Consider the following 57,671-nt stretch of genomic DNA (forward strand, 5'->3'; position numbering starts at 1 on the left):
TGTTTGGCCATTGCTTGACGCAGCAGTGCCGCCATGGTGGTGTCGGCTGCTTCGCCTTCCGGAGCTGCTTTCAGGCTCTGGATAGCTTCTTTCTCTTCAGCATCGTCTTTCGATTTGATCGACAGCTGAATAACACGGCTCTTACGATCAACGCTGATGATCTTGGCTTCTACTTCCTGGCCTTCTTTCAGAACGTTGCGCGCGTCTTCAACGCGGTCACGGCTGATTTCGGAGGCTTTCAGAGTCGCTTCGATATCGTCGGCCAGAACGATGATGGCGCCTTTGGCGTCAACTTCTTTCACGGTGCCAGTAACGATTGCGCCTTTGTCGTTAACCGAGACGTACTCGGAGAACGGATCGCTTTCCAGTTGCTTGATACCCAGGGAGATACGCTCGCGCTCTGGGTCAACCGACAGGATAACGGTGTCCAGCTCGTCGCCCTTCTTGAAACGACGAACAGCTTCTTCGCCAACTTCGTTCCAGGAGATGTCGGACAGGTGAACCAGACCGTCGATGCCGCCGTCCAGACCAATGAAGATACCGAAATCGGTGATCGACTTGATGGTGCCGGAGATTTTATCGCCCTTGTTGAACTGGCCAGAGAAATCTTCCCATGGGTTGGATTTGCACTGCTTGATGCCCAGGGAGATACGACGACGCTCTTCGTCGATGTCCAGAACCATGACTTCCACTTCGTCGCCGACTTGTACGACTTTCGAAGGATGGATGTTCTTGTTGGTCCAGTCCATTTCCGAAACGTGTACCAGACCTTCAACGCCTTCTTCCAGCTCAGCGAAGCAGCCGTAGTCGGTCAGGTTGGTTACACGAGCGGTTACGCGAGTGCCTTCTGGGTAACGGGCTTTGATAGCAACCCATGGATCTTCGCCCAGTTGCTTCAGGCCCAGGGAAACACGGTTGCGTTCGCGATCGTATTTCAGAACCTTGACGTCGATTTCGTCACCAACATTGACGATTTCGGAAGGATGCTTGATGCGCTTCCAGGCCATGTCGGTGATGTGCAGCAGGCCGTCCACGCCACCCAGATCGACGAATGCGCCGTAATCGGTGAGGTTTTTGACGATACCTTTGACTTGCTGGCCTTCCTGCAGGGATTCCAGCAGAGCTTCACGCTCGGCGGAGTTCTCGGCTTCGAGGACGCTGCGACGGGAAACGACAACGTTGTTGCGCTTCTGGTCCAGCTTGATGACCTTGAATTCCAGCTCTTTGCCTTCCAGGTGCGTGGTGTCGCGCACTGGACGGACGTCAACCAGGGAACCTGGCAGGAACGCACGGATGCCGTTAACGTCGACAGTGAAGCCGCCTTTAACCTTACCGTTGATAACGCCCTTGACCACTTCCTCAGCTGCGAAGGCTGCTTCCAGAACGATCCAGCATTCAGCGCGCTTGGCTTTTTCACGGGACAGCTTGGTTTCACCGAAACCGTCTTCAACCGAGTCCAGCGCAACGTGAACTTCGTCACCGACGTTGATGGTCAGATCGCCAGCGTCGTTGTAGAACTGCTCAAGCGGGATGAGTGCTTCAGACTTCAGGCCAGCGTGAACGGTTACCCAGCGAGCCTGGTAATCGATATCAACGATAACACCGGTGATGATGGAGCCTGCCTGAAGGTTCAGGGTTTTTAGGCTTTCTTCAAAGAGTTCCGCAAAGCTTTCGCTCATTTTAATTCCTGTAAATGAGGGCGAAGGATCCGCCCATCTCCACACCCCAGACGATGTGGGTTAGTTTCATTAAAAAGAAGCGCCCCAGAACTATGACTGGTCCCCTGAAGCCTTCTTGGTCACCCGGCGATATCGCGAATGGCGATCTCGCTCATGATGCGTTCAAGCACCTGATCAATGGACAACTCCGTGGAATCCAGCTGAATCGCATCGGCCGCCGGCTTGAGCGGGGCTACTGCGCGCTGGGTATCACGCTCATCGCGTGCACGGATCTCATCTAGCAGACTCGACAGACTAACACCCTCGACTTTGCCCTTCAACTGCAAATATCGACGGCGCGCCCGCTCCTCGGCACTGGCAGTCAGGAAAATCTTCAGCGGCGCATCAGGAAAAACCACCGTACCCATATCGCGCCCGTCGGCCACCAGGCCCGGTGCTTCCTGAAATGCGCGCTGGCGCTGCAGCAGCGCCTCGCGCACGGCGGGCAATGCAGCCACTTGCGAGGCGCCGGATCCGACGCTTTCAGTGCGAATGACATCGCTGACTTCGTCACCTTCCAGAATGATGCGTTGCAGCTGACCTTCGGTCGCCGCGATGAATTGCACATCCAGATGAGCGGCAAGTTTTTTCAGCAACTCTTCATTGGTCAGGTCAACGCCATGGTTGTGCGCGGCAAACGCCAGCAACCGGTAAAGCGCACCGGAATCCAGCAGATTCCAGCCAAGACGCTTGGCCAGAATCCCGGCTACCGTGCCCTTGCCCGAGCCGCTTGGCCCATCGATGGTGATGACCGGTGCAATTTTTTTCACGACTGAGCCTCTTGTGCCACACGAATACCGACTTGCTCGCACAGCGCGAGGAAGTTCGGGAACGACGTCGCAACGTTGGCGCAATCATGGATGCGGATCGGTGCAGTCGCGCGCAGCGAAGCCACGCTGAATGCCATGGCGATACGGTGATCGCCATGACCATGCACCTCGCCGCCGCCGATCTGGCCGCCGTCGATAATGATGCCGTCCGGGGTCGGCTCGCACTCGACGCCCAGCGCCAGCAAACCATCCGCCATCACCTGAATCCGGTCCGACTCCTTGACCCGCAGCTCTTCGGCACCAGTCAGCACGGTACGCCCTTCGGCGCAGGCAGCAGCAACGAACAGCACCGGGAATTCGTCGATCGCCAGCGGCACCAGCGCCTCTGGTATCTCGATACCCTTGAGTTTAGCTGCCCGCACGCGCAAGTCAGCAACCGGCTCGCCGCCTACTTCACGCTGGTTCTCCAGCGTAATGTCCGCACCCATGAGACGCAGAATGTCGATCACGCCGGTACGGGTCGGGTTGATGCCAACGTGTTCAAGCATCAGCTCGGAACCCTCGGCAATCGATGCCGCGACCAGGAAAAAGGCCGACGACGAAATGTCGCCCGGCACTTCAATGTGGGTGGCCGTCAGCTTGCCACCGGACTCGACCGACGCTGTGGCGCCATCGACGTTGACCGAATAGCCGAACCCGCGAAGCATGCGCTCGGTGTGGTCGCGAGTCGGTGCCGGCTCGGTCACTGTGGTTTTGCCTTCAGCGTACAGACCGGCGAGCAGCAGGCAGGACTTCACCTGTGCGCTGGCCATCGGCATGGTGTAGGTCAGGCCTTTGAGCTTGTGGCCACCGCGAATGGTCATCGGCGGACGACCTTCGGCAGCGGTTTCGATCACAGCGCCCATTTCACGCAGCGGATTGGCCACGCGGTTCATCGGACGCTTGGACAGCGAAGCGTCGCCGGTCAAGGTGCTATCGAAACTCTGCGCCGCCAGCAGGCCGGACAACAGACGCATCGACGTGCCGGAGTTGCCCAGATAGATCGGGCCCGGCGCAGGTTTCAAACCGTGCAGGCCGACACCGTGAATGGTCACGCGGCCGTGGTGCGGGCCTTCGATGACCACACCCATGTCGCGAAAGGCCTGCAAGGTCGCCAGGGCGTCTTCGCCCTCGAGGAAGCCTTCGACTTCGGTGACGCCTTCGGCCAGCGAGCCGAGCATGATCGAACGGTGGGAAATCGATTTGTCACCCGGTACGCGAATCCGACCGGACAGGCGGCCACCAGGTTGAGCCAGGAAGATCAGATCGTTGGAATTCATAGCGTCCACATAGGCCCTGCGGGCCAGGATTTTACTGAAATGCTCGCGGGCAACCCGGGCGCGCGTGAAAACGCCCAACAATTGGTGCCCATCCCCTGCATCGACCGCGTCGCGCAAGGCGTCGAGGTCGCTGCGAAATGTATCGAGTGTGCGCAGGACAGCCTCGCGGTTGGCGAGGAAGATGTCGTGCCACATCACCGGGTCGCTTCCTGCGATTCTTGTGAAATCGCGAAAACCACCGGCAGCGTAACGGAAGATCTCAAGGTTTTCATTGCGCTTGGCCAACGAATCGACCAAACCGAACGCCAGCAAGTGCGGCAAATGACTGGTCGCAGCCAACACTTCATCGTGACGCTCGACTTGCATGTGCTCGACATCGGCGCCCAGCTCGCGCCACAGCCGATCGACCACGGCCAGCGCGGACGGATCGGTCTGCTCGAGTGGCGTCAGAATCACTTTGTGACGACGAAACAGCTCGGCATTGGAGGCTTCCACCCCGCTCTGCTCGGAACCGGCAATCGGATGGCCCGGCACGAAACGCGGCGGCATGGCGCCAAACGCTTCGCTGGCGGCGCGCACGACGTTACCTTTGGCGCTGCCAACGTCAGTGAGGATCGCCTGCCCCAGATCCATGACTGCCAAGCGTGCCAGCAATTTTTCCATGGCCAGAATCGGTACAGCCAGCTGAATGACATCAGCACCGATGCACGCCGCCGCCAAGTCATCTTCGCAACGATCGACCACACCTAATTCGACCGCGAGCTTGCGCGACTGCGCATCAAGATCGACGCCGACGACTTCGCGGCACAGGCCGCTTTCACGCAAACCCTTGGCAAACGAACCACCGATCAAGCCCAGACCAACCACCACCAGGCGACCGATCATAGGTGCAGCAGATTGCAGTGCAGTGACATCAACCACGAGCCAGAACCTTGCGCAGCGCTTCGAGGAAGCGGCTGTTTTCCGCCGGCAGACCGATGGTCACGCGCAAGTGGTTCGGCATGCCGTAATTAGCCACCGGACGCACGATCACGCCTTCGCGCAGCAAACCCTGAAAAACCGGCGCTGCAATCTGGCCGAGATCGACGCAAATGAAGTTGCCTTTGGACTCGATCCAGCCTAAACCCAACTCACGGAAACCGGCTTGCAGCTGCTGCATGCCCGCCTCGTTGAGCTGGCGGCTTTGCGCCAGATATTCGTCATCCTTCAACGCTGCGCAAGCCGCCGCCAGGGCGAGGCTATTGACGTTGAACGGCTGGCGCACGCGGTTCAGCACATCCGCCACAACCGGGGTCGACAGACCATAGCCGACGCGCAGTGCTGCCAAGCCGTAAGCCTTGGAAAAGGTGCGCGAGACCAGCAGATTCGGGTACGCGGCGAGGAAGTCGAGACCGTCCGGCAAGTCGCTGCCTTCGGCGTACTCGATGTACGCCTCGTCCAGCACCACCAGCACATGCTCCGGAACATCCTGCAGAAATTCGTCCAGCGCTTCAGCGCCAAACCAGGTGCCGGTCGGGTTGTTCGGGTTGGCGATGAACACCACGCGGGTTTTGGCGTCGATGGCCGCGAGCATCGCCGGCAAGTCGTGACCCCATTCTTTGGCCGGAACCACTTTGGCTTGCGCGCCGACTGCTTGAGTAGCAATCGGATACACCGCAAAGGCATGCTCACTGAACACGGCATTCAGGCCCGGCGCCAGATAGGCACGCGCCACCAGCTCGAGAATATCGTTGGAACCATTACCCAATGTGACCTGGTTCAGCTCGACGCGGCATTGTTCGGCCAGCAAGGATTTCAGCGCGAAACCGTTGCCGTCCGGATAGCGGGTCAGCTCGGCCAGCTCTTCGCGGATCGCCGCCAAGGCTTTCGGGCTCGCACCCAGCGGGTTTTCATTGCTGGCCAGTTTGACGATTTTCGCCGGATCCAGATCCAGCTCACGCGCCAGTTCGTCCACAGGCTTGCCCGGAACGTACGGCGAAAGTTGTTGCACGCCCGGCTGTGCCAGAGCGAGGAAGTTGCCACTCATTTGCTACCGCCCTTAGAGAACTGCTTTCGGGTAGGAACCCAGCACTTTGAGTGCTACTGCTTCCTGACTGATCTTCTCCAGCACACCTTTGATCAACGGATCGCGGTGGTGGCCGACGAAGTCGATGAAGAACACGTAGGTCCATTTGCCGCTGCGCGACGGACGGGTTTCGATACGGGTCAGGTCGATGCCGTTGCCGTGGAAAGGCACCAGTAGCTCGTGAAGCGCGCCGGGTTTGTTGCTCATCGACACGATGATCGAAGTCTTGTCGTCGCCGGTCGGCGGTACTTCCTGGTTACCGATCATCAGGAAGCGCGTCGAGTTGTCCGGACGATCTTCGATCTTCTCGGCCAGTCGCGTCAGGCCATACAGACCGGCCGCCATGTCGCCGGCAATTGCCGCCGAATTCCACTCGCCTTTGACGCGCTTGGCGGCTTCGGCGTTGCTCGACACCGCGACGCGCTCGACATTCGGGTAATGCGCATCCAGCCACTTGCGGCACTGGGCCAGCGACTGCGCATGGGAATAAATGCGGCTGATGCTGTCGGTCTTGGTGCTTTCGCCGACCAGCAAATGATGGTGAATGCGCAGCTCGACTTCGCCGCAGATCACCATGTCGTGTTCGAGAAAGCTGTCCAGCGTGTGATTGACCGCGCCTTCGGTGGAGTTCTCCACCGGCACCACGCCGAAATTTACCGCGCCAGCGGCCACTTCACGGAACACTTCATCGATCGCCGCCATTGGCTTGCTGATCACGGCGTGGCCGAAGTGCTTCATTGCCGCCGCTTGGGTGAAGGTGCCCTCAGGGCCGAGATACGCCACTTTCAGCGGCTGCTCCAGGGCCAGGCACGACGACATGATTTCGCGAAACAGCCGCGCCATTTCTTCGTTGCCCAACGGCCCCTGATTGCGTTCCATCACCCGCTTGAGCACCTGCGCTTCACGCTCGGGACGGTAGAAAACCGGCACTTCACCTTCAGCCAGCGAGGCCATTTTGACTCGCGCAACTTCCTGGGCGCAGCGCGCACGCTCACTGATCAGCTCGAGGACTTTAGTGTCCAGAGCGTCAATGCGAACGCGCAGGGCCTTGAGTTCTTGCTCGGACATCAGCCGTGTTCCTTCTCGAATTCCGCCATGTACGCCACCAGCGCGTTGACCGCGGTGATGTCGACGGCGTTATAGATGGAGGCGCGCATGCCGCCCACCGAGCGGTGGCCCTTGAGGTTGAGCAGACCGCGCTCATCGGCGCCTGCAAGGAACGGCTTGTCCAGACGATCGTCAGCCAGACGGAATGGCACGTTCATCCACGAGCGATCTGACTTGTTGATCGGGTTGCTGTAGAGGCCACTGGCGTCGATGAAGTCGTACAGCGTGCGCTGTTTGACGTCGTTGAGCTCGGCAATGGCTTCGACGCCGCCCTGCTCTTTCAGCCACTGGAACACCAGACCGGACAAATACCAGGCCAGGGTCGGCGGCGTGTTGTACATCGAGCCGTTATCGGCCGCGACCTTGTAATTGAGCATGGTCGGGCACAGTGAGCGCGCTTTGCCGAGCAGGTCTTCGCGAATGATGTTGACGACGATACCGCTTGGGCCGATGTTCTTTTGCGCGCCGGCGTAGATCATGCCGAAACGCGAAATGTCGACCGGGCGCGAGAGGATGTCCGAAGACATGTCGGCCACCAGCGGCACGTCACCGGTTTCCGGGATCCACTGGAACTCCAGACCGCCGATGGTTTCGTTCGGCGCGTAGTGAACGTAAGCGGCGTCTTTCGACAGGTTCCACTCGTTCTGGCCAGGGATAGCGAAATAGTCGTAAGGCTTGGCGGTGGCAGCGACGTTGACGTGGCCGTAACGCGAGGCTTCTTCGATGGCTTTCTGCGACCAGATACCGGTGTCGATATAGTCGGCCGAGCCATTTTCCGGCAGCAGGTTCAGCGGAATCTGTGCGAACTGCTGGCTCGCGCCACCTTGCAGAAACAGTACTTTGTAGTTCGACGGGATATTCAGCAGGTCACGCAGATCCTGCTCGGCCTGAGTGGCAATGGACACGAACTCATCGCTGCGATGGCTCATTTCCATGACCGACAGACCCTTGCCGTGCCAATCAAGGAGTTCACCCTGGGCGCGCTGCAGGACAGCTTCAGGCAGCGCCGCCGGACCGGCGCAGAAGTTATAGGCTCGCTTGCTCACATCCAATCTCGCTCTGACTTGGTGATACACAAAAAATCTGTAAATCTGATAGGTCTACCTCTGTAGGAGCTGCCGAAGGCTGCGATCTTTTGATCCTGTTTTTTTAACATCAAGATCAAAAGATCGCAGCCTTCGGCAGCTCCTACAGAGGAAATTCATACCGGACAAATAACAAGGGGGCGAATTCTCATCCGCCCCCTTGGTTGCCCGCTTATTCTTGCGGTTCTTCGTCAGCTGCGGCGTCGAGTGGCTGGTCTTCGCCAGCGTCGTCGGTACCGACGGTGCCTTCGAATTCCTCGCCCTCTTCACCCTCAAGCTCTTCACCCTCGACTTCCGAAGGCTCCTGAACCCGCTCCAGCCCGACCAGGGTTTCGTCCTTGGCCAGCTTGATCAGCGTGACACCTTGGGTGTTACGACCCAGGCTCGACACTTCGTCGACACGGGTGCGCACCAGGGTGCCCTGATCGGAAATCAGCATGATTTCCTCACCGTCCTGCACCTGAACCGCACCGACCAGACGGCCGTTACGCTCGTTGCTGACCATGGCGATCACGCCCTGACCGCCACGCTTGTATTCAGGGAATTCGGTGATCGAGGTGCGCTTGCCGTAGCCGCGCTCGGAAGCAGTCAGAATTTCGCTGCCCTCTTCCGGAATCAGCATCGAGATCAGCTTCTGCCCTTCCGGCAGACGCATACCGCGCACACCGCGAGCGGTACGGCCCATGGCGCGAACTTCGGATTCCTTGAAGCGAGTGACCTTGCCGCCGTCGGAGAACAGCATGATTTCCTGCTCGCCATCGGTGATGGCAGCGGAGATCAGAATGTCGCCTTCGTCCAGCTCCAGCGCGATCAGGCCGACGCTGCGCTGACGGCTGAACGCCACCAGCGGAGTCTTCTTCACGGTACCGTTGGCGGTCGACATGAAGATGAACGGTGCCTTCTTGCGGTCGGCAGCCTTGATGCGCGCACGGCGCTCTTCGTCGGTTTCGTTGCTGTTTTCGATGTCTTCAACGTCGGCCTCGACGCCTTCGGCCTCATCTTCGTCAGCCTGACGCTTCATGGCTTCGAGATCGACCGGCAACATCGTGGTGATGTATTCGCCTTCGCTCAGCGGCAACAGGTTGACCAGCGGACGGCCACGGGCAGCGCGGGACGCTTCCGGAATCTCGTAGGTCTTGAGCCAGTACACCTTGCCTTTGCTGGAGAACAGCAGCAGCGTGGTGTGGCTGTTGGCAACCAGCAGGTGAGCGATGTAATCCTCATCCTTGACGCCGGTGGCCGACTTGCCTTTACCGCCACGACGCTGAGCCTGGTACGCAGCCAGCGGTTGGGTCTTGGCGTAGCCGCCGTGGGAAATGGTCACGACGCGCTCTTCTTCCGGGATCATGTCACCCAGGGTCAGGTCGAGACGGGCATCGAGAATCTCGGTGCGACGCACATCGCCGTATTCGGCGCGAATCACTTCCAGCTCTTCGCGGATCACTTCCATCAGGCGCACGGCGCTGTTGAGGATGCGGATCAGCTCGCCGATCTGGTTGAGGATCTCTTGATACTCGGCCAGCAGCTTCTCGTGTTCCAGACCGGTCAGACGGTGCAGACGCAGTTCGAGAATGGCTTGCGCCTGTTCTGGCGAGAGGAAATATTTACCTTCGCGCAGACCGTACTGAGGATCGAGGTTCTCCGGACGGCACGAATCGGCACCGGCACGTTCAACCATCGCGACCACTGCCGAGGATTCCCAAGGCGTGCTGATCAGCGCTTCTTTCGCTTCCGACGGCGTCGGCGAGGCTTTGATCAGGGCGATGACCGGGTCGATGTTCGACAGCGCAACGGCCTGACCTTCGAGGATGTGACCACGTTCGCGCGCCTTGCGCAGTTCGAACACAGTACGGCGGGTAACGACTTCGCGGCGGTGACGGACGAAGGCTTCCAGCAGATCCTTGAGATTGAGGATCCGTGGACGACCATCGATCAGCGCAACGATGTTGATGCCAAATACCGATTGCAGCTGGGTCTGCGCGTAGAGGTTGTTGAGGATCACCTCCGGCACTTCGCCGCGACGCAGTTCGATCACCACGCGCATACCGTCCTTGTCGGACTCGTCGCGCAGTTCGGTGATGCCTTCGAGCTTCTTCTCTTTGACCAGCTCGGCGATCTTCTCGATCAGACGAGCCTTGTTCAGCTGGTACGGCAGTTCGGTGATAACGATCTGCTGACGGCCACCGACCTTGTCGATGTCTTCGATGATCGAGCGGGCACGCATGTAAATGCGCCCGCGACCGGTGCGGTAGGCTTCGATGATGCCGGCGCGACCATTGATGATCGCGGCGGTCGGGAAGTCCGGACCGGGGATGTACTGCATCAGCTCATCGACGGTCAGCTCAGGGTTGTCGATGAGTGCCAGGCAACCGTCGATGACTTCACCGAGGTTGTGCGGCGGAATGTTGGTCGCCATGCCCACGGCGATACCGCTGGAGCCGTTGACCAGCAGGTTGGGAATACGGGTCGGCATGACCGCCGGGATCATTTCGGTGCCGTCGTAGTTCGGCACCCAGTCCACGGTTTCTTTGTGCAGGTCAGCCAGCAGCTCGTGCGCCAGCTTGGTCATGCGCACTTCGGTGTATCGCATGGCCGCGGCGTTATCGCCGTCCACCGAACCGAAGTTGCCCTGACCGTCTACCAGCAGGTAGCGCAGGGAGAAAGGCTGAGCCATACGAACGATGGTGTCGTACACGGCAGTGTCACCGTGCGGGTGATACTTACCGATCACGTCGCCGACAACACGGGCAGATTTCTTGTACGGCTTGTTGTAGTCGTTGCCCAGCTCGCTCATCGCGAACAGTACGCGACGGTGCACGGGCTTGAGGCCATCGCGCGCATCCGGCAGTGCACGGCCGACGATCACGCTCATTGCGTAGTCGAGGTAGGACTGTTTCAGCTCGTCTTCGATATTGACCGGGAGGATTTCTTTGGCCAGTTCGCCCATGAGAAGCCTGATTCCTTTTTCTGGTGAAACTTCGTCATATCCATGTGGGAGCAACGAAGCTCGTCGGGGCCGGCCGAGTGCCATGCGCCGACTTACGACAAATCAACATTGGATCGTGGATTTGCGCAGTAAAGACAGCTTCGTGAAGCCGCCTCGGAAAACGCCGGATGTTATCACAAGAGCCGCCACGCACCTATCCCCCAGACGCGCATGGAGCATAGTTAGTTGACCGATGACAGGCTTAACGGGGACGAGAGAGGCTCAGAGCTTGTTTGAATGTAGATTTGCGGCTTGGATTAGCGATGTTTATTGACTTTTAGGGGGACGCACACCTGTAGGAGCTGCCGAAGGCTGCGATCTTTTGACCTTGTCGTCTGAAAACAACATCAAAAGATCGCAGCCTTCGGCAGCTCCTACATTGAATATCACCGCATCAATGCAGGCGCTTGCGGCACATCAGCTGGGCCATTTTCGCGGTGTCCGGGCGTTCGACGATGCCTTTCTCGGTAACGATCGCGTCGATCAGATCCGCCGGGGTGACATCGAATACCGGGTTGAACGCTTCAACGTCGGCACCGACACGCTTGCCGCCGACTTCGAGCAACTCGGCGCCGTCACGCTCTTCAATCGGGATGTCGTCGCCGCTGGCCAGGTTCATGTCGATGGTCGAACTCGGCGCCACCACCATGAAACGCACGCCGTGGTGCATGGCGTTGACCGCCAGTTGATAGGTACCGATCTTGTTGGCCACGTCACCATTGGCGGTGATGCGGTCGGCGCCGACAATTACCCAGGTCACGCCCTTGGTCTTCATGATGTGCGCAGCGGCCGAGTCAGCATTCAGCGTCACCGGGATGCCTTCGTTAGCCAACTCCCACGCCGTCAGACGCGAGCCCTGCAGCCACGGCCGGGTTTCGTCGGCGTAAACACGCTCGACCATGCCTTCTATATAAGCGGCGCGGATCACGCCCAGCGCGGTGCCGAAACCGCCGGTAGCCAGCGCCCCGGTATTGCAATGGGTCAGAATCGCCTGGGCGTTGCCCTGATGTTTACGGATCAGGTCGACGCCAAGCTGCGCCATGGTCAGGTTGGCTTCACGGTCGCTTTCATGAATGGCGACGGCTTCAGCCTCCAGCGCCGCCAGCGGATCGGCATGATTTTTCAAGCGATCGAGACGATCATGCATGCGGCCGAGCGCCCAGAACAGGTTGACCGCGGTCGGACGCGACCCGGCCAACAACGCGAAATCCTCTTCCAGGGCCGCATACCAGTCGCCACCTTCAGCGATCCGCGCACGCGCGGCGAGAACGATGCCATAGGCCGCGCTGATGCCGATGGCCGGCGCGCCACGCACCACCATCGAGCGAATCGCCTCGGCCACGCCAGCGGCGCTGGTGTATGCAATCCAGGTTTCCTCGAACGGCAAAATACGCTGATCCAGCAGGTGCAGCGCGCCGTCTCGCCACTCGATGGCCTTCACTTTCTCCGCAGCCAACAGTCGATCGCGCATCCCACACCCCGCACTCATGAACAAAAGCCGCCGATTATAGCGATCCCCCCGCCAAGACGCTCGGGTATACTTCGCCATCCTTTACAAAAGCACTGGAACCGACCCTCGATGCCGAAACCTGCCATTGCGCTCGACTTATTATTGCTGCCGACCTGGCTGGTACCCGTCGAACCCGCTGGCGTCGTGCTCAAAGAGCATGGCCTGGGCATTCGCGATGGTCGCATCGTGTTTATCGGCCCGCGCGCCGAAGCACTGAAGTGCGACGCCGGCGAAACACGCGAGTTGCCGGACGTGCTGCTCGCTCCGGGCCTGATCAACGCCCACGGGCATGCCGCGATGACGCTGTTCCGCGGCCTGGCCGATGATCTGCCGCTGATGACCTGGCTGGAAAACCACATCTGGCCGGCCGAAGCCAAATGGGTCGATGAGGATTTCGTCCGTGACGGCACCGATCTGGCCATCGCCGAGCAGATCAAGGGCGGCATCAGCTGTTTCTCGGACATGTATTTCTTCCCGAAAGTCGCCAGCGAACGCGTGCACAACAGCGGCATCCGCGCGCAAATCGCGATTCCGATCCTCGATTTCCCGATCCCCGGCGCCAGCAGCGCCGATGAAGCCATTCGTCAGGGCGTCGAGTTGTTCGGCGACCTCAAGCATCACGATCGGATCAAGATCACTTTCGGTCCACATGCACCGTACACCGTCGGCGACGAGAACCTGGAAAAAATCCGCGTGATCGCCGAAGAGCTGGACGCCTCGATCCACATGCACGTGCATGAAACCGCGTTCGAAGTGCAGCAGGCGGTCGAACAAACCGGCGAACGACCACTGGCCCGCCTGCGTCGTCTCGGTCTGCTCGGGCCACGCTTCCAGGCGGTGCACATGACGCAGATCAGCGATGACGACCTGGCACTGCTGGTAGAAAGCAACACCAGCGTCATCCACTGCCCGGAATCCAATCTCAAACTGGCCAGCGGCTTCTGCCCGGTGGAGCGTTTGTGGCAGGCTGGCGTCAATGTGGCGATCGGCACCGACGGCGCAGCGAGCAACAATGACCTCGATCTGCTTGGCGAAACCCGCACCGCGGCCCTGCTGGCAAAAGCCGTCGCCGGTTCAGCCACCGCGCTGGATGCCCATCGCGCGTTGCGCATGGCCACGCTCAACGGCGCCCGTGCGTTGGGGATCGAAGCTCAGGTCGGTTCGCTGGAGATTGGCAAAGCCGCCGACATCGTCGCCTTCGATCTGTCGGGGCTGGCGCAGCAACCGGTCTATGACCCGGTATCGCAACTGATCTATGCCACCGGTCGCGATTGCGTCAAACACCTTTGGGTAGCGGGCAAACAGTTGCTTGATGAGCGGCGCCTGACCCGCCTCGACGAACAGCAGTTGAGCGCCACCGCGCGGGCCTGGGGCGAGCGCATCAGCGGCCACACCGAATCGTAAACACCCCGGCGCAAGACGCCGGGGCTACAGCCTTTTTAAAAGTTTAGAGGAAGTGAACATGAGCAACGTCGACCACGCCGAAATCGCCAAATTCGAAGCCCTGGCCCATCGCTGGTGGGACCGTGAGAGCGAATTCAAGCCGCTGCACGACATCAACCCGCTGCGGGTCAACTGGATCGATGAGCGCGTCAATCTGGCTGGCAAGAAGGTCCTCGACGTCGGTTGCGGCGGCGGCATCCTCAGTGAAGCCATGGCCCAGCGCGGCGCTACGGTGATGGGCATCGACATGGGCGAAGCGCCGTTGGCGGTGGCGCAACTGCATCAGCTCGAATCCGGCGTCAGCGTCGAATACCGGCAGATCACCGCCGAAGCTCTGGCCGAAGAAATGCCTGAGCAATTCGACGTGGTCACTTGCCTGGAAATGCTTGAGCACGTGCCGGATCCGTCGTCGGTCATCCGCGCTTGCTTCCGCATGGTCAAGCCGGGCGGCCAAGTGTTCTTTTCGACCATCAACCGCAACCCGAAGGCCTATCTGTTCGCGATCATCGGCGCTGAATACATCATGAAACTGCTGCCGCGCGGCACGCACGATTTCAAGAAATTCATTCGCCCGTCCGAGCTCGGCGCCTGGAGCCGCATGGCCGGCCTGACCGTCAAGGACATCATCGGCCTGACCTACAACCCGCTGACCAAGCACTACAAGCTGGCCAACGACGTTGACGTCAACTACATGATCCAGACCCTGCGCGAGGAATAAGCCGATGGCCATCAGAGCAGTTCTTTTCGACATGGACGGCACCCTGCTCGACACGGCGCCGGACTTCATTGCCATCTGCCAGGCAATGCGCGCGGATCGTGGCTTGCCGCCGATCAACGACAGGCACATCCGCGACGAGATTTCCGGCGGCGCCAAAGCCATGGTCGCGGTGACCTTTTCGATGGACCCGGAATCGCCCGGTTTCGAAGCGCTGCGCCTGGAGTTTCTCGAGCGCTACCTGGTCGGCTGCGCCGTCCACAGCAAACTGTTCGACGGCATGGGCGAACTGCTCGCCGACATCGAAAAGGCCAACCTGATCTGGGGCGTGGTGACCAACAAACCGGTGCGTTTCGCCGAGCCGATCATGCAGCGGCTGGGGTTGGCCGAGCGATCGGCACTGCTGATCTGCCCGGACCACGTCAAGAACAGCAAACCGGATCCGGAGCCATTGATCCTGGCGTGCAAGACGCTTGATCTGGATCCATCGACGGTGCTGTTTGTCGGCGATGATCTGCGCGATATCGAATCGGGCCGCGACGCCGGCACCAAAACCGCTGCGGTGACCTACGGCTATATTCACCCGGACGACAACCCACGGCATTGGGGTGCGGACGTGGTGGTGGATCATCCGTCGGAGTTGCGCAAAGTGCTCGATAGCGCGCTTTGCAGCTGCTGATCAAAGTCAAAAGATCGTCCGAACGCGGCCCGAGCCTGCGGCAGCTCCTACAGTTGTAGGAGCTGCCGCAGGATGCGATCTTTTAGCTATTAATGGATTATGAGGTTTGTATGTTTGATTACTCCGCTCGCCCTGAATTGCTCAAGGATCGGGTCATTCTGGTCACCGGTGCCGGGCGTGGCATTGGTGCGGCTGCGGCGAAAACCTATGCGGCCCACGGTGCGACTGTGCTGCTGCTGGGCAAGACCGAAGCCAATCTGACCCAGGTTTATGATGAAATCGAAGCCGCCGGTCATCCCCAGCCAGCAGTGATTCCGTTCAACCTTGAAACCGCCCTCCCTCATCAATACGACGAACTGGCGGCAATGATCGAGACCGAGTTCGGCCACCTCGACGGCTTGCTGCACAACGCTTCGATCATTGGCCCGCGCACGCCGATCGAGCAACTGTCCGGCGAAAACTTCATGCGCGTCATGCAGGTCAACGTCAACGCGATGTTCATGCTGACCAGCACGCTGCTGCCGCTGCTGAAGCTGTCGCAGGATGCTTCGGTGGTATTCACCTCCAGCAGCGTCGGGCGCAAGGGTCGGGCTTACTGGGGCGCCTATGGCGTATCGAAGTTCGCCACCGAAGGTTTGATGCAAACGCTGGCCGACGAAGTCGAGGGCGTAGCGCCGGTCCGCTCCAACAGCATCAACCCGGGCGGCACGCGCACCAGCATGCGCGCGCAGGCCTATCCGGGGGAAAACCCGCTGAATAACCCGACGCCCGAGGAGATCATGCCGGTCTACCTTTACCTGATGGGCCCGGACAGCACCGGCATCAACGGCCAGGCATTCAACGCGCAATAGCTGCCATACGTCGCTTTTGTTGCCGCGGCAGATTCCTGCCGCGGCGCGTCTTTGCCGCTTGCAGGCAACCTAAGTTAGTCAATTTCCCAGCACTCGTCATCGCGGAAACCTTCCAAGCCTTTGATTCACAAAGGTTTAAATAAAAACGAACTGAATAGCATGACTTTCGCTCTAAATTTCCTCGAAGCATGCCGTGTGAAGGCAATGGGGCAAGACCGGTTTCGATAGCTTACTTATCGTCAGCCGGCAGACTAGACTTACGCCAAACGTCCTACGGGACTGATGGATCAGTATGACGCGCAGCCCATAGCCGCTCTCACCCAGCCTGTAAGACAGACTTACTGCTTAGGGGCTCACGCCATATGAAATCACCCTCCCAGACCAATGCAATTGACTTTGACAGTGCCAAATTGCAACGCCTGGGCTTTGGTCGACTGCCTCCGCTGCTGGAGCGACCGACCAGCCTGGCGCAACTGCGCCAGCAAATGAGCCTGCAACTGCAGACCAGCCTTGAACCGCAACGTATCCTCGGCCTGTTTTTCCGCGAAGTTCAGCGCCTGGTGCCGCTCGATGCGCTGAGCTATGTGCACAAGGGCAGCGAGTTGCGCCTGGAGTTCGGCACCCGCGGCCACCACTCGATCAGCTATACCCTGAGCCACGAAGGCGAGCATATGGGCGAAGTGGTGTTTCGCCGCAATCAGCGCTTCAGTGATCAGGAGCAAGGCCATCTGGAATCGCTGCTGTCTTCTTTGCTGTATCCGATGCGCAATGCCCTGCTCTATCGCGAGGCGACACAAAGCGCCCTGCGCGATCCGCTGACCGGTGCCGGCAACCGCATTGCCATGGAGCAGACGCTGCAACGCGAAATCGATATGTCCCGTCGCCACCAGCAGCCGTTATCGTTGTTGATGCTCGACATCGACCACTTCAAACGGGTCAACGATAGCCATGGTCACGGCGCCGGCGATGACGTGCTCAAGGCGATGGCCGCCACCATCAAGGCGCAGTTGCGCAATGTCGATATGGTGTTCCGCTACGGCGGCGAAGAGTTTTTGATTCTGCTGTCCAACACCAACCGCGACGCCGCAGCCATGGTCGGCGAGCGGCTGCGCTACGCGACCCAGGCCGCCGAATATTATGCGGATGGCAAGTTGATCGAGCTAACGGTCAGCCTCGGCTGTTCGACGCTGTTGCCGGGTGAATCGGCCGACAGCCTGCTACGTCGCGCCGACAACGCCTTGTATGTCGCCAAGCGTGAAGGCCGGAACCGGTTGACGATGGCGGGCTAGGTTTTTCACCCGACACAAAACGCTGCAGGAGTGAGCCTGCTCGCGATGACGATCTGACCTTCAACGATGAGTTGACGGATAGGCCGCTTTCGCGAGCAGGCTCACTCCTGCATTTTACGCGGTGTGCGAGTACATCAGCTCTCGACTACTGCCCTGCGCTCTCGGCTGACCAGCAGACGCTCTGAACCTTCAAGCTGCATGCAGCGCTCCAGAAACAGGAACATATAGTCATAGCTTTTGCAGATGGCCTGGCGCAGTTCGGCCTGCAATGCCAGGCTCGGATTCATCCCGGCCAATGTGCAGATGATTTCGAGCGCTTCCCATGGATGGGCGTCATCGTACTGGGCATGCATTTTCAACCATTTCATTGCACGCTTGCGGTCCTCCTCTGGAAACGCCGCAGCATAGACGCCCGTGGAACAGACGACCGCTGACCACTCCCCGGTCGCGCCTTCGATCGCATAGTTGGTCGCGGCAATGGCGACAATCAGCGAATCGGCAGAACTGGTGTGCCAGCACCAGTGACTCAGCGCGTGCAACTCAGGCGGCACTTGCTGAGCCTGAAGGTCTTCCAGGCTTACACCGTGCGCTCGGCTCCAATGCACCCAATAATCAGCATGATTGAGTTCGACGCGGATGTTACGCATCAGCCAGCGTCGCGCCATGTCTTCGCCCGGGTGACGGGCAAACCGCGTCTTGGTGAGATTCTGCGCCATGTACAACGCAAACTGCTCAACGACCGGCCAACCCCCGATCAGGTACTGACGCATGGTCTTGGCACTGAGCTTGTTATCACGCATGCGCAAGTAAAGTTCATGTTCGACAACCCGGCGCTTGCTCTCGCTGCAATCCTGAATGAGCTGTTGTGCCCAGCCAGGATAACTTGCAGCTTCCATGAGGGGTCCGGTTCGATTGAATGTGTCGATCACTGTTCGGCTCCTTTTGATTTGTGATTATAAGGATCGGCTGGAGATTTCAACGGAACGTGCCAGGCGCTTTGAATAACAGCGGCTGCGGTCTGGCGGGGCGACTTTGCAAACTGTCACAGGTAAACAACTGCGGACGTTCTATGACATAACCCTGAGCGAAGTCCACGCCAATTTCAAGCAAGGCCTGCTCGATCTGAGTTGTTTCAACGAACTCCGCAATTGTCTGCTTACCCATGACATGCCCGATGTGATTGATCACTTCGACCATTGCGCGGTTAATCGGGTCGTCCAGCATGTCCTTAACGAAACTCCCGTCGATCTTCAGGAAGTCTACAGGTAAATGTTTCAGATAAGCGAATGAAGACATTCCGGCACAAAAGTCATCTAAGGAGAAATAGCACCCTAACCCTTTGAGTTCATTAATAAATCTAATTGCGCTGCCCAGATTTGAAATTGCACTGGTTTCTGTAATTTCAAAACAAATCATTTCAGGCGGAATTGCGTAGTTAACAAACTGCTCTCGCAGGAAGTGCAAAAACGCGTCATCTCCTATAGTAATGCCTGACAGATTAATCGCACACATTGCCAAAGGCTCATCATGTTCCTGGGCAATACATTGAGCAATTACCTTAAATACGTTTTGCACTACCCAACGATCCAACTGACTCATCAAACCATAACGTTCGGCCGCCGGGATAAAGCTGTCAGGCAAAATCATCCGACCGGCTTCATCATGTAAGCGCAACAAAATCTCGATGTGCGCACCTTTACCGGCCTGAGGTTTGAGAGGAGCAATCTCTTGGGCGTACAGACAAAAGCGGTCTTCTTCCAGCGCCATATGCAGGCGCTGCACCCACGCCATTTCGCCAAAACGCAGGGACAATTCGGAGTCATCGGCGTGATACACCTGCACGCGGTTGCGCCCTTTCTCTTTGGCCATGTAGCAGGCCATGTCGGCGGCGCGCAGTGAGGCTTCGAGGGTCGTCGGGGTCTGGGCAATGTGGACCAGACCGATGCTGACAGTGGTCAGGAACGGCCGTCCCTTCCACACAAAGTGGAGGTTTTGCACCGTCTGCCGCAAGCTCTCGGCGATCTTTTCCGCCGCCTCCAGCGAGCAGTTCTCCAGCAAGATGCCGAACTCGTCACCGCCCAGCCGCGCCAGGGTGTCACCCTCACGCAAACCTGATTGCAGCAACGTGCAGATATGCCGCAACAACTCATCGCCCGCCGCATGGCCGCAGGTGTCGTTGACCAGTTTGAATTGATCCAGATCGAGGAACATCAACGCGTGCCGACCGGCCTGGCGTGTCAGATTGTGCAACGCCTGCTCCAGGCGATATTCGAACTCGCGCCGGTTGGCCAGCCCGGTCAATGCATCGTGGGTGGCCTGCCACGACAGATTGGCGATGTACTGACGTTCCTGCGTCATGTCATGCAGCACCAGCACCGTGCCGCTGACCTTGCCAGCATTGCGGATCGGCGCACCGACCAGGGTCACCGACACCGTGCTGCCATCCAGACGCTGGATCAACTTTGAATGCTCGCTGCCACCGCTGAGCTTGCCGCTGAGAATATGCTCGATCAGGGTCAGGCCTTCCGCCTGGGCATTGTCGTCCAGCAAGTTGAACAGCGAAGCCAGCGGCAGACCGGCGGCCTGCTCGGCCTTCCAGTGCGTCATGGCTTCGGCGGCAGGGTTCATATAGTCGATCGCGCCGTTGACGTCGGTGGTGATGACCCCGTCGCCGATTGATTGCAGCGTCACGTGCGCGCGATCCTTTTCCAGTTGCAGCGCCTCGGCAAAGGCGTGGCGCTGCTTGAGCAGTTTGTGGGTACGCAGCAGGGCCAGCATGATCAACCCCAGCGCCGTTGCCAGGTTTGTGAACAGCAACAGCCGCATGATCATGCGCGAGCCTTCGCCCAGCGCATCGCTGAAGGCTTTCGCTGCAGGCGTCACGCCGTCATTGATGGCGAAGATGCGCGCCTTCCAGTGGCGAATATCAGCGTCCGTGGCAACATTCCCGACAATGTTGCGATGCATTTCCTGCGCTACCGCGTCCAGCTCGACCAGGTAAGCATCGCCCAGCGTCCAGCGATCGATGGCCGTCTCCAGATAACTGAAATGACGGAAATTCAAATACAACCAGATCAGGCTGGAGACATCGTCTGGATGGTTTCCACCTTTGAGAATGCCCTCTCGTGCAGCCGGGAGATCAGGCGGCTGGCGATCCAGCGCCAACCGCAACTGGTGCCCGCCTTGCGGCACCGCAATCGCGTCCGTGTACTTGTGAAAAATAGCTTCGTCGCGACTGTCGGCATACAGGTTCAGGTAGTAGATCGCGTCTTTCTGGCCTTTGGACCAGAGGCTCTCGCCTGCGACATAGCCGCGCACGGCCGAGAGCACATAAAGACTGACCCCTCCCAATATGGCCTGAAACACCACGACGGCAATAAATGGCCAGACGATGCCCAACAACCGTGGGGTCCCCAGAGTCCGCTTTTGATTCATGAGATTCCTTGGTAAGCACTGCCCGCTCGTCTTCCGGACGAAATCGCTAAGACGAGACTAGGTGGGGTTGCCACTCTAGGCAAGCGACGTTATCTCGATGGCGTGATCTACCGCCCGGATCAACTGTGGTTTGTCATTCATCCCGCAAAGAGATGAAATCATGCAATCGGACCCCTCATCGACTCCAAAGGTCATTTCAAAACCTGAGCCGCCGCAAGCCTCAATTCATCAAGCGCTATCGGACGAATTTGATCTCCTGGCCGGTCTTTGGATGCGCAGGGTGCAGAACTGGGGAAGTTTTTTGGAGATGAGCTACAACCGCTGCAAATGCCCATAAAGCTTGGCGTACAAGCCACCATCAGCGATGAGTTGCTGATGGTCGCCATCCTCGGCCACTTGTCCGCCATCAAACACCAGCACCCGATCGGCTTGCTTCACCGCTGACAAGCGGTGGGCAATGATCAGGGTGGTGCGGCCGTTGAGAAAGCGCGCCATGGCCTGGTGCAGGTTGTACTCGGTGGCGGCGTCCAGGGCCGATGTGGCTTCGTCGAGGATTACCACTTTCGGCTCGGCCAGGATCATTCGCGCTATCGCCAGGCGTTGGCGTTGCCCGCCGGACAAACGCACACCGGAACGGCCGACGATACTGTCGAGGCCGTCCGGCAGTGCACGTATCGCCGGCTCCAGCTGAGCAATCTCCAGCGCTTGCCAACAGGCTTCGTCGCTGCGCATGCGGCCCATGGTCAGATTCGCGCGCACGGTGTCGTTGAACAACGCCGGATGTTGCAAGACCACGGCAACGTTTTCCCGGACCGTTTCCAGGCCGATCTCCTGTTGCGTCGAACCGCCGAAGCGGATGGTTCCGGACAATGGCGTGTACAGCCCGAGCAGCAACTGCACGAGGGTGCTTTTACCGCCACCACTGGCACCGACAATCGCGACTTTTTCACCGGGCGCGATGGACAGATCGAGCTGATCCAGCACCAGTTCATCGCCGTAACCGAAGCTCAGGCCCTGAATCTGAATACCGACGGTGTCACGGCCCTTGAACGGATCGACCCCGCCGGGATACCGCGGCTCATCGGCCCGCGCCAGCAATTCGTTGATCCGCGACAGGGCACCGCCGGCAGCGTAATAGGCGTATTGCAGGTTCAGCAGTTGTTCCACCGGCCCGATCATGAACCACAGGTAGCTGAACACCGCGAGCATCTGGCCGATCGACAGATCCGAGAACAGCACCGTGAGCATGGCCGCCGCGCGAAAAATGTCGATGCCGAATTGGAACAGCAGACCGCTGGCGCGGTTGGAGGCGTCGGTTTTCCACTGCGAATTGATCGCATAGTTACGCACTTCCTGGGCACGCAAGCCGAGGCGTCCAAGGAAATAGCCCTGGCGATTGCCGGCGCGCACTTCCTGAATCGCATCCAGAGTTTCGCTCAGCGCCTGAGTGAATCGCGACGTGCTGTCGTTCTCGAGTTTCTTCAGATGCTTGACGCGTTTGCCCAGTTGCACCGTGGCGTAGATCACCAGCGGATTGAACAGCAGAATCAGCAGCGCCAGTTTCCAGTGCATCCACATCAGAATGCTGGCGGTGCCGACCAGCGTGAGCATCGCCACGAGGAAGCGGCTGAGGGTTTCGCCGACAAATTTGTCGAGTGTATCCAGATCGGTGACCAGATGCGTAGTCACCGTGCCGCTGCCGAGGCTTTCGTATTCTCCCAGGGAAATCCGCTTGAGCCGTTCGATCAGACGCACGCGAATGCGATAGACGATGTCCTTGGCCAGCCGTGCGAACAGCCGCGACTGCAACACGCCAAAGCACAAAGCGCTGCAACGCAAGGTCAGCGTGACCACCAGCATCAAACCGATGTAACCCGCCGCTTGCTGCCACATGCTCGGCAGAAAGTGATTCATGACCTTCAGCGCGGCATCACCGTGGCCAAGCAAGACTTCGTCGACCAGCAACGGCAGCAGCAACGGAATCGGCACGCTGCACAGCGTCGCCAGCACGGCCACGCCGTTGGCGATCCACAGGGATTTTTTGTGATGAAGTGCCAGTCGCCGGACTTCAGCCCAGCTCAGCCGGTCGACACGCTTTACGGCTGGCGTGTCATCGGCCCGGTCAGACACAGGCCGCACGCTCCAGCCAGCGGCCGAGCAACGGCGACAGCTCGCTAAGCGGTTGGTAGCCGTTGGTCAGCAACGCCAATTGACCATTGCGCTCGGCCAGCAGGGTCGGGAAACCGGCGATGCCGAGATCCTGCACCCAACTGAAATCGGCCTGCGTCGCTTTGTGTTGCTCGGCATGATCGAACAACGCGGCAAATTCGATACGCGGCACACCGGCCTGCTCGGCCAGTTCGACCAGTACGCTGGCTTGAGTGACGTCGCGCCCTTCGACATAAAACGCCTGCTGGATCAGGCCCACCAGCGTCCACGCGCAATCCGGCGCCAGACTGCGCGCGGTGACGATCGCGCGGCAGGCAGGCTCGGTGTCGTAGACAAAACCGTCGGGCAGCGCGCCCTCCAGCTTGAACGGCTGGCCGGTGGCCTCGGTGACCGCTTGCCAGTGTTCAAGAATGTAGCGCCGCGTGGTCGGCTCCAGCGCCGAACCACTGCCGGTGCGCAAACCGCCGACCACCAGATGCAGTTCGACACCCGCTGCCTGCGCCTGCTCGACCAGTGCCTTGGCCACCGGAGCAAAACCCCAGCACCACGAACACATCGGATCCATCACATAGAGCAGGCGCGCAGACATGATTAAGCCTCGGTGGATGCTTGCTTATAGTTGTAGCCGATCGGATGCGGCTGGTTGCGCGCCTTGGCCAGTTCGATCTGCTTCTGCCGATCGATGGCACTGCGCCGGGTCTTCTCGCTCAGTTTGTCCCAGCAGTGCGGGCAGCTGATGCCGGCCACGTAATGCTCGGACGCGCGATCTTCAACGCTGACCGGTGTGCGGCAGGCATGACATTGATCGTAGTCGCCTTCGCTGAGGTCGTGGCGCACGGTCACGCGGTTGTCGAACACAAAGCAGTCGCCCTGCCACTTGGTTTCTTCCTGCGGTACCTCTTCGAGGTATTTCAGGATGCCGCCCTTGAGGTGATAAACCTCTTCAAAACCTTCGCCGAGCATGTAGCTCGAGGCTTTTTCACAGCGGATGCCGCCGGTGCAGAACATCGCGACTTTCTTGTGCACCGCCGGGTCGAAGTGTTCTTTGATGTAGTCGGGGAATTCGCGAAAACTGGTGGTTTTCGGATCGATAGCGCCTTCGAAAGTGCCGATCGACACTTCGTAATCGTTGCGCGTGTCGATCAGCAGCACTTCCGGATCGCTGATCAGCGCGTTCCAGTCCTGCGGCTCGACGTAGGTGCCGACCTTTTTGTTCGGGTCAACGCCTTCAACGCCGAGGGTGACGATCTCTTTTTTCAGCTTGACCTTGGTGCGGTAGAACGGCTGCTCGTCGCAGTACGATTCCTTGTGATCGATATCGATCATGCGTGGATCGTTCTTGAGCCAGGCGAGCAGGCCGTCGATGCCTTCGCGGGTGCCGGAAACGGTGCCGTTGATGCCTTCTTCGGCAATCAGCAGAGTGCCTTTGATGCCGTTGTCGACCATCGCTTGCAGCAACGGCTCGCGCAGGTTGACGTAATCTTCGAGGGTGACGAACTTATACAGTGCCGCCACGACAATCGGTTGTGTCATGGGTATTTCTCCAGGTGGCTACCCTCGCAAAGGGTGAACCGGATTCAAAAAAAACGCGCCGGCTAAGCGGCGCGTCGGGATTTTAGCAAAAAAGCAGCTACAAGCTCCAAGCTTAAAGCGGCAAGCAGTACGTCGCTGCTTTTGATTCTGCTTGCAGCTTGCAACTTGCAGCTTACCGCTGCTTTCCTCCCGCACAAGTCGGCGACGCCGGGGCGGCGCCAGCTTGTGCCCATTCCTGCGGGGTGTAGGTGTGCAGCGCCAACGCATGGAACTCGCCCATCAACTCGCCGAGCGTGCCGTAGACTTTCTGGTGGCGCTTGACCCGGCTCAGGCCTTCGAACTGCTCGCTGACGACCACCGCCTTGTAATGGGTCTGCAACCCACGACTGTGCATGTGGCTTTCATCCAGCACCTGCAGATGTTCGGGCTGTAACAGGGCCAGCGTCGATTCGATGCGTTGTTGCATGGTCATCACGAACTCCGCTTACTTCTTCTTGGCCGGCGCAGCAGCGCCTTTCGGGTCCAGCTCTTTGGTCATGTCATCGAGCAGCTTGTTGACAACAGGCACAGCGCTTTCCAGTTTGGCCTGGGTCATCTGCGCCGATTGCTGGGTCAGCTGGGGCATTTTTTCCAGGACTTTCTTGCCCAGTGGCGACTGGTAGAACGCGACCAGATCCTTGAGCTCGGATTCGCTGAAGTTACTGGTGTAGAGCTTGACCATGTCCGGCTTCAGCTTGTTCCAGCCGATGGCCTGGTCCAGGGCGGCGTTAGCCTTGGCCTGATAGGTTTCCAGTACGGCTTTCTTGGCCTCCGGGGCTTTGGTCTGCTCAAAACGCTGAGCGAACATTTGCTGCACTTGCATGTACACCGGAGTGCCGAGTTTGTCAGCGTGGGCCAGCGTCAGGAAAGCTTCGGCACTGGCGTTGTGGCTGGCGGTATCGGCAAGCACCTGGCCGCTGGCGCAAACCAGTGCAACCGCGGTACAGATGGCGCGAAGACGAGTCATCGAGTTTCCTTTTAAGCAAAGCGAGGTCAAACCCCAAGGGCGACCATTCTGCGCCTAAAAAACGCTGCGGCTCAACCCCCGAGCCTTGCCACGCTTGATTGGCCGGGTTTGAGCGGTCAACAATCGGTCCGATTGAACCACCGGGGCCGATCCCGGCCTAAACTGCGCAAACAGACCAACAGGAGTGTGCACGATGAGCCGTATCGAAACCGACAGCCTGGGCCAGATCGATGTCCCGGACGACGCTTACTGGGGTGCTCAGACGCAACGCTCGCTGATCAACTTCGCCATCGGTCAGGAACGCATGCCACTGCCGGTATTGCACGCCCTGGCCCTGATCAAGAAAGCTGCGGCGCGGGTCAACGACCGCAACGGCGATCTCCCCGCCGACATCGCCCGCCTGATCGAACAGGCCGCCGACGAAGTCCTGGCCGGCGAGCATGAAGACCAGTTTCCGCTAGTGGTCTGGCAGACTGGCAGCGGCACCCAGAGCAACATGAACGTCAACGAAGTGATCGCCGGTCGCGCCAATGAGCTGGCCGGCAATCCGCGCGGCGGCAAGGCGCCGGTGCACCCGAACGATCACGTCAACCGCTCGCAAAGCTCCAACGACTGCTTCCCGACGGCCATGAGCATCGCCACCGCCAAAGCGGTGCACGAACAACTGCTGCCGGCCATCGCCGAGTTGTCCGGTGGCCTCGCCGAACTGGCGGCACGCCACATGAAGCTGGTGAAAACCGGACGCACGCACATGATGGACGCGACGCCGATCACTTTCGGTCAGGAGCTGTCCGGGTTCATCGCGCAACTCGATTACGCCGAGCGCGCCATCCGCGCAGCGCTGCCGGCCGTCTGCGAACTGGCACAAGGCGGCACCGCCGTCGGCACGGGACTGAACTCGCCGCACGGTTTCGGCGAAGCGATTGCCGCCGAATTGGCGGCGCTGTCCGGCCTGCCCTTCGTCACGGCGCCGAACAAGTTCGCCGCTTTGGCCGGTCATGAGCCGCTGGTGACCCTGTCCGGTGCGCTGAAAACCCTCGCCGTTGCACTCATGAAAATCGCCAACGATCTGCGCCTGCTCGGCTCCGGGCCGCGCGCCGGTTTCGCCGAAGTGAAGCTGCCGGCCAACGAACCGGGCAGCTCGATCATGCCCGGCAAGGTGAATCCGACTCAGTGCGAGGCGCTGTCGATGCTCGCCTGCCAAGTGCTCGGCAATGACGTGGCAATTGGTTTCGCCGCGAGCCAGGGGCATTTGCAGTTGAACGTGTTCAAACCGGTGATCATTCACAACCTGCTGCAATCGATCCGACTGCTCGGCGATGGCTGCAGCAACTTCCAGGAGCACTGCATCGCCGGGCTGGAACCGGATGCAGAGGTCATGGCCAAACACCTTGAACGTGGTTTGATGCTGGTCACCGCGCTGAACCCGCACATCGGCTATGACAAATCGGCAGAGATCGCCAAGAAGGCCTACAGCGAAGGGCTGACCTTGCGCGAGGCGGCGTTGCAGCTGGGTTATCTGACCGATGAAGAGTTCGATGCGTGGGTGCGGCCGGAGAACATGATCGAGGCTGGCGCCAAGGGCTAAGAGCAAAAAGATCGTCCGAACGCGGCCCGAGCCTGCGGCAGCTCCTACAGTTGGAATGCATTTCCCCTGTAGGAGCTGCCGCAGGCTTCGATCTTTTGATCGTCAGGCCATTTTCAAACGCCGTGCTCTGAGCCCAGCGATCAACGAAGGCCCCAACGCCACCAGCGCCGAACCCAGCACCACCAACACCGCCCCGCCATAACCGAGCGCATTGATCTGCTCGGCATGCACGTATTCCGGCCAGATCCGCGCCGCAATCGCCACTGCAACAAATGTCACCAACGGCGTGATCGCCAACGTCGCACTGACTCGCGACGCCTCCCAGTGCGCCAGCGCTTCGGCAAATGCGCCGTAGGCGATCAACGTATTCAGGCAGCACGCCAGTAACAGCCAGCCTTGCAACGGGCTCAACTGCAACGTCTCAAGCGGATGCACCCACGGTGTCAGCAACAACGCGCAAAACAGATAGATCACCATCATCACCTGCAGCGAATTCCACACCGTCAGCAATTGCTTCTGCCCCAACGCGTAAAACGTCCACACCGTTGAGGCCAGCAGCACCAGCAGGACGCCCGCGGTGTAATCCGACAATGACGTCAGCAACTCGGCCAGGCGCTGGTTGAAGAACAGGCCAAAGCCGACCAGCAACACCAGCAGGCCAATGCCCTGGCCGATACTGAAACGCTCCTTGAACACAAACAGGCTGGCGATCAGCAACATGATCGGGCCCATCTGCACTACCAGTTGTGCGGTGCCGGGGCTGAGCAGATTGAGACCCATCAGATACAACACGTAATTGCCGACCAGGCCCAGCACGGCCATCAGCACCAGCCAGCCGCCCTTGGGGCCGAGCACCTTGCGACTCGGCAGGCGTCCGACCGAGGCCAGGTAAATGAACAGACAGCCGCCGGACACCAGCAAGCGAAACCAGGTCACCGTGACCGGATCCATCACCAGCAGCACCTGTTTGAGTTTGATCGGCAGAATGCCCCACAGCAACGCGGTCAGCAGCGCCAGGAACAATCCATATACCCAGCGCCCCGAAGAAATGTGCATGCGAACCCCAAAAGCCTGCTGACAAGAACGCCCATTCTAGGCGCGACACGGCGCGCAACACAGGGACAGTTACGCACAGGCCGCGAATAAAACTGTGCGGGTCGCAGCAGGAAACCGACGCGCAGCCGTTGATCGGCCCGCCGGGCGCGCCAAGTGCTTCAGGCATAAGCTCATTGCAGACTTTTCAATGCACTGATCAGGGAGACCGACATGTACACGATGCGCGCCGAGGACAGCGCCCCCGCCACCCGCTTTCGCAGCGACCGCGTGTGCCGGGTCAACGGCGAACTGTATTTCAGCACTCGGGAAAATACCCTTGAAGGGCCGTATGACAGCCAGGTCATTGACCAGGAAATCCAGGCTTATATAGCGCGGATGCAACAGCAGGATTCCAGGCGCTGAACCGAGGTGATCCCATCGCTGGCAAGCCAGCTCCCACAGGATTTTTGACATATACAAACCTGTGGGAGCTGGCTTGCCAGCGATGGCGATCTGACCGACGACAACGAACGCAGGATTTAGCGCACCGCCTCAAACAACCCACTCGCCCCCATCCCGCCGCCCACGCACATGGTGACGATGCCGTAACGCAGATTGCGCCGTTGCAGCTCACGCACCAAATGCCCGACCTGCCGCGATCCGGTCATGCCGAACGGATGGCCGATGGAAATCGAGCCGCCATTGACGTTGTATTTCTCGTTGTCGATCTCCAGCCGATCGCGGCTGTAAAGGCACTGCGAAGCGAACGCCTCGTTAAGTTCCCACAAGTCGATATCCGCCACCTGCAAGCCTTTGGCCTTGAGCAGCTTGGGCACCGAAAACACCGGGCCGATGCCCATTTCATCCGGCTCGCACCCGGCAACGGTGAAGCCGCGAAAGAACGCTTTCGGCTTGAGCCCCAGCGCGAGTGCTTTCTCCAGGCTCATCACCAAGGTCATCGACGCACCATCGGACAGTTGCGATGAATTGCCCGCTGTCACCGATCCATCCTCGGCGAACACCGGTTTCAGCCCGGCAAGACTTTCAGAGGTGGTGTCCGGGCGGTTGCAGTCGTCGCGATCGACCACGCCGTCGAGAATCTGCACCTCACCGGTATTTTTGTCCTCGACGCGATACTGCACCGGCATCGGCACGATTTCGTCGTTGAACAGCCCGGCCGCCTGGGCCTGAGCGGTACGTATCTGGCTCTGCAACGCATAACGATCCTGCGCTTCACGGCTGACGCCATAACGCCGAGCGACCACTTCGGCCGTTTGCCCCATCGTGTAATAGATCCCCGGCGTCTGCTGCTTGAGCAGCGGGTTGATCAGGTGATCGGTATTGACGCTCTTCATCGTCAGGCTGATCGATTCGACGCCGCCAGCGACAATGATGTCGCTGCAACCCGAGGCAATCTGATTGGCTGCAATTGCAATCGCCTGCAGGCCCGATGAACAGAAACGGTTGAGGGTCATCCCCGCTGTGCCGGTGCCCAGACGCGACAGCACCGCGACATTGCGGCCAATGTTGTAGCCCTGCGCGCCTTCGTTGGAACCGGCGCCGACGATGCAATCCTCGACGCTGGCCGGGTCGATGTCGTTGCGTGCCAGCAAGGCATTGACACAATGAGCCGCCATATCATCGGGGCGGGTCTGGTTGAACTTGCCGCGAAACGATTTGGCCAGGCCAGTCCGCACGCTGTCGACGATCACCACTTCACGCATGGCATACCTCATTATCGGGTTCGGTTGAGAGTGGACCGAGCATAAGTCCACCTTCTTGCCGACCGCGAGGATCATTCACCCGGCGTATGCGCGGCCATCGCTTCAGCCTTTGCGCTTCTTGGCCTTCTTCTCGGATTTCTCGAAGGCGTCTTCCAGAGCGCGGTTGATCGTGCGCAGCACTTTGACCCGCGCCCAGCGCTTGTCATTGGCCTCGACCAGCGTCCACGGAGCGATCTCCGAACTGGTGCGATCAACCATGTCGCCGACGGCCGCACGATAGGCGTCCCACTTTTCCCGATTGCGCCAGTCGTCTTCGGTGATTTTGAAGCGCTTGAAGGAGATTTCTTCGCGCTCTTGAAAGCGCTCCATCTGCGTATCTTTGTCGATGGCCAGCCAGAACTTGACCACGATTACACCGGCGTCGGCCAATTGCTCTTCGAAATCATTGATCTCGCCATAGGCGCGCAGCCAGTCCGCCGGCGTGCAAAAGCCCTCGATGCGTTCCACCAGCACGCGGCCGTACCACGAGCGATCGAACACGGTGAACTTGCCCCGCGCCGGGATATGCCGCCAGAACCGCCACAAATAGGGTTGCGCGCGTTCTTCTTCGGTCGGTGCGGCAATCGGCACGATGTTGTACTGACGCGGATCGAGCGCCGCCGCGACCCGGCGAATCGCCCCGCCCTTGCCCGCCGCATCGTTGCCTTCGAACACTGCGACCAAGGCGTGGCGGCGCATGCGTTTGTCGCGCATCAGCCCGGACAACCGCGCCTGCTCGTTGATCAGTTGTTCCTGATAGTCTTTCTTGTCGAGGCGCTGAGTGAGATCGAGGCTGTCGAGCAGGTTCAATTGGTCGACCGCTGCACCCAGCGGCGCGGCGCTGACGTCATGCGGGTTGACGTCGGCACGCTTGAGCGCACTTTGCAGGCCCTCAAGCAGAATCTTGCCGACCGCCAGGCTGCGGTAATTGGCATCGACACCTTCGATGATGTGCCACGGCGCATAGTCGCGACTGGTGCGGCGCAACACGCGCTCGCCGTACTTGACGAACTTGTCGTAGGTTTGCGATTGCTGCCAGTCGAGCGGGCTGATGCGCCAGCTGTGCAACGGATCATCCGCGAGCGCTTTGAGCCGCGCCTTCATTTGCTTCTTGGACAGGTGAAACCAGAACTTGAAGATCAGCGCGCCCTCATCGCAGAGCATCTTTTCCAGACGTTCGGCGCCGGCAATCGCCTGATCCAGACGCGGATCCTTGAACAAGCCGTGCACCCTGCCCTGCAGCATCTGGCTGTACCAGTTACCGAAGAAAATCCCCATCCGCCCCTTGGCCGGGAGCATCCGCCAATAGCGCCAGGCCGGTGGCCGCGCCAGCTCTTCATCGGTCTGTTGATCGAATGTGCGCACTTCGATCAGGCGTGGGTCCATCCATTCGTTGAGCAACTTGACCGTCTCGCCCTTGCCCGCGCCTTCGATGCCGTTGATCAACACGATCACCGGGAAACGCTTTTGCTGCTGCAACTCGAATTGCGCTTCGAGCAAGGCTTCGCGCAGTGCGGGGACTGCCGCCTCGTAGGTGTCGTTGTCGATGGCGTGACCGATTTCAGCGGATTCAAACATGGGACGGCTCCTTCCAGGGTTCAGCAAGACTAGCGGATTGGGCATGACCGCAGGGCAGAAATTCCAACGAACTCAGGACTGGGTGAGGACTTTGTGGTGAGGGGATTTATCCCCGACCGGCTGCGCAGCAGTCGTAAATCCGGAAAATGCGGCTTGCTACGCAAATCGGGTTGGATGGTTTGGGGACTGCTGCGCAGCCCATCGGGGATAAATCCCCTCGCTACAAGACTCTCTACGCCGCGACCTTTGCGCTGGATCAGGCAGCCCCCGCCCGATCGGCTAGAATGGCCGCCTTGTAATCGCCGAGCCAGCCATGAAAGCCGAAATGCCCCACGCCCAACTCGATTGGGATGAACAAGGACGCCCGCGTTCGCGAGTGTTCGATGACGTGTATTTTTCCGACAAGTCGGGGCTGGATGAAACCCGTTACGTGTTCCTCGAGCAAAACCGTCTGGCTGAGCGTTTCGCCGCGTTGCCTGCCGGCGGGCGCCTCGTCATTGGCGAAACCGGTTTCGGCACCGGGCTGAATTTTCTCTGCGCATGGCAGCTGTTCGAACAACACGCGCGGGCCGGTGCGTGCTTGCATTTTGTCAGCGTCGAAAAGTACCCGCTGACGCCTGCGGATCTGCAACGAGCCTTGGCGCTGTGGCCAGAACTCAAGCCATTGGCCGATCAGTTGCTCAGGCATTACGTAGCCATTCACCAAGGCTTTCAGCGCATCACCCTGGCCAAGGGCCGCGTGACACTGACGCTGCTGATCGGCGATGCACTCGAGCAGTTGCCACAGCTGGATGGGCAAATTGACGCATGGTTTCTCGACGGGTTCGCCCCGGCGAAAAACCCTGACATGTGGACCGCCGAACTGTTCGCTGAACTGGCGCGACTGGCAGCGCCCGGCTCGACCATCAGCACCTTCACCAGCACCGGTTGGGTGCGGCGTTTGCTCAATGCGGCCGGATTCAAAATGAAACGCACGCCCGGCATCGGCCACAAGTGGGAAATCCTGCGCGGCGAGTTTCTCGGCTGGCCTGCGGGCGTCACACCGCCAGCCTCCGAAAAACCGTGGTTTGCCCGCCCCGCCCGCCTCAACTCAGAGCGGCGGGCACTGGTGATCGGCGCCGGCCTCGCCGGTTGCGCCAGCGCGTCGAGCCTCGCCGCACGCGGCTGGCAGGTGACGCTGCTGGAACGCCACGACGGCGTGGCGCAAGAAGCTTCGGGTAACCCGCAAGGTGTGCTGTATCTGAAGTTATCGGCCCACGGCACCGCGTTGTCGCAACTGATCGTCAGCGGTTTCGGCTACACCCGACGCCTGCTGGAAACCCTGCATCGCGGCACCGATTGGGACAACTGCGGCGTGCTGCAACTGGCGTTCAATGCCAAGGAGGCCGAGCGTCATGCGCAGTTGGCGGCGGCGTTCCCCGAAGACCTGCTGCACTGGCTCGACCAACCCGAAGCGCAATCGCGCGCCGGCGTGGGCGTGGCCCATGGCGGTTTGTATTATCCCGAAGGCGGCTGGGTGCATCCGCCCGCGCTGTGCCAGGCGCAGATCGCCCATCCGCACGTCGAGTTGCTCAGTCATCGCGAGGTGCTGGAACTGCGCAAGATCGATGATCAGTGGCAAGCTTTCGACGGTGAACATTTGCTCGCCAGTGCGCCCGTCGTAATCCTGGCTGGCGCCGCCGAAATCAAACGCTTTGCGCAGAGCGCCGAGCTGCCGCTCAAACGCATCCGCGGGCAAATCACACGCTTGGCTGAAACCGCGCAAAGTCGCGCGTTAGCCACAGTGGTCTGCGCTGAAGGCTACGTCGCCCCGGCGCGGCTGGGCGAACACACGCTCGGCGCCAGTTTCGACTTCAACAGCGACGACCTGACGCCAACCACTGCCGAACACCTTGGCAATCTGGCAATGCTTGAAGAAATCTCCAGCGATCTGCTGGCGCGTCTCGACGTCAGCCAGCAAGCGCCCGAAGGTCTGCAGGGGCGTGCGGCCTTTCGCTGCACCAGTCCGGACTATCTGCCCATCGTCGGCCCTCTCGCCGATCGCGAACCATTTCTCGAAATCTACGCGGCGCTGAGGAAGGATGCGCGCCAAGTCCCAGACATCCCATGCCCGTGGCTCGACGGTTTGTATATCAACAGTGGCCACGGTTCACGTGGCCTGATCACCGCGCCGCTGTCCGGCGAATTGCTTGCCGCCTGGCTAAATGACGAACCGTTGCCATTGCCTCGCAGCGTCGCAGAGGCCTGTCACCCAAACCGCTTTGTCTTGCGCCAACTGATCCGGGGCAAGTGAAAAGCGCGGCCCGTCCACTGGTCAGGCAAGCGCCCTTATAACCTTTCGTTCTAAAACTCCCGCAACCGCACCGGGTCAGTTTTAGAGTACCGGCCATGTCGGCCGCTAAAGCAACACCCTCCCCAACGGAAAAACCGGTAAGGATTTTATGTGCGGATTAGCTGGCGAGTTACGTTTTGATCAACAACCTGCAGACCTTGCAGCGATCGAGAGAATCACCCATCACCTGGCCCCTCGCGGCCCCGACGCGTGGGGCTTTCATGCCCAAGGGCCGATTGCCCTGGGCCATCGACGCCTGAAAATCATGGACCTGTCGGACGGCTCGGCGCAGCCGATGATCGACAGCCAACTCGGCCTGTCACTGGCCTTCAACGGCGCGATCTACAACTTTCCGGAATTGCGTGCCGAGCTCGAAGCGCTGGGCTATGCGTTCTACTCCGGTGGCGACACCGAAGTGCTGCTCAAGGGTTATCACGCCTGGGGCGAAGCACTGCTGCCGAAACTCAACGGCATGTTCGCGTTCGCTATCTGGGAGCGCGATGCCAAGCGTCTGTTCATCGCCCGCGACCGTCTCGGCGTAAAGCCGTTGTATCTGTCGCGCACCGGCCAGCGTTTGCGCTTTGCTTCGGCGCTGCCGGCCCTGCTCAAGGGCGGCGACATCAACCCGATCCTCGATCCGGTGGCGCTCAATCACTATTTGAATTTTCACGCTGTGGTTCCCGCGCCGCGCACGTTGCTGGCCGGCATTGAAAAGCTGCCGCCAGCGACGTGGATGCGCGTTGAGGCCGATGGTCGCACCGAGCAGAAAACCTGGTGGACGCTGCCGTATGGCCCGCGCGAAGACGAGAAAAATCTCAAGCTCGAAGACTGGGTTGATCGCGTCCTCGACAGCACCCGCGAGGCGGTGGCGATTCGTCAGCGTGCGGCGGTGGATGTCGGCGTGTTGCTGTCGGGTGGTGTCGATTCGAGCATGCTCGTCGGCCTGCTGCGTGAAGTCGGCGTCGAGAATCTGTCGACCTTCTCCATCGGTTTCCAGGATGCCGGTGGTGAGCGTGGCGACGAATTTCAGTATTCCGATCTGATCGCCAAGCACTACGGCACCCAGCATCATCAGTTGCGCATCGATGAGAAAGAGATCATCGAGCAACTGCCCGCTGCGTTCCGCGCGATGAGCGAGCCGATGGTCAGTCACGATTGCATCGCGTTCTATCTGTTGTCCCGCGAAGTGGCCAAGCATTGCAAAGTGGTGCAGAGCGGCCAGGGAGCGGATGAGTTGTTCGCCGGTTATCACTGGTATCCGCAAGTGGATGGCGCGGCCGATCCTTATGCCGCCTATCGCGATGCGTTCTTCGACCGCAGCTACGACGATTACGCCGCTACGGTGCAACCGCAATGGCTGACGGCGCATGACGCCGCCGGTGACTTCGTCAAGGAACATTTCGCCCAGCCTGGCGCCGAGGCTGCGGTGGATAAAGCCCTGCGTCTGGACAGCACGGTGATGCTGGTCGATGACCCGGTCAAACGCGTCGACAACATGACCATGGCCTGGGGGCTGGAAGCGCGTACGCCGTTTCTCGACTATCGACTGGTCGAACTGTCGGCCCAGGTGCCCGGCCAATTCAAGCTGCCCGACGGTGGCAAACAGGTGCTTAAAGAAGCCGCGCGCCGCGTCATCCCGAGCGAAGTGATCGACCGCAAGAAAGGCTACTTCCCGGTTCCCGGCCTCAAACACTTGCAGGGCGACACGCTGAACTGGGTACGCGAACTGCTGCTGGATCCGAGTCAGGATCGCGGCCTGTTCAACCCGACCATGCTCGACAAGCTTTTGACTGATCCACAAGGCCAACTGACCCCGTTGCGCGGTTCGAAACTGTGGCAGCTGGCGGCTCTGAACCTGTGGCTCAGTGAACAAGGAATCTGATTGATGAAACCCCATGCCACGTCCATCAACCAACGCCTGCTGCGTGGTCAGGCCCCGTCGTATGAACGTCTACAGGCGCGCTTGGCCGAAGACGGCAGCGAGCCTCCCTCCGCTCCGATTGCCGTGCATTGCGGCTGGGGCCGTCTGCTGATTGGCCACACGTTCCCCGATCCCGCCTCGCTGGCGCATGAACTGCTTAACGAGCAGCCCGGCGAGCGCGACATTGCCTTGTATGTCGCCGCACCCCAGCAGATTCTCGGCCTGGAGCCGACCCAGCTGTTTCTCGACCCGTCCGATACTCTGCGGTTGTGGTTTAGCGATTATCGTCAGGCTACTCGTGTCTTTCGCGGCTTCCGCATTCGCCGTGCACAGAGCGACACGGACTGGCAAGGCATCAACCGGTTGTACCAGGCGCGCGGCATGTTGCCGATCGACCCGGCATTGCTCACGCCACATCATCAGGGCGGGCCGGTGTATTGGCTCGCGGAAGATGAGGACAGCGGTGCGGTGATTGGCAGCGTCATGGGCCTGAATCATCAGAACGCGTTCAACGATCCCGAACACGGCAGCAGTCTGTGGTGCCTGGCGGTGGATCCGCACTGCTCGCGCCCCGGTGTCGGCGAAGTGCTGGTGCGGCATCTGGTCGAGCACTTCATGAGTCGCGGTCTGGCTTATCTGGATCTGTCGGTTCTGCACGACAATCGTCAGGCGAAAAATCTCTACGCCAAGCTGGGTTTCCGCAACTTGCCGACCTTCGCGATCAAGCGCAAGAACGGCATCAACCAGCCGCTGTTTCTTGGCCCGGGTCCGGAGGCGCAGTTCAATCCTTACGCGCGGATTATCGTCGAAGAAGCGCACCGACGCGGCATCGATGTGCAGGTGGACGATGCCGATGCCGGGCTGTTCACCCTCAGCCATGGCGGGCGTCGCGTGCGATGCCGTGAGTCGCTGAGTGACCTGACCAGCGCCATCAGCATGACCTTGTGTCAGGACAAAAGTCTGACGCACAAGGTGCTCAAAGCCGCTGGCCTGAAGCTGCCATCGCAGCAATTGGCCGGCAACGCCGACGACAACCTGGCCTTTCTCGACGAGCACCAAAGGGTGGTAGTCAAGCCGCTCGATGGCGAACAAGGTCAAGGCGTGGCGGTGGACTTGCGCACCATCGAAGAAGTGCAGCAGGCCATCGAAAGCGCCAGGCAATTTGACAGCCGCGTGCTGCTCGAGAGCTTTCACGAAGGGCTCGATCTGCGCATCGTGGTGATCGGTTTTGAAGTGGTCGCAGCCGCCATTCGCAAGCCAGCTGAAGTGGTCGGCGATGGCCAGCATTCCATTGGTGCGCTGATCGAGGCGCAGAGCCGTCGTCGCCAGGCGGCCACCAGCGGCGAAAGCAAGATCCCGCTGGATCACGAAACCGAGCGCACCTTGCAGGCGGCCGGTTACGACTACGACAGCATTCTGCCGGCAGGTGAGCATCTGTTCGTGCGTCGGACTGCCAATCTGCACACCGGCGGTACGCTGGAAGACGTGACGGACATTCTCCATCCGACGCTGGTCGACGCGGCGGTGCGGGCAGCGCGGGCGCTGGATATCCCGATGGTTGGCCTGGACTTGATGATGCCTGCGGCAGATCAGCCCGAGTACGTATTCATCGAAGCCAACGAACGGGCCGGATTGGCCAATCACGAACCGCAACCGACGGCGGAGCGCTTTGTCGATTTGCTGTTTCCGCACAGTCAGCCGGCGGTCTCTTGATTACCTGGTGGCTGCACTGACGCCATCGCTGGCAAGCCAGCTCCCAAAGTTCCGGCGGTATACACAACAATGTGGGAGCTGGCTTGCCAGCGATGAGGACCGATCAGGCGCCACAAATCCCTCTCTCATCGAAACCATCGATGTGCTCAACCCATCAGGAGTTTCCATGACCATGACCACACAAATCCCTGAACCGGATCTTAACTACCTGCAAAAAGTCCTGCTGGAAATGCTCGCCATCCCCAGCCCTACGGGCTTCACCGACACCATCGTGCGCTATGTCGCCGAGCGTCTCGAGGAGTTGGGCATCCCTTTCGAAATGACCCGGCGCGGCACCATTCGCGCCACGCTCAAAGGCAAGAAAAACAGCCCTGACCGTGCGGTTTCGGCGCACCTCGATACCATCGGCGCCGCCGTACGCGCGATCAAAGACAACGGTCGCCTGACCCTCGCGCCGGTGGGCTGCTGGTCGAGTCGTTTTGCCGAGGGCAGCCGTGTCAGCCTGTTTACCGACACCGGCGTGATTCGCGGTAGCGTGCTGCCGTTGATGGCTTCCGGGCATGCGTTCAATACGCAGGTGGATGAGATGCCGATCAGTTGGGATCATGTCGAGCTGCGACTCGACGCCTACTGCGCGACCCGCGCCGATTGCGACTCGTTGGGCATCAGCGTCGGCGACGTGGTGGCGTTCGACCCGTTGCCGGAGTTCACCGAAAGCGGCCATATCAGCGCGCGCCATCTTGATGACAAGGCCGGTGTAGCGGCATTGCTTGCCGCGCTGAAGGCCATCATCGACAGCGGTCAGGAACTCATGATCGACTGTCACCCGCTGTTCACCATCACCGAAGAAACCGGCAGCGGCGCGGCGGCGGCATTGCCGTGGGACGTCAGCGAGTTTGTCGGTATCGACATTGCGCCAGTGGCACCGGGGCAACACTCGAGCGAACACGCGGTAAGCGTGGCGATGCAGGATTCCGGCGGGCCGTATGACTATCACCTGTCGCGGCATCTGCTGCGTCTGGCCAGTGAAAACGAGTTGCCGGTGCGTCGCGATATGTTTCGCTATTACTTCAGCGATGCACATTCGGCGGTAACGGCGGGCCACGACATTCGTACCGCCCTGCTCGCCTTCGGCTGCGACGCGACCCATGGCTACGAACGGACTCACATCGACAGCCTCGCTGCGCTCAGCCGCCTGCTTGGCGCGTACATCCTCAGCCCGCCCGTATTCGCCAGCGACGCGGCGCCGGCGAATGCTTCGCTGGACCGCTTCAGTCATCAGATCGAACATGACACACAGATGGAAAGCGAAACGCGGGTACCGCCGGTGGACAGCCTGGTCGGGCATCGTTCCGACAGCTAAGTCAGCGTTGTCGGGAAAACTCCCATCGCTAGCAGGGCTAGCTCCCACAGGGGGACGCTTTCAAATGTAGGAGCAGATGCTTTTCAAATGTGGGAGCCGCCAGCTCTCACAGGGAAATGCTTTTCACTGTGGGAGCCAGCCCTGCTGGCGATTTGGCCAGAACAGGCACCACAAAACTGGCAGGCTAACCGCAATCGCCGTAGCATCCCGCCATTGATTTGACCGAGGTGCCCATGCTCATCCCTTACGACGCTCTTGAAGTCGATACCCTCACCCGCCTTATCGAGGATTTCGTCACCCGTGACGGCACCGACAATGGCGACGACACGCCGCTGGAAACCCGCGTACTGCGCGTGCGTCAGGCGTTGACGAAAGGTCAGGCGCTGATCGTTTTCGACCCGGAAAGCGAGCAATGTCAGTTGATGCTCAAGCACGATGTGCCCAAGCATCTGTTTGATTAAGCCTCAGCGGACCTTTTCGATCGCCTGCTTGCGCTTGATCCGGTCATAGACTTCGGAGCGATGCACGTTGACGTGCTGTGGCGCCTCGACGCCGAAGCGCACGCTGGAACCGTTCACCGACAGAACGCGCAAGGTTATGTCATCGCCGATGGAAATCAACTCACCGACAACACGGCTGAGTACTAGCATGGGTTTCGTCCTTCAGGGTTTACGAACCCTGAAGATGCGCGGCTTGCGGCGGCTCTTCAATGCATGGCGAGCAAATCAGTCTTGCCTTACAGACTGGTTAACGCCAAGCCGTAAGACGTTTCCCACACACCACGGTTCAGGCAGCGGAAAACCGTGGCCCGAACAGAATCACGCTGGCGCCGATCACGCACAACGCCACACCGAGCCAGTCCGAACCCAATGGGCGTACGCGCTCGACCACCATCAGCCAGCCGATTGAAGCCACGATATAAATCCCGCCATACGCCGCATACGCCCGACCGGCGTAGTTGGCTTCGACACGGGTCAGCAGCAGCGCGAACAACGTCAGACTGAGCAGCGCAGGGATCACCCACAATGCACTTTTGCCTTGGCGCAGCCACATGAAAAAAGCAAAGCAACCGGCGATTTCAAACAGCGCCGCGAGGAAGAACCACAGGTAATTGAGCATTCACGTGTCTCGACAGGGTGGCCATTGCGGCCACCCTAACGATGTGACACTGGGCGGGCAAGATCAGCCGTTGTTTTGTTTGGCCTTGGCGCGCATTTTGTCGGCCATGGTGGTCATCTCGTTGTAAAGCAGTTGCGGATTCTTCTGCTTGATGGCCCAGGCCATGCGCCCTTGTTCGTGGGGCAGAATCATGAACTCCCCGGCAGCGACTTGCTGATAGATATAGTCGGCGATATCGGCCGCGGTGATCGGCGAGCTTTCCAGCAACTTGCCGACCTGTGCTTTCATTGCTGGTGTCGGGCCGCGGAAAGAGTCGAGCAAGTTGGTCTGGAAGAACGATGGGCAGACCACGTGGACGCCGACCTCCTGTTGCGCCAACTCGATCAGCAGACTTTCCGACAACGCCACAACGCCGGCCTTGGCGACGTTGTAGTTGCTCATCGCTGGCCCTTGCATCAAAGCCGCCATTGACGCGATGTTGATGATCTTGCCCTTGCTCTGTTCGAGCAGCGGCAGGAACGCCTTGCAACCCTTGACCACACCCATCAGGTTGATCGCGATCTGCCAGTCCCAGTCTTCCAGCGACAGTTCGTTGAAGAATCCGCCCGAGGCCACGCCGGCGTTGTTGACGATGACGTCGATGCCGCCCAGCTTCTCTTCGCAGGCCTGGGCAAACGCAGTGAGCTGGCTGTAGTCACGCACGTCACAGCGCTGGATGAAACCGTCGCCGCCGGCCTCGCGAACGAGCTTCAAGGTTTCCTGCAGGCCGGGCTCGCTGACGTCGGATAACGCCAGTTTCCAGCCTTCGCGCGCCCAGCGCAGCGCGATTTCGCGACCCAGGCCCGAGCCCGCGCCAGTGATCATCATGCGGTTTTGCATAGCAGAGAACCTTGTTGTTCCGAGGAAGATGCGCCGAGTGTAGCGAAGGTTCTCTGTGCGCCCACGCTCCATCAAGTTGCTGAATGCAAGGCCAAAAGATCGCAGCCTGCGGCAGCTCCTAGATGGATTCATGTAGCAGCTATCGAGTGCAACGAGGCTGCGATCTTTACGCTGCAAAGGAAATAAGCAACTAATCCAAATACCTTAAAAAAACATTGAATTTTTTGTCACCTGCAACAGTCGGAAACAATAAGCCGCCTGGAATTACTTAGTCTCCAGTCGCCCCTTGAACGCAAGACTTTTCGCAACTCTCTCAACAAGGAAATCGACATGGGCACAATTCTTATCATCATCCTGATCCTGTTGCTGATCGGTGGTCTGCCGGTCTTCCCGCACTCCAGAAGTTGGGGTTATGGCCCGTCGGGCATCATCGGCGTAGTGCTGGTCGTGTTGTTGGTGCTGTTGCTACTTGGCCGGATATAACCATTTAACCGGCAAAAAAAAAGAGGCCCTTTTCAGGGCCTCTTTTTTTATCGCTTTTTTATCGGTGGACTTTGCCTTTGCAGTGTTTAGTCCGGCTTGCCGTTAATCACACCGGCAGTGTTGTCCATCAGGCTTTTAGTCGCCGTCTGCAGGAACGCTTCGAGTTTGTGTTTCAGCTCCGCAGTACGCGGCGCGTCAGCAATGACCTCGGCACTTGGGGTGGCGCCCAATTGGTACTGATAGATTTTTGCCGACATGTCCTTGTCTTTCGGCAGCACCAGAATCTGGTCAGCCGTGACGATGGCGGTGGTCTGCTCGCTGCCCGACGGTTTGATCACGCCGAAACCGGTGTCACCTTCCGGCAGATTGAGCAAGTCACGGCCCCAGCATTGATGACGTACTTCGCCGCCGAGACGCCCCATGATGGTCGGCACGATATCGATCTGCGTCCCCACGGTGTGGTTACGGGTGCCGAATTTCTCCTGCATGCCCGGCGCAATCATCAACATCGGCACGTTGAATCGACCCAAGTCCATTTCAGTAATCTGGCGCTCGTTACCGAATCCGTGGTCACCGACGATGACGAACAGCGTTTCCTTGAAGTACGGCTCTTTACGCGCCTTTTCGAAGAACTGGCCCAGCGCCCAATCGGAGTAGCGCATGGCGGTCAGGTGTTCGTTGAGGCTGCCACGGTCGGTCACACGCTCGACCGGCAATGGCGACGGCAATGCGTATGGGGTGTGGTTGGACAAGGTTTGCAGCAGCGCATAGAACGGCTTGCCGTTTTCCCGCGCCTTCAATTCGATCAGACCGCGATCGAACATGTCCTGGTCGGACACGCCCCAGGTCGGATCGGAGAACACCGGGTCGACGAAGTCGTTACGGCCAACGAAGTTGGTCATGCCCTGATTGCTGAAGAACCCCGACTGGTTGTCCCAGGCGAAGTCACCGTTGTAGACATAGACGTCGTCGAAGTCACGCGCGCTGAGCAACTGCGGCAGACCGGACAGTTTGTGGCTGCCTTCCGGGGTCTGCATCAGGTATTCGAAACCCGGCAGATTGGGGAAGCAGGCCATGGTCGCGAACATGCCCTGGTGGGTGTGCGTGCCGTTGGAGAAGAAGCGGTCGAACAGCAGGCCTTCCTTCGACAGTTTGTCCAGGTAAGGGGTGATGTTGCCCGGCGCGCCCAGTGCACCGACCGAGTGACCGGCCATGCTTTCCATCAGGATCACGACGACGTTCTTGATCGGCAGGGTCTTGTCGGCCGGCGGCGTGTAGTCGCGGCGCACGGCAGCGATGTCGGCGTCGACCAGTTTGTCGTCTGGCATGACCAGCATCTCGCGTACCACTTTCTGCGCTTCTTCTTGCGGCAGCGTGGCTTTCCAGATGTTGTCGCGGTCTTCGCCCATGCGGTCCTTGGCGGCGGCGATCAACGACAACGTGCCATTGAGGCCGAGCTGGTTGGCGAAGTTGGAATCGGTGGTGTAGACGTCCCCCCAACGCATTGGCGGGCCCTGACGCAAAGTGCCGCGGGCGGCAATTACGCAAATCAGCAAACACACCACGAACACCGCCAGGCGGGTGTACCACGGCGCTACCTGACGGGTGCCGACGCTGCCGCCGCTGAATGGGCCGCGTGGCCGCGTTGCGCGATCGGCGCCTTTGAACGCCAGGGTCAGAATTACCGTACCGACGACCCAGGCCAGCAGATAACGCACGACCGGGAAACCGTACCAAAGCATGCTCGCCACGGTTTTCGGGTCTTCCTTCACGTACTGGAACACCAGACCGTTGAGGCGCTGGTGAAACTCGCGGTAGAAGTCCATCTCCATCAGACCGAGGAACAGTGCGATGCTCGACGCGACGGTCAGCCACAACCGGAAAAAGCCGCGCGCGGCCATGGCGCGGGCACTGAACAGCGCCAGCACCAGCGGAATGCAAAGGTAGACTACCAGGCGCAGGTCGAAACGCAGGCCATTGGCGAACGCTTCGAAGAAAGTCGCAGCCGGGGTATCAAGGATCATCTCGCGGTTGTAGACCAGCAGCGCGAGGCGCAGCACGGAAAACATCACCATCATGACCAGCGCACAAAGTAACGTGTAGGCCAGATGCGATTTGACGGTCGGTTGCAGCAGGCGAGCAGAAGATCGCTGCTGATTCAGGGCGTCCGGGTTTGCCATGTCGTTTTAGGACCCATTGAAAGTTGAAGTTGCAAAATACAGCGGCGCCATGCCCTCTTTTGGCCATTCCAGGCCCCGGGGCTTGCGCGGTGCGCAAATGTTGCACGATCACCCGCACCATTGCTATTGATTACTGCGCCACTGCCGGGCACTTTCATTTAGAGCCGTGCAAGCAGACAAACAGCGCGGGCGAATTGTCTTGAACGCTTTGTGAAAATTTCGTTCAACGCATATCTGGAAACACAATATAGATACAAAACAAAACGCCCCGATTCGATCGGGGCGTTCTGTTTCCGGCGCGAAATTACTTCTCGGCGCGTTCTTTGAGCGCCTTGAGCGTGTTGAACGGAGCTTCAACCACGAACTTGTTGGCGACCATGGCCGGCACGCTACCGCCCGGCTCGGTGTGTACTTGATAGGTCACTTCAACCTGATCGCCCTTGGGCACAAACTTCCAGAAGCCTTTGACGGCGGCGACGCGCACGAAGCCCTTTTCTTCAGGAATGTATTTCGGCACGCCTTCAAGGTTGCGGGTCAGGCTGCCATCGGCACCTTCGACTGTGGTGACTTTGATCACCGAGTCACGCGGGGTCACCGGCCAAGGCGTATTGAACTGGCTGTAGGTCCAGCTCTGATCGCCTTCATGCTTGAGCAGTTTCTGGCTCTTGCACTCGTGAATCCAGGCGCAGGCGCCGGAGACGTCCTCCTGCAAGGCGCGCAGTTTGGCGACGGTGGTTTTCATCAACGCGACGCCCTGATAGGACTTGTAGTCCGAACCCGGCACTTCACTCAGGGAGACCTTGATGCCGTCTTCGTTCTTGGCAACTTTCCAGTCTTCAGCTCGGGCGACCGATGTCGCCAGCACAGCGGTCAAACCACACAACACGGCGATACGATGCAGCGAACCCATAGTTTTATTCCTTATTGTTGAAGTTCCGTTGATTGGACACATCATGCCGCCGTCATTTGCTCCCACCAGCCGATCAGTCTGATGGCTTCTTCCGAGCTGCTACCGCAGGTTTCAACATCGGCGGTGAAGCCCGAACAGACTGCCGGACGCTCCGGACGACCGAAAATGTTGCACAGGTTTTCGTCCGAGAGTTGTACGCAACGTTCGCCGGCCGGCTTTCCATTGGGCATGCCGGGAATCGGTGAACTGATTGACGGGGCGATGCAGCAAGCGCCGCAGCCTTCACGGCATTTCATGACGGAAAATCCTCGCATGGAGCGATGTGCCAAAAGAGACGCGGAACAGAGTAACCGCTGAAACGGCTGTTTCAAATTGTCTGCACCGGGGTTTTATGCGATTAGCCAATGTGACTGAGCAGTCTCCGACAAAGTGTCTTATCTGCTGTCCCAGGCTGATTGATTTTTACTGCTTGAATTCGAATTCCAATGCCGCACCTTCGACGTCGTGGCGTTCTTCGTTGCGCAGTTGCAACTGCATTTCGTTGCTGAGCAAACGGCCGTTGAGTTGAAAGCCACTGTTTCTCTCACCGAACATTTGCGGCAGGATCGGCTCGCGTTTCGGCATCTCGACGGTGCCTTCAGGTTTCAACTCTTCAACCATGTCTTTGGGCAGACTCAGATCGAGCTTGGCCGTCGGCAACTTGGTCTTCGCCACTTCGCGCGCAGACTTGGACTTGGACGCAATGGGCGCGCGTTTCTTGACGGTCTTTTGAGTTCGGGCTTTTTTTGCCGGGGCCTTTTGCGCCGCGGCCGCGGGCTTTTGGGCCGTGCTCGTTACTGCCGGTTTTTCCTGCACGGCGGCTGCCATGACCGCAGGCGCATGCCCGATCATCAGCAAACACAACAAGACACCGACGGCAGGAACAATAGCTTTCATGGACCCAACGAGACTAACGGCAGAGGGCCATATGCTCGCTCGTTAAGCGTTACAAGACAAGCAGCCGCTGGGCATCTGTTCAGAATCCGCCTGCCGTTTCCTGACAGAGTTGAGTGGCCAACAGGCCCAGCGTCATCAATGCCCGCTCCGCTTCGCGATTCCATGGAATGCCACAATTGAGACGTATGCAGTGGTTGAACTGCTCGGTATTACTGAAGATCAGCCCCGGTGCGATGCTGATGCCTTGTTGCAATGCGCGGATGTGCAATTCCTGGGTATTCACCCTTCCCGGCAAGCTGACCCATAGAATGAAACCACCGGTGGGTCGGGTCATTTGCGTGCCTTCAGGGAAATGCTGTTGCACCGCCAACTGGAAGGCGCTGAGGTTCTTCCGATACTCCTGACGGATGTAGCGTAAATGCCGGTCATATCCGCCGTTTTCCAGATAGGCGGCAATCGCCATTTGCGTCACGCTGCACGCTGAGTGAGTGCTGAAGGTTTGCAGGCGCTGGATTTCCTGCTGGTATTTGCCGGGGATCATCCAGCCGATGCGCACACCGGGTGACAGGGTCTTGGAAAAACTTGAACAGTAGATCACCCGATCCAGCCGATCATAGGCTTTGAGTGCTTTGGTGCGGCCCTGCTCGAACATCAATTCGCCGTAGATATCGTCTTCGACAATTTGAATATCGAAATCCGAGGCCAGGCGCAGCAGTTGCTTCTGGCGCTCTTCAGGCATGGTGCCACCCAGCGGATTGCTCAGCCGCGTGGTCAGCACCAAAGCCTTGATCGACCATTGGTTGGCAGCCAGTTGCAGGGCTTCGAGACTCATGCCGGTGGCGGGATCGCTGGGGATCTCGATGACTTTCAGGCCGAGCAGATCAGCCAGTTGCAGCAGGCCGTAGTACGTCGGCGATTCAGCGGCGATCAGATCGCCCGGCCGAGTCAACACACGCAGGGACATTTGCAAGGCATCGACACAGCCGTGGGTGATCACCACTTCCGATGGATCGACCACCACGCCGGCGTCACGCATGCGAATCGCCACTTGCCGGCGCAGCGGCTCGAAACCGGGACTGAACATGTAACTGAATGCGCGCGGGCTGTGGAAACGAGTCACTTTCGCCAACTGCTGATGCAGCGCGCGCACCGGCAGATAGTCAACGCTGGGCACCGCTGCTCCGAGTGGAAACACACCTTCACGGCGCGATTCGACCAGTACCTGTTGAATGATACTGCTGCGCGTGACCAGACCCGGCCGTTCGACCCTGGCGATGTCCGGCGTCGGCGCCGTCAACGCCGGTGTCTGGTGCACGTAATAACCAGACTGCGGGCGTGCGCGGATCAGCCCCTGATCTTCGAGATTGGCGTACGCCTGCAACACCGTCGCATGGCTGACATTGAGCTGCGAGCTCATCTTGCGCACCGAAGGCACGCGCTCCCCCGGTTGATAGACACCACGGCGAATGTCTTCGGCCAGTTGCTGAGCAATACGTTGGTAGAGCAAGAGATTGGTCATGACGCAGCACTCGATTTCACGGGCATTTTATTCTTGTGTGAAACAATACCGGAACAGTTTAGAAGTGTACTGGGACAGTTACCACAATACTCGACCATACAGTGCAGTGTCAGCTACCGACTGTACTGATTTGTGCGCTGTTCGACAGGCGAAAAAAAGCCCGGTATTGCCGGGCTGCTTCCAGGATCCAAGTCAAAATCAAAAGATCGCAGGCTTCGCCAGCTCCTGCAGTATCTGCATCTCTTGTAGGAGCTGACGAGTGCAACGAGGCTGCGATCTCTTGATTGTGTTTCTCAGGATCAAGATCAAAAGATCGCAGGCTTCGCCAGCTCCTACAGTATCTGCATCCCTTGTAGGAGCTGACGAGTGCAACGAGACTGCGATCTTTTGATTGTGTTTTTCAGGATCAAGATCAAAAGATCGCAGGCTTCGCCAGCTCCTACAGAGGGCGCCGCGTATCTGCATCCCTTGTAGGAGCTGACGAGTGCAACGAGGCTGCGATCTTTTGATTGTGTTTTTTCAGGATCAAGATCAAAAGATCGCAGGCTTCGCCAGCTCCTACAGAGGAGCGTCAATCCGGGTTGGCAGGCGCAATTCAGCGGGGGGCGCCGAGTTGGCCTTTTTCGTCGGAGAACACGATCTCCACACGACGGTTCTGTGCCCGCCCACGCTCGGAGGCGTTGACGTCCACCGGGTATTCATCGCCATAACCCTCGACCTTGATGCGCTTGTCATCGATGCCCAGATCCATAAGCACATTGGCCACCGACTGTGCACGGTCACGGGACAGTTTGAGGTTTTCCTGCTTGCCGCCGGTGCTGTCGGTATAACCCTCGATGCGGACCACGCGTTTCGGGTTCAACTGCAAGAACTGGACGATTTTCAGCACCACACGGTTGGCCGAGTTCTTCAGCTCCGCCTCACCTGTGTCGAACAGCACATCGCCCAAGGTCATGACCAGACCACGGTCGGTCTGGGTCGTGGCGAGGGCGACAATTTGCTCTTCCAGCCATTTGCCCTGTTGCTGCACGCTGAGCAGTTTCGACTCGCGCAGGGCCAGTTGCAGACGCTGCCGCTCCAGTTCCAGCTTGGCTGCACGCTCTTCGTTGAGTACCTGATTGGTGTGTTCGCGGGCGATTTCGCTGTAACGCTGGCTGAGGTAGGCGTAATGCACCACGTCCGAACCGCTGCCCCAGTAGGTCGACAGGCGATCGGCGCGAGCCAGGGACTCGCCGGCACGGATCACGTCTTTCGGGGCGATACGCAGAACATTGGAGTCTTCTTTGACTGTCTGGAAATCGGCACCGGCCTCTTGCAAAGCGGATTCACTGTGTTGCCCGGCGCAGCCATAAAGGCTGGCGCAACCGGCCAGGATCAGACCGCCGATGACTTTGGAGGTGAGGCTCATTGGGCACCTCCCAGTTGCTTGCGCAGACGGGTGATGCGAGTGTTGAGCAGATTCAATTGTTCTTCGCTTTTGTGCGTCAGCACTTTGGCTTCGGCCAGACGAGCATCCAGTTCGGCCTGCTCGGCACGCATGCGCGCATTTCGATAGGACTCGTCCGCCATGTTGCCTTTGGCGCGGTCGTACTTGGCTTCGGCCAGTTTCATTTCCGGCACTTCATCTGCGGTGGCGCCGACGGCCTTGGCCTGCGTGATGGCCTGCTCGGTCAGGCGCATCTGTTCACTGGGTGCCGGATCGGTTGCGCAACCGGCCAGGGCCAGAACGGCCACAGCCGCGAAAAGAGGTCGAATACTCACTGGGAATCCTTACTGTTTTGGGGCACTGACGGGTTGTTGCGGCTGTTGCTGCTGCGCCTTCCAGCGCTCGATGTTGCGTTGCAGTGCAGCTTCCGTCAGTCCGGACGCGGGCAATTCTGTCATCTTTTTGGCTAGCTGTCCGCGCAACCACGGATCGTTGCAGGCCGAGTTATGGGAAACCGCAAGGAACAGACCCGGCCGGTCGATGGGTTGTTCGAACGTCGACAGGTCATCAGCCATACCCAACGCCTGCGCGGCGGCGAGCCCCGAGTATCGTCCGGCGAGTACAAATTCCACCTCACCGAGCAGCAGTTTCTGCAGGGCTTGAGTGAGGTTGGCTGTCTTGGTCAGGGTCAGATTCTGCTCAGCGAAAGTAATAAATGCCTGAGTCATTCGAGACTTTTCCGACACTGCACCGGGGTGCCCGTGCAGGTCAGCGGCTTCGCCGTAGACCAGAGTCGAGCCTTTGCGCGTCCACACCAGATAGTCATTTTCCAGCAGCGGCGGGTGAATGAAATCGAAGTTTTCCAGCTCATTCAGCGTCAGCGGCGCGTCGGCGAGCATGTCCATGCGTCCGCTGCGCACTTCATCCAGCGCCTGCGAGCGTTTGCCGGCGTAGAGCAGATCGACTTTGATGCCGAGATCTTTCGCCACCTGTCGCAACAGGTCGGCACTGGCGCCGATCAACTGCTTGGGATTTTGCGGATCCTGCCAAAGATACGGCGGCGCATCCGGGCTGCCGGTAACGACCAGGCGCTCGCATTTGCCAGTGGCCATGGCCAAACCTGGCAACAGGGCCAATCCCAACAACCATCTGCAGCGCAGGTCCATGGCGGAACGCTCCTACTCAAATCCAAGACAAAAAAAAGCCCGACCAACAGGCCGGGCTCTTTATAAGTGAAGCAGCCGGATTAGACCAGCTTCTCCAGCTCAGGGATTGCTTCGAACAGATCCGCCACGAGACCGTAATCGGCCACCTGGAAGATCGGCGCTTCTTCGTCCTTGTTGATCGCAACGATCACTTTGGAGTCCTTCATACCGGCCAAGTGCTGGATCGCGCCGGAGATACCGACGGCAATGTACAGCTGTGGCGCGACGATCTTGCCGGTCTGACCGACCTGCATGTCGTTCGGTACGAAACCTGCGTCGACGGCGGCGCGCGAAGCACCCACCGCAGCGCCCAGCTTGTCGGCCAGGGCGTACAGGTGTTTGAAGTTGTCGCCGTTCTGCATGCCGCGGCCGCCGGAAACGACGATCTTGGCAGCGGTCAATTCCGGACGATCGGACTTGGCCAGTTCTTCGCCAACGAAGCTCGAAGTACCCGCGTCGTGTGCAGCGCCGACTGCTTCAACAGCCGCCGAACCACCTTCAGCAGCAACCGGGTCGAAACCGGTGGCACGCACGGTGATCACTTTGATCGCGGCGGTCGATTGCACGGTAGCGATGGCGTTACCGGCGTAGATCGGACGCTTGAAAGTGTCAGCGCTTTCGACCGAGATGATCTCGGAGATCTGGTCAACGTCCAGCTGCGCGGCAACGCGTGGCAGGATGTTTTTGCCGTTGGAGGTCGCGGCAGCCAGGATGTGGCTGTAGCCAGCGCCAAGCTCTGCAACCAGTGGAGCAATGTTTTCCGGCAGCTGATGCGCGTAAGCGGCGTTGTCAGCGTTCAGGACTTTGCTCACGCCAGCGATTTTCGCAGCGGCTTCAGCCACGGCGCCAGCGCCTTGGCCTGCAACCAGAACGTGAATGTCGCCGCCGATTTTGGCAGCAGCAGCCACGGTGTTCAGTGTGGCCGGGGCCAGCACTTTGTTGTCGTGTTCAGCAATAACCAAGATAGTCATTTAGATTACCTTCGCTTCGTTCTTGAGTTTTTCAACCAGTTCAGCCACCGACTTGACCTTGATGCCCGCGCTGCGTGCAGCCGGCGCTTCGACTTTCAGGGTCTTGTTGGTGGAGGCGGTGGAAACGCCCAAAGCGTCCGGAGTCAGCACTTCGAGAGGCTTCTTCTTGGCTTTCATGATGTTTGGCAGGGACGCGTAGCGCGGCTCGTTCAAACGCAGGTCGGTGGTGACGATGGCTGGCAGTTTCAGCGAAACAGTCTGCGCGCCGCCGTCGATTTCGCGGGTCACGGCAACGCTGTCGCCGGAGACTTCGACTTTCGAAGCGAACGTGCCCTGACCGTAGCCGCTCAGTGCAGCGAGCATCTGGCCGGTCTGGTTGTTGTCGCTGTCGATGGCCTGCTTGCCGAGGATCACCAGCTGAGGCTGTTCCTTGTCGACCACAGCCTTGAGCAGCTTGGCCACGGCGAGCGAAGTCAGCTCTTCAGCGGATTCGACGAGGACGGCACGGTCGGCACCCAGAGCCAGTGCGGTACGCAGCTGCTCCTGAGCGGTGGTCGGGCCGATGGAGACGACGACGATTTCAGTCGCAACGCCCTTCTCTTTCAGGCGTACGGCTTCTTCCACGGCGATTTCGCAGAATGGGTTCATCGACATCTTCACGTTGGCGAGGTCGACGCCGGAATTGTCCGCCTTGACGCGGACCTTGACGTTGTAATCCACAACGCGTTTGACAGCTACAAGAACCTTCATGGATTCCTCGTTACTCTCCGGTGAAAAGAAAGTCGCCTAGGCGTACCTGGCGGTTGATGCTCATCAGGCTAAAGGGCACCTCTGAAAACGCCGACATGGCTGCGAAGTGGCTGCACAGAGCGGAGGCTGCGACCGTTCGTCAGGGGTGACCGGACAGTCATGGACCTTCACGCTGTGTAAAATGCGCGCCGGACCTGCGCTGCGCATCACCTTCCTGTGCCTGTGCCCTGTCTTTAGAGGTGCTCTTCAAACCGCCAGTCTGCCTACGACGAGCGCAAAACCGCCCGTATCTTGACCGGAACGCCTATTCCGGTCAATACAGCAAAATGACCATTCATAAGCCGCGCTTCTTTGATTTCTCTGGGCTGGAGCCGATTCAAACAAACGTTTGTATTGGACGCTGAGAGTGGTGTAGATATAATGCGCCGCCTAGAGAGAAAGGTGGGTTTCGCGTGGTTGCGTTTGACGTTAACGTAAAGGCAATTCAGATGCGAGATCGAACCTCCAAATTAGAAAAAAAACTGTTGAGCCTTGAGTAGGAGATAGCCTGTGGAACGCGAATACATGGAATTCGACGTGGTCATCGTCGGTGCCGGCCCCGCTGGCTTGTCCGCCGCCTGCCGTGTGAAGCAGAAGGCCGCCGAAGCCGGTAAGGAAATCAGCGTCTGCGTGGTCGAAAAAGGCTCCGAAGTCGGCGCACACATTCTGTCCGGTGCGGTGTTCGAACCCCGTGCTCTGAATGAATTGTTCCCGGACTGGAAAGAACTCGGCGCACCGCTGAACACGCCAGTAACCCGCGACGACATCTTCGTCCTGAAAAATGCCGACAGCGCGCAGAAAATCCCCGACTTCTTTGTGCCCAAGACCATGCACAACGAAGGCAACTACATCATTTCCCTCGGCAACCTGTGCCGCTGGCTGGCTCAGCAGGCGGAGAACCTCGGCGTAGAAATCTACCCCGGCTTCGCCGCTCAGGAAGCGCTGATCGACGAGCAAGGCGTGGTTCGCGGGATCATTACCGGTGAACTCGGCGTCGATCGCGAAGGCAACCCGAAAGAAGGCCTGTACACCCCGGGCATGGAACTGCGTGGCAAATACACGCTGTTCGCCGAGGGCTGCCGCGGCCACATCGGCAAGCAACTGATCAAGCGCTACAACCTCGACAGCGATGCCGACGCCCAGCACTACGGCATCGGCCTGAAAGAAATCTGGGAAATCGATCCGGCCAAACACCAGCCAGGCCTGGTGGTGCACACCGCCGGTTGGCCGCTGGACATCATGGGCACCGAAAACACCGGCGGCTCGTTCCTCTATCACCTGGAAAACAACCAGGTGGTGGTCGGTCTTATCGTTGATCTGTCCTACAGCAACACGTATCTGTCGCCGTTCGACGAATTCCAGCGCCTCAAGCATCACCCGGTGCTCAAGCAATATCTGGAAGGCGGCAAACGTGTCAGCTACGGCGCTCGCGCCATTGCCAAGGGCGGCCTGAATTCGCTGCCGAAAATGGTCTTCAAGGGCGGCGCACTGATCGGTTGCGATCTCGGCACTTTGAATTTCGCCAAGATCAAAGGCAGCCACACCGCGATGAAATCAGGCATGCTCGCCGCCGACTCCGTCGCCGATGCGCTGTTCGCCGAGCAGGACTGCACGCTGGAGTTGACCTCTTACGTTGACGCGTTCAAGAACAGCTGGCTACACGAAGAACTGTTCGCCAGCCGCAACTTCGGTGCGGCAATCCACAAGTTCGGCGCGATCGTCGGCGGTGGTTTCAACTGGCTCGATCAGAACATCTTCGGCGGCAAACTGCCGTTTACCCTGCGCGACAACAAGCCAGATTACGCCTGCCTCAAGCTGGCCGCTGACTGCAAGAAAATCGATTACCCGAAACCCGACGGCAAGCTCAGCTTCGACAAACTCAGCTCGGTGTTCATCTCCGGTACCAACCATGAAGAAGAACAGCCTTGCCACTTGAAGCTGACCGACCCGAGCATCCCGATGAGCAAGAACCTGCCGCTGTACGACGAACCGGCGCAGCGCTACTGCCCGGCCGGCGTGTACGAGGTGATTACCAAGGAAGACGGCGAGAAGCGCTTCCAGATCAACGCGCAGAACTGCGTGCACTGCAAGACCTGTGACATCAAGGATCCTGCGCAGAACATCACGTGGGTGGCGCCGGAAGGTGCTGGCGGGCCGACTTACCCGAATATGTAAGTCGACTCGCTGAACAAAGAGGCTCCCGAACCGGGGGCCTTTTTGTTGCCCAAAATTTCCCCCGTAGGAGCTGTCGAGTGAAACGAGGCTGCGATCTTTTGATATTGCTTTTGAAAGACAGAATCAAAAGATCGCAGCCTCGTTTCACTCGACAGCTCCTACATGAACTAGTGATGACTCAAGCAGCGCGCTCGTCTCCGGGGCTGCGTTCGAAGTAGCGTTTGTACTCGCGGCTGAACTGCGATGTGCTCTGATACCCGACCCGATGCGCCACCTGCGCCACGCCCAGCCCTTCAGCCACCAACAGCGTCTGCGCCTTCAACAAGCGTAAGCGTTTCAGATACTGCACCGGCGACAACAACGTGCTGCGTTTGAAATGCTCATGAAAGGTCGACACGCTCATATTCGCGCAACCGGCCAGCGTCTCGACGTTCAACGGCTCGGTGTAATGTGCATGCAGATGACTGATCGACGCCGCCACCCGCGCAAACTGCCCCTGCTGTTCGACCAGCGCGCGCAACACATCTGCTTGCGGCCCACGAAGCGCGACGAACAACAACTCACGCACCCGCGCCGGCCCGAGAATCTGGCATTCCAGCGGATCGTGCAGGCAACTCAGCAGGCGCTCAACGCAGCCGCGCATGCCATCGTCGAGCACCACCGAAGTCATCGATTCTGGCGTCTGTGCCGGAATATGCCGCCCCGGCGCCAGCCCCATGGCCAGCACCAACTCACCGAGCAGCACGCGATCAATTGCCACCGACACACCGAGCAACGGCGCGTCCGGCAGGGCGAACGTCTCGCATTCGAACGGCACTGGCAGCGCCTGAATCAGATAGTGCCCAGCGCCATATTCCATCGTGCGCGGGCCGAGAAACGCCAGTTTGCTGCCCTGGGCGATGATCATCAGGCTCGGCTCGTAAATATGCGGGCCGCGCGCGACATCGCAACTGGCGCGCAGCACTTGCACCCCAGGCAATCCGGTCTGGCTGTAACCATCGCGCTGCGCGAGCGGTTCGATCAGCGAAACCAGGCGGGCATTGGCATCGAGATGACGGGTTAATTGCATCGAATAAGTCTTCGTAAAAATCACGGAAAAAGGGATGAAAACATCATCGCAGATCCGCCGGCCAATGCGATCGCCGAAACCCGCATGCCGGAGAATTAGGCATGAGACCCGGAGGAATCGTCATGGCCGCACCCGCCCCCGGCGCCCAGAATTCACCGCCTCACTTGTCACTGTTTTTTGCGAGGTCATCCATGTACACCGCCATCGGCTATGCCGCCCAATCGGCCACCACTCCCCTCGCCCCGATGAAGTTCGAACGCCGCAGCCCGCGCGCCGACGATGTCGCCATCGAAATTCTTTATTGTGGCGTTTGCCACTCCGACATCCATCAGGCTCGCAACGAATGGGGCATCGCTGTCTATCCGCTGATGCCCGGCCACGAGATCGTCGGAAAAGTCACCGCCATCGGTACGAATGTCACCCGCCACAAAGTAGGCGATCTGGTAGGCGTCGGCTGCATGGTCGACTCCTGCCGCAGCTGCGAGGCCTGCCAGGCAAACCTCGAGCAATATTGTCTCGAAGGCCCGACCATGACTTACGCCACGCCAGACCGCGTGGACGGCAGCAACACCATGGGCGGTTATTCGGACAGCATCGTTGTCAGCGAACACTTTGTGGTGCGCATCCCGGAACGTCTGGCATTGGCCAGCGCCGCGCCGATTCTCTGCGCCGGCATCACCACTTATTCGCCGCTCAAGCATTACGGCGTCAAGGCTGGCGACAAGGTCGGGATTCTCGGCATGGGTGGTTTGGGCCACATGGGCATCAAGTTCGCCAAAGCGATGGGCGCCGAAGTCACGCTGTTCACCCGCTCGGCGAGCAAGGCAGAGGAAGGCCGTCGCCAAGGTGCTGATCATGTGATCGTGTCCACCGACGCCGAGCAAATGAAGGCTGCGGCCGGTTACTTCGATTTTCTGCTCGACACCATTCCGGTGCAGCACGACCTTAACCCCTACCTCGACACCCTGCGTTTTGACGGCGTGCACATTCTGGTCGGCCTGATCGAACCGATCGATCCGCCAGTGCACGCGGCCAAACTGGTGCTGGGGCGTCGGGTATTGGCCGGTTCGTTGATCGGTGGCGTTGCCGAAACCCAGGAAGTGCTGGATTTCTGCGCCGAACACAACATCACTTGCGACATCGAAATGCTCGACATCCGCCAGATCAACGAGGCTTATGCGCGAATGATCGCCGGCGACGTGAAGTACCGTTTCGTGATCGACATGGCAACGCTCAAGGTTTAAGCCTTTAAACCGAGTTCAGCCGACAGCCGGGCTGTGACCTCTTTGATCAGGGGAATCAGCTCGGCCATTTTCTCCAGCGGCATGTACGGTACGGTGCTGGCGATACTGATCGCCGCCACGATGCCTTTGCTCGCATCCCGAATCGGCGCCGCCACGCAGCGGATCGACGGTTCGTTGTCTTCCAGATCGAACGCGTAGCCACCGGCGACGTATTCGGTCATGCGCTGCTCCAGCTGTTCCCAGGATTGCTGCGGATGCTGCGGCCAGAACTGACTTTTCCCACCCGCCGGCAGGCTGATGTCGTACAGCCGCTGCCAATCTTTCGGCGCGTCATCGAGCATCAGCGCCTTGCCTATCCCGGTGCGTGCCAGCGGCATGCGATGGCCAACGCGCGAGCGCATCTCCGGGCCATTGCGCCCCGGATTTTTCAGCAGATACAGAACCTCGTCGCCTTCGCGAATGCCCAGGTGCACGGTGTCGCCGGTGAGCGCCGACAACTCGTCCAGGTACGGCGCGGCCAGGGTCACCAGCGGCAATTCTTCGCGGGCCTGGAAACCCAGTTCTATCAGCTTCGGCCCAAGCAGATACCCGATCTGCGGCACTACGCGCAGATAGCGTTCGTCGACCAGGCAACTGGCCAGACGATGGGTGGTGCTGCGCGTGGTGCCGATCAGCCGGGCGATTTCCTTGAGATCACGGGCGCCGCTGGCCACCGCATGCACCACCCCCAGGCCGCGCAATAGCGTCTGGGTACCGGTGGGCGCGGCGTCCTTGGTTTTTTCCGGGGCGTCTTCCTGCATATCCAGCCTTTTACCGTTGAGCGAGGGAACGGGCGGCATTATGGTCGCCCGACGCAGACCACTACAACTCGATACGTTCGACCTTGCCGACCAACAGCACGTAGGACAAGGCACCTACCAGCGCAAGCACCGCGATGTAGGTAATCGCCGGCGCGAACGAATCGCCGCTGGCGAGGAAGCCGATCACGATCGGTGTAGCGATGGCCGACAGGTTGCCGATGAAGTTGAACACGCCACCGGTCAGACCGAGCAACCGCGCCGGCGCCAGGGTCGAAACCAGCGACCAGGTGATCGAAGCCAGACCGTTACCGAAGAACGCCAGTGCGAGGAAGGCAATCACCAGCGGCGTCGACTCGACAAAGTTGGCGCCAATGATCGAGGTCGAAATCAACAACCCACCAATGATCGGCAGCTTGCGCGCGAAGCCGACGGTATATCCACGGCGGATCAGGAAGTCGGAAAAGAATCCCGAACACAGCACACCGACGAACGCGGCAAGAAATGGCAGCGACGCGAGCAGCCCGGACTTGATGAAGTCCATGCCACGATATTTCACCAGGTAGGTGGGGAACCAGGTGAGGAAAAACCACAGCGTCGAATTCAGGCAGAACTGGCCGAGGTAGATGCCCCACAACTTGCGTTTGCTCAGGACAATGCCCAAATCCGTCCAACTGAATTTGGCCTTGGCCTTGGCGGTTTCCGCCTGGATATCGACCAGCCCGCCACCTTCGCGGATCAGATCGATTTCCGCTTCGTTGACGCCTTTGAAATCCCGGGGTTCGCGATACACCGCGTACCAGATCAGCGCCCAGAGAATGCCCACCGCGCCGGTTGCGACGAACACCATGTGCCAGCCGAACGCGTGTTGCAGCCACGCCAGCACCGGGGTCAGAAATGCCAGACCGACAAACTGCCCGGAGGTATAGAAGCCGATGGCCGTGGCGCGTTCGCGCTCGGGAAACCAAGTGGTGACCACGCGGCTGTTGATCGGAT

The 57,671-nt window shown here is 59.4% G+C and carries 49 protein-coding genes (2 of these 49 only partly in view); 15 read left to right on the top strand and 34 right to left on the bottom strand.

The genetic code is table 11. From position 1 onward, the window contains the following. The 8 genes from rpsA to mtnA form a co-directional block, all read right to left on the bottom strand. Window positions 1-1,679, bottom strand: the 5' portion of a protein-coding gene (gene rpsA / locus EL257_RS19215) for a 30S ribosomal protein S1 (RefSeq protein ID WP_027612422.1). Its footprint begins 7 nt before the window's first position; only the first 1,679 of its 1,686 coding nucleotides appear in the window; its start codon is at window positions 1,677-1,679; its stop codon lies beyond the left edge, outside the window. Between the two features lie 119 nt (window positions 1,680-1,798). Then, window positions 1,799-2,488, bottom strand: coding sequence for a (d)CMP kinase (gene cmk, locus EL257_RS19220; protein WP_126365283.1), 690 nt, complete (start codon window positions 2,486-2,488; stop codon window positions 1,799-1,801). Further along, window positions 2,485-4,692 carry a bifunctional prephenate dehydrogenase/3-phosphoshikimate 1-carboxyvinyltransferase gene (locus EL257_RS19225; protein ID WP_232013118.1) on the bottom strand — a complete coding sequence of 736 codons (2,208 nt, stop codon included), beginning with the start codon at window positions 4,690-4,692 and terminating at the stop codon, window positions 2,485-2,487. Before EL257_RS19225 ends, cmk begins: the two co-directional genes overlap by 4 nt. 28 nt (window positions 4,693-4,720) lie before the next feature. After that, entirely contained in the window at window positions 4,721-5,833 is a 1,113-nt protein-coding gene (gene hisC / locus EL257_RS19230) for a histidinol-phosphate transaminase (protein WP_126365287.1), read from the bottom strand. Between the two features lie 12 nt (window positions 5,834-5,845). Further along, entirely contained in the window at window positions 5,846-6,940 is a 1,095-nt protein-coding gene (pheA, locus tag EL257_RS19235) for a prephenate dehydratase (RefSeq protein ID WP_126365289.1), read from the bottom strand. Continuing rightward, complete coding sequence (gene serC, locus EL257_RS19240) at window positions 6,940-8,025, bottom strand: 3-phosphoserine/phosphohydroxythreonine transaminase (RefSeq protein ID WP_126365291.1); 1,086 nt, start codon at window positions 8,023-8,025, stop codon at window positions 6,940-6,942. Before serC ends, pheA begins: the two co-directional genes overlap by 1 nt. A 211-nt stretch (window positions 8,026-8,236) precedes the next feature. Beyond that, complete coding sequence (gene gyrA / locus EL257_RS19245) at window positions 8,237-11,011, bottom strand: DNA gyrase subunit A (RefSeq protein ID WP_126365293.1); 2,775 nt, start codon at window positions 11,009-11,011, stop codon at window positions 8,237-8,239. Between the two features lie 433 nt (window positions 11,012-11,444). Next, window positions 11,445-12,521, bottom strand: a complete 1,077-nt coding sequence (gene mtnA, locus EL257_RS19255) for an S-methyl-5-thioribose-1-phosphate isomerase (protein ID WP_126365295.1) — start codon at window positions 12,519-12,521, stop codon at window positions 11,445-11,447. Window positions 12,522-12,629: 108 nt separating this feature from the next. Between mtnA and EL257_RS19260 the strand changes: the two genes are divergently transcribed. The 5 genes from EL257_RS19260 (at window position 12,630) to EL257_RS19280 (ending at window position 17,537) form a co-directional block, all read left to right on the top strand. Further along, window positions 12,630-13,964: a TRZ/ATZ family hydrolase gene (locus tag EL257_RS19260; protein ID WP_126365297.1), complete on the top strand. Its 1,335-nt coding sequence runs from the start codon at window positions 12,630-12,632 to the stop codon at window positions 13,962-13,964. A 58-nt stretch (window positions 13,965-14,022) separates the two neighbouring features. Further along, complete coding sequence (gene ubiG / locus EL257_RS19265) at window positions 14,023-14,721, top strand: bifunctional 2-polyprenyl-6-hydroxyphenol methylase/3-demethylubiquinol 3-O-methyltransferase UbiG (RefSeq protein ID WP_007908399.1); 699 nt, start codon at window positions 14,023-14,025, stop codon at window positions 14,719-14,721. Between the two features lie 4 nt (window positions 14,722-14,725). Beyond that, entirely contained in the window at window positions 14,726-15,397 is a 672-nt protein-coding gene (gene mupP, locus EL257_RS19270) for an N-acetylmuramic acid 6-phosphate phosphatase MupP (protein WP_126365299.1), read from the top strand. 110 nt (window positions 15,398-15,507) lie between these two features. Then, window positions 15,508-16,248, top strand: a complete 741-nt coding sequence (locus tag EL257_RS19275; RefSeq protein ID WP_126365301.1) for a YciK family oxidoreductase — start codon at window positions 15,508-15,510, stop codon at window positions 16,246-16,248. A 362-nt stretch (window positions 16,249-16,610) separates the two neighbouring features. Next, entirely contained in the window at window positions 16,611-17,537 is a 927-nt protein-coding gene (locus EL257_RS19280; RefSeq protein ID WP_126365303.1) for a GGDEF domain-containing protein, read from the top strand. Between the two features lie 134 nt (window positions 17,538-17,671). Here EL257_RS19280 and EL257_RS19285 read toward each other — a convergent pair whose 3' ends face one another. The 7 genes from EL257_RS19285 to EL257_RS19315 all read right to left on the bottom strand — a co-directional run bounded on the left by EL257_RS19285 (window position 17,672) and on the right by EL257_RS19315 (window position 25,680). Further along, window positions 17,672-18,433: a TenA family transcriptional regulator gene (locus EL257_RS19285; RefSeq protein WP_419866585.1), complete on the bottom strand. Its 762-nt coding sequence runs from the start codon at window positions 18,431-18,433 to the stop codon at window positions 17,672-17,674. 79 nt (window positions 18,434-18,512) lie between these two features. Next, a complete protein-coding gene (locus EL257_RS19290; protein WP_126365307.1) occupies window positions 18,513-20,972 on the bottom strand; it encodes an EAL domain-containing protein in 2,460 nt (819 codons plus the stop codon). A gap of 312 nt (window positions 20,973-21,284) precedes the next feature. After that, on the bottom strand, window positions 21,285-23,102 hold the full coding sequence (locus EL257_RS19295) for an ABC transporter ATP-binding protein (RefSeq protein ID WP_126365309.1): 1,818 nt from the start codon (window positions 23,100-23,102) through the stop codon (window positions 21,285-21,287). Continuing rightward, window positions 23,095-23,697, bottom strand: a complete 603-nt coding sequence (locus EL257_RS19300) for a DsbA family protein (RefSeq protein ID WP_172604562.1) — start codon at window positions 23,695-23,697, stop codon at window positions 23,095-23,097. Before EL257_RS19300 ends, EL257_RS19295 begins: the two co-directional genes overlap by 8 nt. A gap of 35 nt (window positions 23,698-23,732) precedes the next feature. Continuing rightward, window positions 23,733-24,674: a rhodanese-related sulfurtransferase gene (locus tag EL257_RS19305; protein ID WP_126365313.1), complete on the bottom strand. Its 942-nt coding sequence runs from the start codon at window positions 24,672-24,674 to the stop codon at window positions 23,733-23,735. 172 nt (window positions 24,675-24,846) lie between these two features. Further along, window positions 24,847-25,146, bottom strand: a complete 300-nt coding sequence (locus EL257_RS19310; RefSeq protein ID WP_126365315.1) for a BolA family protein — start codon at window positions 25,144-25,146, stop codon at window positions 24,847-24,849. Between the two features lie 12 nt (window positions 25,147-25,158). After that, window positions 25,159-25,680, bottom strand: a complete 522-nt coding sequence (locus tag EL257_RS19315) for a DUF2059 domain-containing protein (RefSeq protein ID WP_034155305.1) — start codon at window positions 25,678-25,680, stop codon at window positions 25,159-25,161. Window positions 25,681-25,873: 193 nt separating this feature from the next. Here EL257_RS19315 and EL257_RS19320 point away from each other — a divergent pair, with 193 nt between their 5' ends. Beyond that, window positions 25,874-27,268 carry a class II fumarate hydratase gene (locus EL257_RS19320; protein WP_126365317.1) on the top strand — a complete coding sequence of 465 codons (1,395 nt, stop codon included), beginning with the start codon at window positions 25,874-25,876 and terminating at the stop codon, window positions 27,266-27,268. A gap of 102 nt (window positions 27,269-27,370) precedes the next feature. Here EL257_RS19320 and EL257_RS19325 read toward each other — a convergent pair whose 3' ends face one another. Then, the gene (locus tag EL257_RS19325; RefSeq protein WP_126365319.1) at window positions 27,371-28,324 is read right to left on the bottom strand and encodes a DMT family transporter; all 954 of its coding nucleotides are present in this window, start codon (window positions 28,322-28,324) and stop codon (window positions 27,371-27,373) included. Window positions 28,325-28,534: 210 nt separating this feature from the next. Between EL257_RS19325 and EL257_RS19330 the strand changes: the two genes are divergently transcribed. Then, window positions 28,535-28,726: a DUF6316 family protein gene (locus tag EL257_RS19330; protein ID WP_126365321.1), complete on the top strand. Its 192-nt coding sequence runs from the start codon at window positions 28,535-28,537 to the stop codon at window positions 28,724-28,726. Window positions 28,727-28,842: 116 nt separating this feature from the next. On the opposite strand, the gene EL257_RS19335 is transcribed toward EL257_RS19330, so the two are convergent. Continuing rightward, a complete protein-coding gene (locus tag EL257_RS19335; protein WP_126365323.1) occupies window positions 28,843-30,027 on the bottom strand; it encodes a thiolase family protein in 1,185 nt (394 codons plus the stop codon). A 102-nt stretch (window positions 30,028-30,129) separates the two neighbouring features. Then, a complete protein-coding gene (pap, locus tag EL257_RS19340; RefSeq protein ID WP_126365325.1) occupies window positions 30,130-31,644 on the bottom strand; it encodes a polyphosphate:AMP phosphotransferase in 1,515 nt (504 codons plus the stop codon). 313 nt (window positions 31,645-31,957) lie between these two features. Here pap and mnmC point away from each other — a divergent pair, with 313 nt between their 5' ends. The 5 genes from mnmC to EL257_RS19365 all read left to right on the top strand — a co-directional run bounded on the left by mnmC (window position 31,958) and on the right by EL257_RS19365 (window position 39,434). Further along, window positions 31,958-33,937 carry a bifunctional tRNA (5-methylaminomethyl-2-thiouridine)(34)-methyltransferase MnmD/FAD-dependent 5-carboxymethylaminomethyl-2-thiouridine(34) oxidoreductase MnmC gene (gene mnmC, locus EL257_RS19345; RefSeq protein WP_126365327.1) on the top strand — a complete coding sequence of 660 codons (1,980 nt, stop codon included), beginning with the start codon at window positions 31,958-31,960 and terminating at the stop codon, window positions 33,935-33,937. A gap of 148 nt (window positions 33,938-34,085) precedes the next feature. Further along, window positions 34,086-35,858: an N-acetylglutaminylglutamine amidotransferase gene (locus EL257_RS19350; RefSeq protein ID WP_126365329.1), complete on the top strand. Its 1,773-nt coding sequence runs from the start codon at window positions 34,086-34,088 to the stop codon at window positions 35,856-35,858. A gap of 3 nt (window positions 35,859-35,861) precedes the next feature. Continuing rightward, window positions 35,862-37,610, top strand: a complete 1,749-nt coding sequence (gene ngg, locus EL257_RS19355) for an N-acetylglutaminylglutamine synthetase (RefSeq protein WP_126365331.1) — start codon at window positions 35,862-35,864, stop codon at window positions 37,608-37,610. A gap of 172 nt (window positions 37,611-37,782) precedes the next feature. Then, window positions 37,783-38,973, top strand: coding sequence for an osmoprotectant NAGGN system M42 family peptidase (locus EL257_RS19360; protein WP_126368194.1), 1,191 nt, complete (start codon window positions 37,783-37,785; stop codon window positions 38,971-38,973). Window positions 38,974-39,206: 233 nt separating this feature from the next. Next, window positions 39,207-39,434 carry a YheU family protein gene (locus EL257_RS19365; protein WP_003192759.1) on the top strand — a complete coding sequence of 76 codons (228 nt, stop codon included), beginning with the start codon at window positions 39,207-39,209 and terminating at the stop codon, window positions 39,432-39,434. Between the two features lie 3 nt (window positions 39,435-39,437). On the opposite strand, the gene csrA is transcribed toward EL257_RS19365, so the two are convergent. From csrA to EL257_RS19380, 3 genes are all read right to left on the bottom strand, one after another. Next, the gene (csrA, locus tag EL257_RS19370; RefSeq protein WP_126365333.1) at window positions 39,438-39,623 is read right to left on the bottom strand and encodes a carbon storage regulator CsrA; all 186 of its coding nucleotides are present in this window, start codon (window positions 39,621-39,623) and stop codon (window positions 39,438-39,440) included. A gap of 136 nt (window positions 39,624-39,759) precedes the next feature. Next, the gene (locus tag EL257_RS19375) at window positions 39,760-40,092 is read right to left on the bottom strand and encodes a YnfA family protein (RefSeq protein ID WP_126365335.1); all 333 of its coding nucleotides are present in this window, start codon (window positions 40,090-40,092) and stop codon (window positions 39,760-39,762) included. A gap of 63 nt (window positions 40,093-40,155) precedes the next feature. Further along, window positions 40,156-40,971, bottom strand: coding sequence for an SDR family oxidoreductase (locus EL257_RS19380; protein WP_126365337.1), 816 nt, complete (start codon window positions 40,969-40,971; stop codon window positions 40,156-40,158). A 324-nt stretch (window positions 40,972-41,295) separates the two neighbouring features. Here EL257_RS19380 and EL257_RS19385 point away from each other — a divergent pair, with 324 nt between their 5' ends. Beyond that, window positions 41,296-41,454, top strand: coding sequence for a DUF3309 family protein (locus EL257_RS19385; RefSeq protein WP_169432680.1), 159 nt, complete (start codon window positions 41,296-41,298; stop codon window positions 41,452-41,454). An 86-nt stretch (window positions 41,455-41,540) separates the two neighbouring features. On the opposite strand, the gene EL257_RS19390 is transcribed toward EL257_RS19385, so the two are convergent. The 10 genes from EL257_RS19390 to EL257_RS19435 all read right to left on the bottom strand — a co-directional run bounded on the left by EL257_RS19390 (window position 41,541) and on the right by EL257_RS19435 (window position 51,351). Next, entirely contained in the window at window positions 41,541-43,634 is a 2,094-nt protein-coding gene (locus EL257_RS19390; protein ID WP_126365339.1) for an LTA synthase family protein, read from the bottom strand. Window positions 43,635-43,938: 304 nt separating this feature from the next. Next, window positions 43,939-44,544, bottom strand: a complete 606-nt coding sequence (locus EL257_RS19395; RefSeq protein ID WP_126365341.1) for an START domain-containing protein — start codon at window positions 44,542-44,544, stop codon at window positions 43,939-43,941. Between the two features lie 41 nt (window positions 44,545-44,585). Then, on the bottom strand, window positions 44,586-44,840 hold the full coding sequence (locus EL257_RS19400; protein ID WP_126365343.1) for a YkgJ family cysteine cluster protein: 255 nt from the start codon (window positions 44,838-44,840) through the stop codon (window positions 44,586-44,588). A gap of 166 nt (window positions 44,841-45,006) precedes the next feature. After that, the gene (locus EL257_RS19405; protein ID WP_126365345.1) at window positions 45,007-45,480 is read right to left on the bottom strand and encodes a translation initiation factor 2; all 474 of its coding nucleotides are present in this window, start codon (window positions 45,478-45,480) and stop codon (window positions 45,007-45,009) included. A 79-nt stretch (window positions 45,481-45,559) separates the two neighbouring features. Then, the gene (locus tag EL257_RS19410) at window positions 45,560-46,999 is read right to left on the bottom strand and encodes a PLP-dependent aminotransferase family protein (protein ID WP_126365347.1); all 1,440 of its coding nucleotides are present in this window, start codon (window positions 46,997-46,999) and stop codon (window positions 45,560-45,562) included. Between the two features lie 595 nt (window positions 47,000-47,594). Next, window positions 47,595-48,407, bottom strand: coding sequence for an OmpA family protein (locus EL257_RS19415; protein WP_126365349.1), 813 nt, complete (start codon window positions 48,405-48,407; stop codon window positions 47,595-47,597). Then, entirely contained in the window at window positions 48,404-48,760 is a 357-nt protein-coding gene (locus EL257_RS19420; protein ID WP_126365351.1) for a DUF4398 domain-containing protein, read from the bottom strand. The genes EL257_RS19415 and EL257_RS19420 overlap by 4 nt, the downstream gene beginning before the upstream one ends. Before the next feature lie 9 nt (window positions 48,761-48,769). Then, a complete protein-coding gene (locus tag EL257_RS19425; protein ID WP_126365353.1) occupies window positions 48,770-49,591 on the bottom strand; it encodes a substrate-binding periplasmic protein in 822 nt (273 codons plus the stop codon). 80 nt (window positions 49,592-49,671) lie between these two features. Further along, window positions 49,672-50,601, bottom strand: coding sequence for an electron transfer flavoprotein subunit alpha/FixB family protein (locus EL257_RS19430; RefSeq protein WP_126365355.1), 930 nt, complete (start codon window positions 50,599-50,601; stop codon window positions 49,672-49,674). Further along, the gene (locus tag EL257_RS19435) at window positions 50,602-51,351 is read right to left on the bottom strand and encodes an electron transfer flavoprotein subunit beta/FixA family protein (protein ID WP_126365357.1); all 750 of its coding nucleotides are present in this window, start codon (window positions 51,349-51,351) and stop codon (window positions 50,602-50,604) included. Between the two features lie 549 nt (window positions 51,352-51,900). Between EL257_RS19435 and EL257_RS19440 the strand changes: the two genes are divergently transcribed. Continuing rightward, the gene (locus EL257_RS19440; protein ID WP_126365359.1) at window positions 51,901-53,565 is read left to right on the top strand and encodes an electron transfer flavoprotein-ubiquinone oxidoreductase; all 1,665 of its coding nucleotides are present in this window, start codon (window positions 51,901-51,903) and stop codon (window positions 53,563-53,565) included. Window positions 53,566-53,743: 178 nt separating this feature from the next. Here EL257_RS19440 and EL257_RS19445 read toward each other — a convergent pair whose 3' ends face one another. Continuing rightward, window positions 53,744-54,634: an AraC family transcriptional regulator gene (locus tag EL257_RS19445; protein ID WP_126365361.1), complete on the bottom strand. Its 891-nt coding sequence runs from the start codon at window positions 54,632-54,634 to the stop codon at window positions 53,744-53,746. A gap of 191 nt (window positions 54,635-54,825) precedes the next feature. On the opposite strand from EL257_RS19445, the gene EL257_RS19450 reads away from it, so the two are divergent. Further along, a complete protein-coding gene (locus EL257_RS19450) occupies window positions 54,826-55,878 on the top strand; it encodes an NAD(P)-dependent alcohol dehydrogenase (protein ID WP_126365363.1) in 1,053 nt (350 codons plus the stop codon). Here EL257_RS19450 and EL257_RS19455 read toward each other — a convergent pair. After that, window positions 55,875-56,678: an IclR family transcriptional regulator gene (locus EL257_RS19455; protein WP_126368196.1), complete on the bottom strand. Its 804-nt coding sequence runs from the start codon at window positions 56,676-56,678 to the stop codon at window positions 55,875-55,877. The genes EL257_RS19450 and EL257_RS19455 overlap by 4 nt on opposite strands. 61 nt (window positions 56,679-56,739) lie before the next feature. Beyond that, window positions 56,740-57,671: the 3' portion of an MFS transporter gene (locus EL257_RS19460; RefSeq protein WP_126365365.1), read on the bottom strand. 379 nt of this gene lie beyond the right edge of the window; only the last 932 of its 1,311 coding nucleotides appear in the window; the start codon falls outside the window, past its right edge; it ends in the stop codon at window positions 56,740-56,742.

The sequence above is a fragment of the Pseudomonas fluorescens genome (genome assembly GCF_900636825.1).
GTDB lineage: Bacteria > Pseudomonadota > Gammaproteobacteria > Pseudomonadales > Pseudomonadaceae > Aquipseudomonas > Aquipseudomonas fluorescens_BG.

Coding starts and splice junctions, on each gene's coding strand:
- EL257_RS19225 (WP_232013118.1), bottom strand. CDS start 4,692: ATGATCGGTCGCCTGGTGGTGGTTGGTCTGGGCTTGATCGGTGGTTCG.
- hisC (WP_126365287.1), bottom strand. CDS start 5,833: ATGAGTGGCAACTTCCTCGCTCTGGCACAGCCGGGCGTGCAACAACTT.
- pheA (WP_126365289.1), bottom strand. CDS start 6,940: ATGTCCGAGCAAGAACTCAAGGCCCTGCGCGTTCGCATTGACGCTCTG.
- gyrA (WP_126365293.1), bottom strand. CDS start 11,011: ATGGGCGAACTGGCCAAAGAAATCCTCCCGGTCAATATCGAAGACGAG.
- mtnA (WP_126365295.1), bottom strand. CDS start 12,521: ATGCGCGATCGACTGTTGGCTGCGGAGAAAGTGAAGGCCATCGAGTGG.
- EL257_RS19260 (WP_126365297.1), top strand. CDS start 12,630: ATGCCGAAACCTGCCATTGCGCTCGACTTATTATTGCTGCCGACCTGG.
- ubiG (WP_007908399.1), top strand. CDS start 14,023: ATGAGCAACGTCGACCACGCCGAAATCGCCAAATTCGAAGCCCTGGCC.
- mupP (WP_126365299.1), top strand. CDS start 14,726: ATGGCCATCAGAGCAGTTCTTTTCGACATGGACGGCACCCTGCTCGAC.
- EL257_RS19275 (WP_126365301.1), top strand. CDS start 15,508: ATGTTTGATTACTCCGCTCGCCCTGAATTGCTCAAGGATCGGGTCATT.
- EL257_RS19280 (WP_126365303.1), top strand. CDS start 16,611: ATGAAATCACCCTCCCAGACCAATGCAATTGACTTTGACAGTGCCAAA.
- EL257_RS19285 (WP_419866585.1), bottom strand. CDS start 18,433: ATGGAAGCTGCAAGTTATCCTGGCTGGGCACAACAGCTCATTCAGGAT.
- EL257_RS19290 (WP_126365307.1), bottom strand. CDS start 20,972: ATGAATCAAAAGCGGACTCTGGGGACCCCACGGTTGTTGGGCATCGTC.
- EL257_RS19300 (WP_172604562.1), bottom strand. CDS start 23,697: ATGTGTTCGTGGTGCTGGGGTTTTGCTCCGGTGGCCAAGGCACTGGTC.
- EL257_RS19305 (WP_126365313.1), bottom strand. CDS start 24,674: ATGACACAACCGATTGTCGTGGCGGCACTGTATAAGTTCGTCACCCTC.
- EL257_RS19310 (WP_126365315.1), bottom strand. CDS start 25,146: ATGACCATGCAACAACGCATCGAATCGACGCTGGCCCTGTTACAGCCC.
- EL257_RS19315 (WP_034155305.1), bottom strand. CDS start 25,680: ATGACTCGTCTTCGCGCCATCTGTACCGCGGTTGCACTGGTTTGCGCC.
- EL257_RS19320 (WP_126365317.1), top strand. CDS start 25,874: ATGAGCCGTATCGAAACCGACAGCCTGGGCCAGATCGATGTCCCGGAC.
- EL257_RS19325 (WP_126365319.1), bottom strand. CDS start 28,324: ATGCACATTTCTTCGGGGCGCTGGGTATATGGATTGTTCCTGGCGCTG.
- EL257_RS19330 (WP_126365321.1), top strand. CDS start 28,535: ATGTACACGATGCGCGCCGAGGACAGCGCCCCCGCCACCCGCTTTCGC.
- EL257_RS19335 (WP_126365323.1), bottom strand. CDS start 30,027: ATGCGTGAAGTGGTGATCGTCGACAGCGTGCGGACTGGCCTGGCCAAA.
- pap (WP_126365325.1), bottom strand. CDS start 31,644: ATGTTTGAATCCGCTGAAATCGGTCACGCCATCGACAACGACACCTAC.
- mnmC (WP_126365327.1), top strand. CDS start 31,958: ATGAAAGCCGAAATGCCCCACGCCCAACTCGATTGGGATGAACAAGGA.
- EL257_RS19350 (WP_126365329.1), top strand. CDS start 34,086: ATGTGCGGATTAGCTGGCGAGTTACGTTTTGATCAACAACCTGCAGAC.
- ngg (WP_126365331.1), top strand. CDS start 35,862: ATGAAACCCCATGCCACGTCCATCAACCAACGCCTGCTGCGTGGTCAG.
- EL257_RS19360 (WP_126368194.1), top strand. CDS start 37,783: ATGACCACACAAATCCCTGAACCGGATCTTAACTACCTGCAAAAAGTC.
- EL257_RS19365 (WP_003192759.1), top strand. CDS start 39,207: ATGCTCATCCCTTACGACGCTCTTGAAGTCGATACCCTCACCCGCCTT.
- csrA (WP_126365333.1), bottom strand. CDS start 39,623: ATGCTAGTACTCAGCCGTGTTGTCGGTGAGTTGATTTCCATCGGCGAT.
- EL257_RS19375 (WP_126365335.1), bottom strand. CDS start 40,092: ATGCTCAATTACCTGTGGTTCTTCCTCGCGGCGCTGTTTGAAATCGCC.
- EL257_RS19380 (WP_126365337.1), bottom strand. CDS start 40,971: ATGCAAAACCGCATGATGATCACTGGCGCGGGCTCGGGCCTGGGTCGC.
- EL257_RS19390 (WP_126365339.1), bottom strand. CDS start 43,634: ATGGCAAACCCGGACGCCCTGAATCAGCAGCGATCTTCTGCTCGCCTG.
- EL257_RS19395 (WP_126365341.1), bottom strand. CDS start 44,544: ATGGGTTCGCTGCATCGTATCGCCGTGTTGTGTGGTTTGACCGCTGTG.
- EL257_RS19400 (WP_126365343.1), bottom strand. CDS start 44,840: ATGAAATGCCGTGAAGGCTGCGGCGCTTGCTGCATCGCCCCGTCAATC.
- EL257_RS19405 (WP_126365345.1), bottom strand. CDS start 45,480: ATGAAAGCTATTGTTCCTGCCGTCGGTGTCTTGTTGTGTTTGCTGATG.
- EL257_RS19410 (WP_126365347.1), bottom strand. CDS start 46,999: ATGACCAATCTCTTGCTCTACCAACGTATTGCTCAGCAACTGGCCGAA.
- EL257_RS19415 (WP_126365349.1), bottom strand. CDS start 48,407: ATGAGCCTCACCTCCAAAGTCATCGGCGGTCTGATCCTGGCCGGTTGC.
- EL257_RS19425 (WP_126365353.1), bottom strand. CDS start 49,591: ATGGACCTGCGCTGCAGATGGTTGTTGGGATTGGCCCTGTTGCCAGGT.
- EL257_RS19430 (WP_126365355.1), bottom strand. CDS start 50,601: ATGACTATCTTGGTTATTGCTGAACACGACAACAAAGTGCTGGCCCCG.
- EL257_RS19435 (WP_126365357.1), bottom strand. CDS start 51,351: ATGAAGGTTCTTGTAGCTGTCAAACGCGTTGTGGATTACAACGTCAAG.
- EL257_RS19445 (WP_126365361.1), bottom strand. CDS start 54,634: ATGCAATTAACCCGTCATCTCGATGCCAATGCCCGCCTGGTTTCGCTG.
- EL257_RS19450 (WP_126365363.1), top strand. CDS start 54,826: ATGTACACCGCCATCGGCTATGCCGCCCAATCGGCCACCACTCCCCTC.
- EL257_RS19455 (WP_126368196.1), bottom strand. CDS start 56,678: ATGCAGGAAGACGCCCCGGAAAAAACCAAGGACGCCGCGCCCACCGGT.